Raw genomic sequence first — 56,798 nt, 5'->3', positions numbered from 1 at the left:
TCGACTTGCATGTATTAGGCACGCCGCCAGCGTTCGTCCTGAGCCAGGATCAAACTCTCCAAATAGGTTTTTTCGAGCGATCACTTCCTCGAATTACTCCGAGAAAATAACCATCCGAAAACTTATCGAAAAGAGCGATTGCTCATTTTGAAACATCTGACGAGAATTAATTCTCATAGGATGAAATTCTAAAGCGTAAGATACGCTGTGAAATTCATCATTTTTGAACTCACTTTCGCGAATTCCATACTCACTCGTTGTTCAGTTTTCAAAGATCAAGCTTTTCTCGTTGTCTGCTCAATGTCTCAGCAGCAACTCTTATACTATATCATGTCCGGCGTTTTAATGTCAAGCTCTTTTTTGAATTTCGTTATTCGAACTTCATTTTTGAGCTCGGCATCGTTATTTCTTGGCCGGAATTAGAATATACCATGTATAGAATTCCATTGCAAGTTTTTTTTTGAGAAAAACTATACAGCTGCTATATATCTTTAGTTCTCTCTCCATAAAGCCATTAAGAGCCTAGGATATATAGCAGCTATACTGATGCTATATACATTAAGCAATGATTTCATCAATATACAGCTCACGTTCAGTGGCCAGGTTAACAATAGTGCCCTCAACCTGAACCATTGGCCGGGTAGGATGTGTGCGGTCAGTAAAGATAATCTCTCCATGACGACCATCACTAAGACGGATGCGTGTTCCGTTATATAGCTCTGTCGATTTCTGAATAAAGGTTTGAACGATAACTGGGTCCAGCTTGCCGAAGCTCTCCGTTAAGATCTGCTCTAGCACAAGATAAGGCGACTGTGCCTTCTTGTAGGCTCTCTCCAGCGTCATAGCATGGAAGATATCCGCTACAGCTACAATCTTGGCATACACATGAATCTGGCTGCCTTCCATCCGAAGTGGGTAACCTGAACCATCCACCTTCTCATGGTGCTGCAGTGCGGCAAGCCTTACTCCTTCATTTATCGCCGTTACGTTACGCAGCAATTGATAACCATAGGTAGTATGTCTGCGTACCTCTTCCTTCTCTTCGTTCGTTAAGGATTCAGGCTTCAGCAACAGTGAAGGGTCTACCTTTACGTTCCCTATATCATGAAGCAATCCTGCGAAGGCAGCCTGCAGCCAGTCCTTTTGCGGATAACCGCACCATTGGGCGATCTTATATGAAGTCAACGCCGACAATACGGCATTATGATAATTGTAGTCCTGTTCGTTCAATGTCCGTGGCGCAAACTTCAGAACATGATATTCCTTCAAATGGCTAATCAGTATTTCGAGTTGGTTTCTCAATTCAAGAATCGGGAGGGGTGCTGCCGCAGCAGAACGATAGCAGTTCTTAATGAGGGCTATCATCTTCTCATATTCATCATGCAAAACCGAGTTTCGGTATAGTGTTGACTCATTGATGAGCGAACCTGTTTTCGCCGTAGCAGCTTTATTGCCGGACTTGGCCGGCTCACTTGCCTTGGCCTCACTCTCGCTGCCCTCTATCTCCACCTGTTGAATCAAAAATGCCTGCAGAATCTCCATATCGCGCGGCAGCAACACCTTGCCCTTGGGAAACAATGTTCCTCCTAATGGCGTAACAACATCTTGTATAATTTTCGAACCTGGTTTAACTTCTCCAACTGCTATGTATGGCATAAGCTCAGCCCCTTTATTCGCTAACCCATTAATAGTGACGCTCTTGTAGATTGAAACATATAACGTCCGGCTGATCGCAGTCCGAAGTTCCTTATTTCACCATGTCCCTAATTATAGTATGTCAGGGGGCAAGCGACCAGTGTGAGGCAGGAGAATCCTGAATTTTATTTAAAAAAAGAGTGAAAGTCTCTGTAAAAGAAACTTTCACTCTTCAAATATACTTTATTCCAGATGATCGTCTTCGCTCTGCGTCTCTACTACTGACTCATCGCTTACGCTTTCCTCTGTAACCTGTCCTTCTTCGCCTTCCTCTGATTCAGACAAATCGTCTTCCTCATTCTTGTCGGCCCGGCAAAGGGTAGCCACTGCATCATCTTCACGAATATTGATCAATTTAACACCTTGTGCGTAACGACCCATGGTAGAAATGCCATCCATGCTGGTACGGATCAAAGTACCGCTGGTCGTAATGATCATAAGGTCCTCATCCTTCTTGACGACCTTCAGACCGACCACCAGACCGTTCTTGTCTGTAAGGTTGATCGTCTTGATCCCCTTACCACCGCGCGTCTGGGAGCGATAATCGCCAGCTGGTGTACGTTTACCATATCCCTTAGCCGTTACGATCAGCACCTCAAGATCCAGATCTACACAGTCCATACCGATAACATGGTCGTTGCTGTCTAGGGTAATCCCTTTGACACCCGTTGCGCTCCGTCCCATCGACCGTACATCGTTCTCGGAGAACGTGATCGACATGCCGCGCGCCGTACCGATAATAAGATTCTGCTCCCCATCGGTCAGCTTCACTTCAATCAGGGAATCCTCTTCACGGAGATTGATAGCAATCAAACCGCCTTTGCGGATGTTGTTATAGTCTTCCAGAGGTGTCTTCTTAACGATACCTTCACGAGTGGCAAAGAAGAGGTATTTATCACTGTCTGCATCCTCTACCTGAATAACTGCGCTGATCTTCTCTCCCTGCTCGATCTGGATCAGGTTGATGATCGGCGTCCCCCGTGCAGTGCGGCCAAGCTCCGGAATCTCGTAAGCCTTGATCCGGTACACTTTACCCTTGTCGGTGAAGAACATCAGGTAGTTATGGGAGTTACTCACGAAGAGATGCTCCACAAAATCCTGATCCTTCGTATCCATACCGATTACGCCGCGGCCTCCGCGCTTTTGACTGCGGTAGGTCGTCACCGGCAGGCGTTTGATGTAGCCGGTATGCGTAATGGTAATAACAACCTCTTCACGCGGAATCAAATCCTCGTCCAGAATACTTTCTTCCCCGACGGTGATTTCTGTGCGACGGTTGTCGGCATATTTATCACGCAGCTCCTGCAGCTCGTTGCTGATAATCTCCAGCACAAGATGCTCGTTAGCCAGAATTTCACGGTATTCCGCAATTTTAGCCAGAAGCTCATTGTATTCGTTCTCGATCTTCTCACGTTCCAGACCGGTCAGACGCTGCATCCGCATATCGAGGATAGCTTGAGCCTGCTCAATACTGAGGCTGAAGGTATTCATCAGTCCTTCACGGGCAATGTCCGTGGTGCGGGAAGCTCTAATGAGAGCAATAACCTCATCAAGGTGGTCAAGCGCAATACGCAAGCCCTCCAAAATGTGGGCACGGGCTTCAGCTTTTTTCAAATCAAATTCTGTACGGCGGCGAATGACCTCAATCTGATGTTGCAGATAGTGGTACAACACATCGCGCAGATTCAGAATCTTCGGTTCGTTGTTTACAATCGCAAGCATGTTGATCCCAAATGTAGACTGCATCGAAGTATGCTTGTACAGATTATTCAGTACCACACTTGGATTAACGTCACGTCTCATCTCTACAACGACACGCATACCGTTTCTGTCCGACTCGTCACGAAGATCAGTAATACCGTCAATCCGCTTCTCACGTACCAGTTCGGCGATCTTCTCAACGAGCCGAGCCTTGTTCACCTGATACGGCAGCTCATGCACGATAATACGCGCCTTGCCGTTGTTCTCTTCGATCGTAGCCTTCGCACGCATCGTAACCGAGCCCCGGCCTGTACGGTAAGCTTGGCGGATCCCTTCACGGCCCAAAATATATCCCGATGTAGGGAAATCCGGTCCTTGAATATATTCCATCAATTCCATTGGCGTAATCTCGGGATTACGGATCAATGCCTGTACCCCATCAATAACCTCTCCCAGGTTATGCGGCGGAATATTGGTCGCCATACCTACGGCAATACCAGATACACCGTTGACAAGCAGGTTGGGGTAACGGGAAGGCAGCACCACTGGCTCGTGCTCTTCACCATCATAGTTTGGCGCGAAATCTACGGTCTCCTTATTCAGATCCCGGAGCATTTCCATTGCGATTTTGGACAGACGCGCTTCCGTATACCGCATGGCAGCAGCCATGTCACCATCGATCGAGCCGAAGTTACCGTGACCGTCAACCAACATATAACGCATCGAGAAATCCTGAGCCATACGTACCATTGTTTCATATACGGCAGAGTCTCCGTGAGGGTGGTACTTACCGATAACCTCACCGACGATTCTCGCTGATTTCTTATGGGGTTTATCCGGAGACATTCCGAGTTCCGACATCGCAAACAGAATGCGCCTGTGAACCGGCTTCAATCCGTCCCGCACATCGGGTAAAGCCCGACTAACAATGATGCTCATTGCGTAATCCATAAATGAATCGCGCATTTCCACGCCAATGTCCCGGTCTTTGATTTGCGGGTTATTTTGTTCAGCCATGAGTGCTGGACCTCCTTCAGTTAAAAAACCGCTACCCTTTATTATATTACTTTCACAAAAGTAGCACAATTAAACATAATAGCCTTTTATCTTTTAAACCTGATTTCTTTTGTTCCTGTAAGGGTATATGCCCTGTCCGCGAACGCCCTCCACACATAGACTGTATAGAGAGAAAGATAGCTTTAATCGTTCCATGTTCGTCCAATAAAGCATAATCCCATATCCTTGTATTATACCATTGTTTAAAGAGCTTGTCCTGAAATTTCAGGCCACAGGAGATTAAGCTCCCTAAGGAGTTCTGCAAGCAAGACTCTAAGGAGCAGTACCTGCATATAACCTTTAAGGAGGAGAAAGATGAAAATTCAACGAGTCTCCAGCAAATGGGCCAAAACAAATGCAATCCTTCTCAATCCCACATTATCGAATTACATTCCTGACACTCGCAAATACAATTTCTCAACACTTGTAGAAATGCTCGCCGTGCACGCAACAGTGTATGTTAAGCCTGACCGCGGAACATACGGCAGCGGCGTGATGAGAGCCGAACAGCGATTGGTCTCCCTGGCGCCCAGCATTCAGGCGGACGGCAGCGAAGATCGCAAGGCGGTTCGGAAGGAAGAGAAAACGATGTATATTCTGCGTTACAACAAAACAGCACAAATTTTCGCTTCCCCCCAGGAACTGCACGAAGCTATATTAGGGCGAACACAGGGGAAATTCTATCTGATTCAAAAAGGAATCGATCTGCTCCGTCATCATGACCGCCCATTCGACCTGCGGGTGCTGGCCCAGAAAACGCCGATCGGTACCTGGGAAACCACCGGAATGCTTGGCCGGGTCGCAGCGCCGCATAAAATTGTGACCAACTATCACAACGGAGGGCGCATTTTCCAGGTAAATACTTTATTTAAGGAGCATATGACCCCCTCTGAGTCCAGCACCGCCATCCAGCAATTGAAGCAGCTTGGTGTGCAGATTGCAGGCCAGCTTGAGTTATCCTATCCCGGTATTAAAGAAATCGGCCTGGATGTCGCTCTGGACCAGCACCATAACATGTGGCTCCTGGAGGTGAACACCCTCCCCTCCATCATCGTATTCAAGATGTTCCCCGACAAATCCATTTATCGCAGAATCCACCGTTATGCCGTCGCCTACGGAAGACTCAAGAAATCCGAGGGCACTGTTTCCTCCCGTCGCAAGGCACTCTGATATCTTTTATGATCATTGTCTAAAAAAGAAAACCTCCGGCCTGCTTATTCCGAGCGGAATAGCAACCGGAGGTTTCTGTATTACTAATACTTGTTATTCTTGTTCAGCCTATACGTCAAGGTTCTTGACGGACTTGGCATGTTCTTGAATAAAGTCACGCCGCGGCTCGACATTGTCGCCCATCAGCGTATCGAAAATGCTGTCAGCCAGTATCGCATCTTCAATCGTGACTTGCAGCATCGTCCGGCTCTCAGGATCCATAGTTGTATCCCAAAGCTGCTCTGCATTCATCTCGCCCAGACCTTTATAGCGCTGGACATTGACTTTCACGTTCTCTCCGAAAGCGGCAATGATCTCATCACGCTCTTTTTCGGTGCTGGCATAACGTACAACCTTGTTGCGCTCAATCTTAAAGAGCGGCGGCTGAGCGATATAGATATACCCCGCGTCTACCAATTTCCGCATGTACCGGTAGAAGAACGTCAGTAGCAAAGTTCTGATGTGAGCTCCGTCAACGTCCGCATCGGTCATAATAACGACTTTGTGGTAACGTGCTTTGGACAGATCGAAGTCGTCCCCGATGCCCGTACCCAAAGCGGTAATGATTGCCCGAATCTCAGCATTGGACAAAATACGATCCAGACGAGCTTTCTCTACGTTCAGGATTTTACCGCGCAGCGGCAGGATCGCCTGGAAATGACGGTCCCGGCCCTGTTTGGCCGATCCACCGGCAGAGTCACCTTCGACGATGTACAGCTCACTGATGGAAGCGTCCTTGGACGAACAGTCTGCCAGCTTACCAGGCAGGGCACTGACTTCAAGCGCACTCTTACGGCGAGTCAGCTCACGCGCTTTACGCGCAGCTTCACGGGCACGTGAAGCCTGCAGTGATTTCTCCAGTACACGGCGGGATACTGCCGGATTCTCCTCCAGGAATTCCTGAAGCTTTTCTCCGAACAGAGATTCCACAATACCGCGAACTTCACTGTTGCCGAGCTTGGTCTTGGTTTGACCCTCGAACTGAGGCTCAGGGATTTTAACGGAAATAATCGCCGTCAGGCCTTCACGCACATCGTCCCCGGTCAGATTGGAATTGCCATCCTTGATCACACCGGATTTACGGGCATAATCGTTGATAATACGCGTCAAGGCGCTCTTGAAGCCTGATTCGTGGGTTCCGCCCTCATGTGTATTAATATTATTAGCAAAAGAATAAATATTCTCGGTGTAGGAATCGTTATATTGCAGCGCGACTTCAACCTGGATCATATCGCGTGAGCCTTCTACGTAGATAGGATCCTCGTGCAACGCTTCTTTTTTCTCATTCAGGTATTTCACGTACTCCACAATACCGCCATCGTATCTGAAGGCATTGGACACGCCAGTGCGCTCATCTGTCAGCGAAAGCTCAATTCCCTTGTTCAGGAAAGCCAGCTCACGAATACGGGTAAGCAGCGTCGTATATTCAAAGATTGTAGTCTCCGTGAAAATCTCAGGATCCGGATGGAACGTAGTTGTCGTACCTGTCTCTTCCGTATCACCTGTAATCTTGATATCGTACTGCGGAACGCCGCGTCTGTATTCTTGCTGGTGAATATGACCTTCACGTTTAACAGACACCACAACTCTCTCGGACAAGGCGTTTACTACGGAGATACCCACGCCGTGCAGACCGCCGGATACCTTATATCCTCCGCCGCCGAATTTACCGCCAGCATGCAGTACAGTCATAACCACTTCAAGCGTCGACTTCTTGAGCTTTGTGTTCTCCCCTACAGGGATTCCCCGCCCGTTGTCGATAACGGTGATGCTGTTATCCTCGTGTATAATCACTTGAATCCGGTCGCAATAACCTGCCAGCGCCTCGTCGATACTGTTATCTACGACCTCCCACACCAAATGATGCAGACCTTTAGCGCTTGTAGAGCCGATGTACATGCCCGGGCGTTTCCGAACCGCTTCCAGCCCTTCTAGTACCTGAATCTGGCTCTCATCATATGTCGGTTGATTCATTGACATGCCTTCACCTACTTCTTTCAGATTATCTCTTTGTTACTGCGGTAGAGCTATATTTCCAACAGCATTTTGGCTCTTTTCTTGAGAGTGGAGGAGGAAATGGGGGAGTAGTACACGCTATTCTTGGTTACGACAATAGATTTCGCTTCCTCTTCACCAATCCGAACCAGCTTCTTATCCTGCTGGGACTGAATGACGAACTGTTTCGATACCTTGGAAGATTTCTCAATCGAAATATCAAATATAGCAATCAGCTCTGACGACCGGATGATCTTTTCCCCGCCCAAATGAATATACATCTTCTTCCTCCGCTCTTTATAGCTCCACTTGTCCGTCACGGACATGATATAGGCTTGCGCCTTTTAATTTATCGGCATGCAGACCTTCAATTCCCGTAGCGGTAATGAATGTCTGTACCTTGCTTTGAAAGGTTTCAATAAGCTGAGTCTGGCGATAAGGATCAAGCTCAGATAGCACATCATCAAGAAGCAGCACAGGATACTCCCCGATCTCCTCATGGATCAGCTCGATTTCCGCCAGCTTGAGCGACAGGGCTGTCGTGCGCTGCTGTCCCTGGGACCCGTAGACCTGGGCTTCACGTCCGTTGATAAAAAAGGACAGGTCATCCCGATGGGGACCCGTCAGCGTCATGCCGCGCCTGATTTCCTGCTCTCTCGTTTGTGATAACTTTAACATAAAATTGTCTAATAAGACAGCTTCATCTTCTTCCTCTCTCTCGCCAAAAGAGGGCACGTAGTGCAATTTTAGCTCTTCCCCGCCATTTGTAATTCCCTTGTGGATGCTTTCCGCCCAGATCTGCAGCTTCTTTATGAATTCTTTCCTTTTTTTGACGATTTTAACACCATGCTCTACAAGTTGGGCATCCCAGATCTCCAGCATCTCTGTTCCGCCGGCGGGCTTGCCCCATAATTGCTTCAGCAGATTACCTCTTTGCACCAGAATCTTCTGGTACTGCTGCAGGTGAAACAAATAGCCTGGCTGCACCTGTCCGATCTCCATATCGAGGAAACGGCGGCGAATACCCGGTGTACCTTTGACAATCTCCAGGTCCTCCGGAGCAAACATCACCACATTGAGCGATCCTACGAACTCACTCAGCCGGCGCTGCTCCAGACCGTTGACCTTCGCCTTCTTCCCTTGGGCAGAGAGACTGAGCTCAAGCTTCAGATCTCCGTATTTGCGCTGAATCTCGGCATAGATCTGCGCACTGCCGCTCGGGGCATCGAACGAGATTAGCTCACGATCCTTGGAGGTGCGGTGGCTTTTGGTCATCGCCAGGACGAACAAGGCCTCCATGAGGTTTGTTTTGCCTTGGGCGTTCTGACCGAGGATCAGATTGACATCCCCCAGGCTTTCCAGACGCAGCAGCCCGTAATTGCGATAATGCTGCAGGCCGATATTTTTAACAAACACGAAATGGTTCCTCCCAAGACCCCACAGGCGTGGAGTTTATGCTACAAAGCTTATTTCTTAAGCGAAAATCATGTGGTCCAAGATCGTATGAAGCTTCCACGAGCGTAAAATGCCCTAAAGCTTTATTTTATACCAAAAACACTGATTGTTGTAGTCTCGCAAATACTAGCCGTTCTTTGGACTCAAAAAAGCGACTCCGAAGAGCCGCTCTGATCACTAGGGGGTCCCCCCTCTTATTTCTGCACTTCGCCGCCAATGACCTCGAACGTGCCTTCATCCTGCACTTCGATACGATCACCCGGATAGAGCTTTCTGCCCCGGCGTTCTTCCTTCTCTCCATTGACCAAGACTAGTCCTTCCTGCAACAAGGCCTTGGCCATTCCCCCTGTGGATACACAATCCGACAGTTTCAGAAATTGATCCAGCTTAATATATCCACTGTGGATAAGTATTTTTCTCATGATTTTTATCCTTTCCACCACTTATCCACAGGCTCGTGAACAGTGAATTTAGTTAGTCGTACGATATGGCAAAATCACATACATGCTGCGGCTGTCATCCAGCGGACGCAAAATAATCGGACTCATCATTCCGGTGAAGGCAATGACAAGCTGCTCGCTTTCGATAACTTTGAGCACATCCAGCATATATTTGGAGTTGAACGAGATTTTGAGAGGTTCCCCTTTAAAATCAATAGTCTCCAGCTCTTCACGCACTTTACCCAGCTCTGAGGAACTGGAGGAAATTTCGATACCGCCCTGATCCAGGGTCTGCATGCGGACAATGTTCGTTTTTTCCTCACGGGACAGCAAATAAGCACGGTCAATGGACTCGCTTAATTTTTTTGTGTCCAAAGTTAGTTCTGTTTTGTATGCCGTTGGAATAATTCTAGAAGTATCCGGATAAATACCGTCCAAGATGCGGGAATAGAACAGCACTTTGTCGATTTTGAAGAGAACCTGGTTATCGGCTACGACAATATCCACCAGCATATTTTGGTCAGGGATGATTTTGCTCAGCTCGTTCAACGTTTTACCGGCTATAACAACATTGCCAAAATGAACATTCTCTGTTCCCTCCAAATGGGCTGCCCGGGTAGCGAGCCGGTGACGGTCTGTAGCGGTGAACTTGAACTCGTTATCGCTCAAATTCCAGAGAATTCCCGTAAGAATCGGTGTCGTTTCCTGAGTGGAAATGGAGAATGCCGTCTGCTTGATCATATTTTTGAGCAAATCGCCCGGGATAGAGATCATATCATTTTCTTCGATGTTCGGCAGCACCGGGAATTCTTCCGGGTCCAGTCCTACGATCTGAATCTCGGTAGAACCAGAGGAAATATAGGTTTGGAAGCCTTCTTTGACCTCCATGTGGATTTCTTTGGACGGCAATTTCTTGATGATTTCGACGAAAAATTTAGCTGGAAGCACAACGCTACCTGGCTGCTCAACTTTTACGATGGTATGGCTATCATTCTCGGCAGGAATAAACGACTGGATGGAAATATCGGTGTCGCTTGCTGTCAAAGTTACGCCTTGATGGGTAACTTCCAGCTTAATCCCGGTCAGAATGGGAATAGTCGTTCTGCTGGAGATCGCTTTGGATACATGTCCAATGGATTCGTTGAGTTCGTTTTTGAGAATGCTTATTTTCATGATTTCACTCCTAGCTGAAAATTGGGAAGTTGCGTTATGCAGTGAGTTGTTCACACCGTTTATAGATGATGAATTATTATAGTTATTTAATAGTATTAGTAGTAGGGGCGTCTAATATGTGGATAACCTTCGAAAGCCGCATAAAATTAAGCCTACCCACATGTGTATAGATTGTGTATAGGCTCTGTATTCCTCTTATGAAGGATTTTTAATTTTCTCCGCAAGATTATTTACCACTTTGTACAGCTCCTGATCGACCTTTAGTGATTGCGTTATTTTCTCGTGTGCATGAATAACTGTCGTATGGTCACGTCCCCCGAATGCTTCACCGATCTTGGGCAAGGAATAGTCTGTTAATTCACGAGAGAGATACATGGCGATCTGGCGCGGGAAAGCTACGGCTTTCGTGCGTTTGCGTGCCTTGAAGTCCTCCAGGCGCAAATTGTAGTATTCACCGACTTTTTGCTGAATATCACCGATGGTAATCATCTTCGGACGGCTGGACGGAATGATATCCTTCAGCGCTTCCGCTGCCAGATGGGTGGTGACATCCTGATTGGTCAAGGAAGAATAGGCCACGACCCGAATCAGCGCGCCTTCCAGTTCGCGAATGTTCGTATCAATCTGGTTAGCAATGTACATCATCGCTTCATTAGGGATGTCGAGGTTCTCCGCTTTCGCCTTTTTACGCAAAATCGCGATCCGTGTCTCCAGATCCGGCGGCTGAATATCCGTAATAAGACCCCATTCGAACCTGGAACGCAGCCGTTCCTCGAGAGTCGGGATTTCTTTTGGCGGTCGGTCACTGGAAATAATGATTTGTTTGCGCTCTTCATGCAGGGCGTTGAATGTATGGAAGAATTCCTCCTGCGTCGATTCTTTGCCGGCCAGGAATTGAATGTCGTCAATAAGCAGGATGTCTACGTTGCGGTATTTGTTGCGGAAGCTTTCCCCACGGTTGTCACGGATGGAGTTAATGAACTCATTCGTGAATTTCTCGGAGGAAATATAAATAACCTTGTTATTGGGGTTATGCTCCAGCACGTAATGGCCGATCGCATGCATCAGGTGGGTTTTTCCGAGACCCACTCCGCCGTACAGGAACAAGGGGTTGTAGGCTTTGGCCGGCGCCTCGGCGACGGCCAGCGAAGCTGCGTGGGCAAAACGGTTGCCCGAACCGATGACGAATGTGTCAAAGGTATATTTGGGGTTGAGCAGATGGGTCTGCGCTTCTTCGCGCGATACGGCAGGGGATGGGGCAGACTGCTGAATAATCAGCTCAGCCGGCTTATTCTCCTCAATGACGAATTTGACATCCACTTGTTGCCCGGTAACTTCCATAACTGTAGCTCCCACCAGCTTGGTGTAGCGACTTTCCAGCCATTCTACTGCGAATGTTGTCGGAGCCGAGATAATGAGTGACTGTTGGTTGAAGGTTAACGCTTTGGTTGCCTTAAACCAGGTATCGAAACTCGGCTTGCTCAGTTTGGATTGGATGATTGATAATATTTGCTGCCATAATTCGGAAGTATGGCTGTCCACAGACTGTCACTCCTTTAAATCTTCCAAATGTGGCATCAGCCATGAAGTGGAAATGTCGAAGAAAATATATAGATGCTGATATTTATCCCCAATACAAAGGACGAGGGGACAAAAAAATATGGATAAATTTGAATTGTTCACAACTTTATCCACAGCTTGTTGATAATATAGAGAGCAAACAAATCTATTCACATTCAAAAGTAATACCATCATAGCAAAAGCACCCCTGTTTTTCAATGATTCGGGCTATTTTATCCACAAATTCAATCACTTGTGTACAAAATTTAAGAACAACACTACATATTGTTGATAAATTGTTCACCGTTCGACATGAAGCGTCAGACCTCCGATATTTTTATACACAGGTTGTCCTAGTCTGCGAACAATCGACTTCTTTTTTTAATCACAGGTGGATAAGTGTAGAATGCTGTGGATTATTTTTTGACGAATGGGGGTTGTGGATAATAGCCTTCTATAAGAGGGGAAGGAAGTCTGCAAAGACTGGTTGACTTTTGACCAATTATTGTGTTTAAATATATAAAGGTGTTTTCTGTGAGGATATGTCTTCAAACATTTAAATGATGATACTGTAGATACTGTCCCTACTTTAAGGACGGCCAAGCCGTTTCTGCTTAGATATGACAGTAATTAAGATCCTGTAAGGGAGGTGCAATACATGAGACCGACGTTCAAACCGAATGTGAGCAAACGCAAGAAGGTACATGGTTTCCGCAAAAGAATGAGCACGAAAAACGGCCGTAAAGTGCTGGCAGCTCGCCGCCTGAAAGGCAGAAAAGTTCTGAGTGCGTAAGTTAGGCCATTAAGGACCACTGCGGTGGTCTTTTTTTCAACATATAAGACTGTATTTGATCTCTATTCGTACTCCGCTTTCTTATAGTTCACATGTGAAACGGGTATCGTCTTTCGGAAAGGGCGGTACCCGTTTTTCGCTTGTTGCATTCATACTTTTCCGGTGAAACCCTGCGAAGGTCTAGATTACGCTAGTATGCGTCGGCTACACTTTGTGGGGCTATTCGTATACACCTATATAGGAAGTAATTCGAATTGTCGCACCGTTAAGCGTTGCTCAATCAGTGTACAAGCTGCCGTTTACGGCTATCGCCGGGTGAGTATACTACTAAATAGAAGGAAAAATTCCGGACAACCTAAAACAGACCGGTCTTTTCAAGTAAGGAGATTCTCGTGCACAAAAGTTTGCGATTACGAAACCGCGCCGACTTCAGCCGCGTATACCGCCATGGAAAGTCATTTGCCAACCACCAATTTGTGGTGTATTGGTTCAATAGAAAAGAGGTGGAGCGTTTCCGGCTCGGAGTGTCGGTTAGCAAAAAAGTGGGGAACGCTGTTGTCCGCAACCGGATGCGAAGACTCGTGAAGGAAATCGTCAGGCATCATGAGCCAGAGATCGCCAGCGGGTTGGATCTGGTGTTTATTGTGCGAAAAGGGGCTCTGTCCATGGAATACACAGAGCTTGAGAAAAGTGTGCTTCATGTGCTTCGCAAAGCCAAGCTACTAAAGGCTTCCCGCAAATAAGAAGGGCCGAAGAGGCTTGTTTATTTGTATTCATAATTATGGTATGATTTACGGTGCAATGGAATGTTCAAGAGAGGGGTTTTGAAGTGTCTCTAATGAAGACTAGACGAGGAAAATGGTTCTTCCTCATCGCTGTAATGGTGTTGATGATCGCTGTTTTGTCAGGTTGTTCTCCGTCAGCCACTGTTACACACACTACGGAGGATTTGAAGAATGGCGGTTTCTGGCAAAGTAACGTAGTTTATTATTTTGCTATCGCGCTGGAAACGTTCGCAAAGTGGTTTAACGGACAATATGGACTAGCCGTACTTGTTATGGTTCTTATTGTGCGCACGCTGATTTTGCCGCTTACCATGAAACAGGTGAAGAGTTCGCGTGCGATGCAGGCCATTCAACCGGAGCTCCAGAAAATCCAGAAAAAATATAAAGACACGCCTGAAAAAGTGCAGCAGGAAACAATGCGCCTCTTCCAGGAAAACAAGGTTAACCCGATGGCAGGATGTCTGCCGCTGATCGTGCAAATGCCGATTTTTATCGCGCTGTACAACTCGATTTATTACAACCCGCATCTGCGTGAGCATTCCTTCTTGTGGCTGGAGCTTGGTAAGCCGGACCACCTGTTCATTCTACCGGCACTGGCTGCAATCACGACGTTCCTGCAGACTCGCATGATGACGAAGATGAATCCGATGCAGCAGCAGGGGCCAATGCAGTTCATGATGATGGTATATCCTGTCCTGATTTTCATCATGTCCTATAATTTCCCGTCTGCACTTCCGCTGTACTGGTTCTACAGTAACATCTACACCATTGTTCAGAACTACTTCTTATACCGCAACAACGATACATCTAAATTCGCTGTCGTAAACTCTGCGAACGACAAGGAAGTAAGTCCTGCGAAGAGCAAGAATACATCTTCCGCGAAGAGCAATGGCAGCAAGGCATCGAAGGGGGCCAAAAAGTCGAAATGAGCAAAGTCGTCGCGACAGGAAAAACCATTGAAGAAGCTGTAGAACGGGGAATAGCCCAGCTTGGCGTTAACAGGGACCGCGTTACAATCAATGTACTTGAACAGCCCTCAAGAGGATTCCTGGGATTGATCGGTGCTAAGGAGGCCAAGGTTGAAGTGACCTTGATCCCTGCACCGGCGCCCGCGGCGAGTGCTCCGTCAGTGCCTCAGCAGTCAGCCAGAGAAAGTACACAGGAGGCTATCGGCGGTGTACCACGCCAAGATTCCGGACAACCGGGGGGAGAAGCTTACCAGCAAGCTGTACGTTTCATTGTGGATGTCGCCAAGAGCATGGGGCTCACGGTGGAAGTAGAAATCGTCCATGCCAAGGAATCGACTACTCTGCAAATATCCGGTCCCGATCTTGGACTGGTTATTGGCAGAAGAGGACAAACGCTTGATGCCTTGCAGTATCTGGCGAATATCGTAGCTAATCGCTACTCCGATAGCTTCATTCGTCTCGTCCTGGATGCAGAGAATTTCCGGGAACGACGCAAGAAGACACTGGAGGAGCTGGCTGATCGGCTTGCAGGCCGCGTCATCCGCACACGTAAAGAGGTTGTGCTGGAGCCGATGTCGCCTCAAGAACGGAAGATTATTCATTCCAGGCTGCAGGATCACAAGCAGGTGAACACACTCAGCAAGGGCGATGAACCCAATCGCCGCGTCGTAATTACTTTGAAGTAGAGACTATATGCCGCAATGACTCCTAGTCTAATCTAAGGGGTCATTGCTTTTTTACAAATAAAACAGATTATATTAGATGAATAAAAGAGCGAAACAAAAAGCGAGAAGGAACGAAGGGGAAGTTTGGAACTGTAGGAGCGATAGCGATCGCCTGAAAGCCTTTCGTAGAAAAGCTGGCATCGAAAGCACAAGCTGTCCCCGGATTTCAACCGCTAGAAGCGGTTTATATAGAAGAAATCTGGGGACAACAGCGACCGGAAGTCCAAACATTCTCCGTAGTGACGACTGAGCCTTATATTCGTATCTTAAGTTCATCTTATATAGTTTGTCATATAACGAGGTGAAAGACAGCATGTTCAGCGATACTATAGCCGCCGTCTCGACAGCGCTCGGAGAGGGCGGTATTGCCATTATTCGGGTAAGTGGCCCGGAGGCTATCCCTCAAGTAGCCCCTCTGTTCCGCAGTAGAGTTCCATTGACAGAAGCGGAATCCCATACGGTTCATTATGGGCATATCATCAGCCCTGGGAACGGAGAAACCATGGAAGAAGTGCTGGTGACTGTGATGAAGGGTCCGCGTTCCTTTACAACAGAGGATGTTGTGGAGATCAGTGCCCATGGCGGCATTATTTCTGTGCGCCGCGTAATGGACCTGCTATTGCAGCAGGATATCAGGCTGGCCGATCCAGGGGAATTCACCAAACGGGCTTTCCTGGGAGGAAGAATTGACCTGACACAGGCTGAGGCGGTTATTGATCTCATCCGTTCCAAATCAGACCGTGCCTTCTCAGTAGCCCTGAAGCAAGTTAGCGGCTCTCTGTCGGAGCGAATTCACGCCCTTCGTCATACTTTGATTGAGACGTTAGCTCATATCGAGGTCAATATTGATTATCCTGAACACGATGTGGAGTCATTGACCGCTGAGTTTATTAAAGATAAGAGTAGTGAAGTGATGGAAGGCATCACCAAACTGCTGAAGACTGCAAGTGAAGGCAAGATTCTTCGTGAGGGCATTACGACAGCGATTGTCGGACGTCCTAACGTTGGGAAATCCTCACTCCTTAACGCGCTGGCCCGTGATAATAAAGCGATTGTTACCGATATTCCTGGAACTACGCGTGATGTGATTGAGGAGTATGTAACCATCAATAACATTCCCCTGAAGCTGCTCGATACCGCAGGTATCCGTGAGACAATGGATATTGTGGAACAAATCGGGGTAGAGCGTTCCAAGGCTGCGGTCACTGGAGCTGACCTGATTTTGCTTGTGCTGAACTCCAATGAGGAACTGCATGAGGATGAATTGGCACTCATGGAACAAATCCACGGTAGACAATGCCTGGTGATCATGAATAAAATGGACTTACCGTCCAAATTGGATAAGGCCAAGCTGCTTGCTCATTTTGAAGAAAGCAGTATTGTCCCGATGTCCGTTCTGGAAGAGGAAGGTCTGGATAAACTGGAAGATGCTATTTCAACACTGTTCTTCGGCGGCAAGCTGGAGTCCGGTGACTTGACATATGTGAGCAACGTAAGACATATCGCCCTGCTGAAAAAAGCGTACAAATCGCTGCAGGACGCTTATGACGCTGCGGAGCAGTTCATTCCGATCGACATGATTCAAATTGATGTGCGGCTGGCTTGGGAACAGCTTGGCGAGATTGTCGGCGATACTGCTGCTGATTCGCTGCTCGACCAGATCTTCTCGCAATTCTGTTTGGGTAAATAACATTTATATAGGAGGAAACAGGACATGAGTTATGATGGAGGCAGCTATGACGTAATCGTCATCGGCGCCGGTCATGCCGGATGCGAAGCAGCTCTGGCTGCCGCCCGAATGGGCTGCAGTACATTAATGATCACGATCAACCTGGATATGGTGGCATTCATGCCCTGCAATCCGTCTATTGGCGGACCAGCTAAAGGACATGTGGTGCGTGAGATCGACGCTCTTGGCGGCGAGATGGGCCGTAATATAGATAAGACATATATACAACTGCGGATGTTGAATACAGGGAAGGGGCCTGCTGTACACGCTCTGCGTGCACAGGCAGACAAGTACCTCTATCAACATGCGATGAAAGAAACGATGGAGAAGACACCTAACCTGACGCTGCGTCAGGGGATGGTAGAGCGCCTGATTATTGAAGATGGACGCTGTGCGGGTGTTATTACGAAGACTGGAACAGAATATCACAGCAAGACTGTTATTCTGACTACCGGTACTTATCTGCGTGGTAAGGTGATTATGGGGGAACTCGCTTATGAGAGCGGACCTAACAATCAACAACCCTCCATTAAGCTGTCCGAGCATTTGCGGGAGCTGGGCTTTGAACTGGCTCGTTTCAAGACGGGTACACCGCCGCGTGTACACAAGGATAGTATTGATTTCTCCAAGACTGAGATTCAACCGGGAGACAACAAGCCTAAATTTTTCTCCTTTGAAACAAAATCTTCGGACAACGAACAGCTGCCTTGCTGGCTGACGTACACTTCGGAAGAGACGCATCAGATCATCAATGACAACCTGCACCGGGCACCTATGTTCACAGGGGTTATTGAAGGTACTGGTCCGCGTTACTGCCCATCCATTGAGGATAAGGTAGTCCGGTTCAGCGATAAGTCCAAACATCAGATTTTCCTGGAGCCGGAAGGCAAAAACACATCGGAATACTATGTACAGGGTCTGTCCACGAGTCTTCCCGAAGATGTGCAGCTGGCCGTACTTCGCTCTATTCCTGGTATGGAAAAAGTAGAGATGATGCGTAATGGCTACGCCATCGAATATGATGCTATGGTGCCTACCCAGCTCTGGCCATCCCTTGAAACGAAACGGCTGCCTGGCTTGTTCACTGCTGGACAAATCAACGGAACTTCCGGTTATGAAGAAGCGGCAGGACAAGGGGTTATGGCTGGTATTAACGCTGCCCGCAAAGTTCAGGACAAAGAACCTGTTATTCTGGACCGTTCGCAAGGCTATATCGGCGTGCTGATTGATGATCTTGTAACCAAGGGAACCAACGAACCATACCGTCTGCTCACATCACGGGCTGAATACCGTCTGCTGCTTCGCCATGACAATGCGGATCTGCGCCTGACGCCGATCGGTTATGACATTGGATTGATCAAGCAGGAACGTTACGATGCTTTTGTGGATAAGAAGGAGCGGGTAGAGCGTGAAATCGTCCGCCTGCAAGAAACCAAGGTGAAGCCAACCGAAATTAATCCCATCCTGGCACAGTTTGAATCTGCGGATATTGTGGATGGTAGCAACCTGCTTGTCCTTATGCGTCGTCCGGAAGTGGATTACAGTTTGGTCGATCAATTCTCCCCATCTCCTGTCGAACTGGATGAGGACATGAAGGAGCAAGTGGGAATCCAAATCAAATACTCGGGCTATATCGAGAAACAGTTGCAGCATGTGGAGCGTCTGCAAAAGATGGAGAAGAAGAAGCTTCCAGAGGATATTAACTACAATGAGATTCACGGTATTGCCATGGAAGCGCGCCAGAAGCTGTCTAACATCCGTCCAATCTCTATTGGTCAGGCTTCCCGGATCTCCGGAGTAACTCCAGCCGATATTTCCATCCTTCTTGTGTATTTGGAGCATTATAACCGGGTGACGGCGGCGAAAGGATAAGTTATGGATCAGACTGTAGCACAATTTACAGAGCTTCTGGAGCAGCATGGAATAAAGCTGAATTCCACCCAACTACATCAATTTGAGCTTTATTATCAGGAATTGGTGTCCTGGAATGAGAAGATGAATCTTACGGGGATTACCGAACGTGATCAAGTCTATACCAAGCACTTTTACGATTCGATATCGCTGGCCTTTTATCTGAATCTGGAGGAAAGAGGAAGCTTGGCGGATATTGGTTCGGGTGCGGGCTTTCCAGGTATTCCTCTGAAAATATGCTTCCCGCATCTAAAGCTGACGATTGTGGATTCGCTCAGTAAACGGATCAAATTCCTCCAGCATATCTGTGATACGTTGCAGCTGGAGGGTGTGCAATTGATTCATGGGCGCGCTGAAGATATTGCCAGACAGGGCGCTCACCGCGATGCTTATGATGTAGTAACAGCCCGTGCAGTGGCACGGATGGCACTGCTGAACGAGTTCTGTCTTCCCTTTGTGAAGAAGGGTGGCGTTTTCGCAGCTATGAAGGGTAGCGATCCTGCCGAGGAATTAAGGGAAGCTAAGTACAGTTTGAAGGAACTGCGGGGTCAACTCATAAAGGTAGAGCCTTTCAAGCTTCCTGTAGAGGAATCGGCACGGCATATTATTCTGGTTAGTAAGACAGCCAATACACCAGCGAAATATCCACGTAAGGCAGGAATTCCTGCTAAGACACCTTTGGTATAAAATGTTTCACGTGAAACATCAGCAACCATAGATGTTATCATGGTTTTCCAAGAGCGGGTCTCATCGTCGACGATGAGACCCGCTCTTTTTCGTATCCAACAAATGTGTCACAGATCTAAGCCTTCGCCTTAGAATAGTTTAAAAGTGGGGTTCATAGTTGTGACTTCGTGTGTACGTGTTTAGTGCTGGCGATTTTATTCGAAATCAGCAAGCTCTTGTTCTGTCGACTTGGGAGAGGTAATTGTACATAGAAGGTAGCAGGGATCATTTATTATTAATATAGACGGGCCGTCTATATAAGATGAACAAAAGAAAGTAACAGTAGGCTAGAAGGGACGAAGGTGGGAGCTGGAGCTGTAGGAGAGAAGAGCTCGTCTGAAAGCCCTCTTCAGGAGCGTTCTCGTCGAAAACTCACGCCCAGAGTAAAAACAATCGCATGATTTCAAATGATAGAAGTGGCTATTAGAGAAGAAGTTTAGTGACAACAGCGACAGGAAATCTAAACATTCCACCGTAGTGTCGACCTAGTATTATGTTCCGATCTTAAGCTCGTCTTACATAGATATGCTGTTCTTTTAAAATTATAGCAGGTCTCGATATAAGGTGAATAAAAGAAATCAACAAGAAGCGAGAAGGAACGAAGGGGAAGGTTTGGAACTGTAGGAGCGATGGCGCCTGCCTGGAAGCTTTCCATAGAAAAGCTCGCATCGAAAGCGCTACAAGTGACGACACCCACTTGTGAAATGTAAAGAGACGCATATTTGATAAATGCAGGAAAAATAGGTCTATACGGAGAATAGGATTATAGAAGAAAAAGTGATAGAATAATATAGTAAGAATTTTATGGGGAATAAGGCTCTCTTCAGCATTTATAGCGGGGGAGAGGGAAGAACTTGCTGGCCTAGGCGAGCAGTTTCCATTGCTGTACGATATGCTTTTACCGGGAATAAGGTCAAGAAGATCGTACTATAACGAAATTAGGTGGTTATGAACGGAATGAAAGAACAATTCACCAAGCTTTTTGGATTTTCCGAGCGGAGCAGCGGAGATGAGATCAAACAAATCCCGGTTCATGAGGTCATCAGCAGTCCTTATCAGCCACGGACAATATTTGATGATGAGAAGATAGACGAGCTGTGCCAGACGATAAAGACACATGGTGTGATTCAGCCTATAGTTGTTCGCATGCGCGAGTCACAGTATGAGATCATTGCCGGTGAACGTCGCTGGCGGGCTGTGAAGAAGCTAGGAATGGAGACCATTCCAGCTATTGTTCGCGAGTTCAATAATTCCCAGGCAGCCTCTATTGCATTGATCGAGAATCTGCAGCGAGAGGATCTAACCTCTATCGAGGAAGCCTACGCGTATCAGAAATTGATTGATCTTCATCAATTAACTCAGGAAAGCCTGGCTCAACGGATCGGTAAGAGCCAATCAACCATCGCCAATAAAATAAGGCTGCTTCAGCTTCCTGAAGAAGTGAAGACAGCGCTTATGGAACGCCAGGTAACAGAAAGGCATGCACGTTCATTGTTGTCTCTGGATAGTGTGGAAATGCAGCTGAAAGTTCTAGAAGAGATAATCTCTAAGGGCTTGAATGTTAAACAAACAGAAGCACGCATCGCATTTTATAAAGAAGTAACACAAATTAAAAAATCAAAACGGGTTTCCTATACAAAGGATGTTCGTCTAGCTCTTAATACAATTCGTCAATCTATTGATATGGTGACAGGCTCGGGGATGGAAATCAAAACGTCGGAGAACGACCGTGGTGACCATTACGAGATTGTAATCCAAATTCCTAAAAGATAAATTGTTTCAGTAGCTGAAGGCGACCCTGGGGTGTTTGGTCGCCTTTTCTGTGGCCTAGCCAAGGATATACAGCGAATATTCATAATGTTATATCATCTGCTTCTTCGGAAAGGCATCCATAGATGCTTTGCTTATAATTCTCGCAGAAAGTGATGCTGTCCATCAGGTCAGCAACGCCGTTTCTACTTGCGACCTACAAGAAGACTCTTCCTAACTATTCGAGGTGAAATAAGTGTCCAAGATTATTGCCATAGCAAATCAAAAGGGTGGTGTCGGTAAAACAACGACCTCTGTGAATCTGGGTGCCGGCATGGCTACTCTGGGAAAGAGAGTGCTTCTTGTCGATATCGACCCTCAAGGCAACACTACCAGCGGCGTTGGCATCAACAAAGCAGATGTAGCAAATTGCATTTATGATATTCTAATCAATGAAGCCGAACCGGGGGAAACGATACTGGAGACCAAGATTGAAGGTCTGCATATTATTCCTGCCACCATCCAGCTCGCGGGTGCGGAGATTGAATTGGTGTCCACCATCTCACGGGAGCTAAGGCTCAAGAAAGCCTTAAATACAGTGAAGGCTAATTATGATTACATCATTATTGACTGTCCACCTTCTTTAGGGATACTAACTATCAACTCTTTGACCGCTGCAGACTCTGTGATTATACCGATCCAGTGTGAGTATTATGCGCTTGAGGGATTGAGTCAACTATTGAACACGGTACGACTTGTTCAGAAGAACTTAAATCCTCAACTGAAGATCGAAGGTGTACTGCTGACGATGCTGGATGCCCGGACCAATCTGGGGATTCAGGTCATCGAAGAAGTTAAGAAGTATTTCCAAGAAAAGGTATATAGAACGATTATTCCACGGAATGTGCGGCTTAGTGAGGCTCCGTCTCATGGACAGTCTATTATTACGTATGATTCCCGTTCCAAGGGAGCGGAAGTGTACTTAGAGTTGGCAAAGGAAGTGATTTCTTATGAGTAAGCGTTTGGGTAAAGGACTGGATGCGTTGATCCCGTCCCTGTCTATTAATGAAGATGATAAGGTGGTAGAAATCTCTTTAGGACAGCTTCGCGCTAACCCTTATCAGCCTCGTAAAGATTTCAACGAAGAGGCCATTCAGGAATTGGCAGAATCCATTCGGCAACATGGTGTTATCCAACCGATCATTGTTCGCAGTGTGTTAAAGGGATATGAGATTATCGCGGGTGAACGCAGATTCCGTGCTTCTCAATATTGTGGAAAAGCAACCATCCCTGCCGTTGTTCGCAACTTGAGCGATCAACAGGTTATGGAGATTGCATTGATCGAGAACCTGCAGCGTGAGAACCTGAATGCAATGGAAATCGCCGTTGCCTACCAAGGTCTGATGGATCAGTTCTCGTTGACCCAAGAGGAACTTTCTCTCAAAGTTGGAAAATCCAGATCACATATTGCCAATTTCCTGAGGCTACTATCCTTGCCTGAGGAAGTCAAGGAATATGTTTCACGTGGAACAATTTCTATGGGGCATGCCCGTGCCATTGTCGCATTGAAGGATGCTGACTTAGTCAAAGAGTTGGCGAAGCAGTGTGTGGAGCAAGAGTGGAGCGTACGGGAGCTTGAGGAGACAGTGAAAAATCTTGATCGCAAACCAGCAGGCGCAGCTAAAGCTAAGAGTGTGAAGCGCGATCCTTACATTGATAATGTTGAGGAGTTACTGCGGGAGCGGTTCAAGACTACAGTCAAGATCAAGCAAGGAAAAGAAAGAGGGAAGATTGAACTAAATTACTACAGTGCCCAGGACTTGGAGAGGCTCCTGGAATTGTTAGGTAACTTGTAAGTGAAAGTCACTGAAAAACATATCCTGAGATATCCTGGAATGGATAAGGAGGGGTATGTTTTTTAAAGTCAAAATAGAATAGAAGGTGGGCGAAGCGTGGAAGAGTTGGTGTACCTGGATCATGCAGCTACATCTTGGCCTAAACCACCAGAGGTAGCTTCGGCTATGATGGATGCCCTGCAGCATTCGGGGGCGAATGCAGGAAGAGGTAATCATTCCCTGGCCATGGGTGCTGGGCGTGTGTTGATGCGTACTCGCAGTTTGTTGGCTGATTTGTTCGCAGTATCTAATGCGCAGGATATCGCTTTTACTCACAACACGACCATGGGTCTTAATATGGCAATCAGAGGCGCACTGCATGCTGGTGATCATGTCATAGCGACGATGACTGAACATAACTCTGTTCGTCGCCCGTTGGAATATTTGCGGAGGACTCAGGGTCTCGAAGTGGATTACATTCGGGTGAATGAGGAAGGGCAGCTTAATCTACAGGAATTACAGACGGCGTTTAAGCATAATACTAAGATGGTTATCTGTAATCACAGCTCCAACCTGTTGGGCAGTATTCTTCCGATAGGTGACATTGGCGATCTGGCAAAATCTCATGGCGCAATATTTCTGGTGGATGGTGCGCAAAGTGCAGGGGCGCTGGATATTGATGTGACTTCGATGAATATTGATCTGTTGGCGTTTCCTGGACATAAGGGACTACTAGGTCCGCAAGGGACAGGTGGGTTGTATATCGCACCACATCTGGATCTTGAGCCGCTAATGCTTGGAGGAACAGGGAGTCAGTCTGAGAATATCGAACAGCCTTTGGTTCGTCCGGATAGGTATGAAGCAGGGACACAGAATGCAGTCGGGATAGCCGGTCTGATGGCGGGTGTGAAGAAGGTGAGGTCTATTGGTGTAGACGTCATTGGCGAAAGGGAATGGAGCCTGGCTCAAACGATGATGGAGGGTTTAACCGTTATTCCGGGCATCCGATTGTTAGGCCCTGCGCTTGGGGCACCGCGAACTGGTATCGTCTCCTTCGTGATTGAAGGGCATGATTCTGCTGGAATTGCCCATCGGCTGGATCGTGAATACAATATAGCTGTACGTGCAGGGATGCATTGTACGCCCTTGGCCCACACGGCAGTAAATACGCTGGCCAGTGGGGCTGTCAGGGCAAGTGTAGGTGTTGATTCAACCGAACAAGATATTAGTAGAATGCTGGCAGCTATGAAAGAACTCTACGGTAGTGCCCGCAGCACCAAATAAAAAGGATGGTCCATTCATGTCAGAAATGAATCAATTGATTAATGAACAATTGCAGTGGTTTGTATTGGGGTTCACAGTGTTAATTCTGGTGCTGTTGATTGTGGCCATGGTGCAGGGCAGCAGGCTGCGCAAAATGAAACGCAGATACGAGGCGATGATGACCGGCACAGGGGTAGAAGATTTGGAAAGCCTGCTGATTGATTTGAAAAATCAGAGTGATATGCTGGAAGATGGAATGCGTGATCAAGCTGCCCAATTGGAGGCTGCCCAGGTGAAGATCCGCAGTATGAAATCTAATGTAGCACTAAAGCGTTATAATGCTTTTGGTGAGCGGGGCAGTGACCTAAGCTTCTCCCTGGCTGTTCTGGATGAAGACCGCAGTGGGGTGGTGCTGACCAGCCTTCACAACCGTGAGAACTCCTATATCTATTCCAAGCCACTACAGAATGGTGAATCGTCATATCCGCTGTCCCCGGAAGAAAAAGAGGTTATAGCTCTCGCGCTGCAGCGGTCTTAGAATGAAGATTCCATTGTTTCAGAGCTGAATAGAGGCTAGAAGCGATAATGTCCGACAATCGCATCACCAGACTTAACCTGGTATTCTGAAGTACAAAGTATTCCATAAAGCCGCCGACGTTAACGATTCCTGTCAAATGGATATCGCCTACCGGCGGCAATTGTTTATTTACGCCGGCCCCAGGCTTGAGTGGACCGTCCACGACTTGTATGCATCCAACACTGGTAGAATGGCCCAGGCAGGCATCGATTCCAATAATGAACGGATTACTGTATCTATCATTTATTAGTGCCAGGGTTTCTTCGAGATTCACGGCATGGACAGGTTCCTCCAGGGTTCCGTATAGCTCGAATAACGGGCTGTGAAAGCGGGTGAGTGCCGTGCCGACAAGCGGGCCGAGAGAATCGCCTGTGCTGCGGTCTGTGCCGATGCAGACGACCACAATCTGAGTATCAGGAGTGGTGCGCGCAAAATGGAAGAGCAGTCTGTGCGTGATGGCGGAATAGATATCAGGATCAGTATGTGATATTTTTAAACAGGACAATTCTTGCATGGATGATGCTTTAGGCGAGTTCATCTCATCTTCCTTTCTGTTGCTGATTCTATTTGATGATATCTAGTATATGGATGGAAGAACGATTTTATACTATGGCAACAAGAGATAGGACGAGATACCCAGAAGGAGGCGTGAGAGCGATGGAGGATGAGATGTTGATTGCTTTTGACTCTACTCAGCAGGCGCTGCGCGCCGAAATGCTGCTTGAGTACGCAGAGCTTGAGATTGATATCTTCCCAACCCCGAAGGAGATTACAGCGGGCTGCGCGATTTCCATTCAGTTCGAAGGGGAAAGGCTGGCAGAGGTTAGACATATTATCGCGGACCAGAAGATTGAGATTCGCGGGATATTTGGTAAGAATAATGAAGGGTATGTTCTGATTGAAAGTGGGGGAGAACACCATGAATAAGTGGGTGCTTGAAGCTACGACTGAGGGTCAGGTAGAGGCTGCACTTCGTTTCAAGGACAAGATCTGGAACCTGATTACGGATGTAGATATGTGGACCAATATATTATTCTCTGGCCTGAGACTTCTTCTTATTTTTATCCTGACAAGGATTATTATTCGGGTGGTCTATAAGGTGATAGACCGTTCTCTGGATCGGAAAACAGGGGGAAGACTTCTGGCGAACACCCGAAGGTTCACAACCGTAGGTGAACTGCTCAAGAATGTAGTAACAGTAATCTGCAATTTTGTAATGATTCTGCTGCTTCTTTCAGAGTTCAACTTTAATCTGGCACCGCTATTGGCCAGCGCAGGGGTTCTTGGGCTTGCGATCGGTTTCGGGGCGCAGAGTCTGGTGAAGGATGTTATTACAGGCTTCTTTATCATTCTGGAAGACCAGTTTGCAGTCGGCGATGTTATTCAAACGGGCACATATAAAGGGACTGTGGAGCTGATTGGACTCAGGACCACCAAGCTGCTCAGTTCGACCGGGGAGATGCATATTATCCCGAATGGCTCTATTACGAATGTTACCAACTACTCGTTGGCCAATGCGCTGGCGGTAGTGGATGTACCGGTTAAAATGGAACGTAGTCTGGAATCCACACTAGGCCTGATTGCTGAAGCGCTCAAGGGGATTGAAGAGCGTAACGCTAATGTATTGGCTTATCCGAATGTACTGGGCATCCAATCGATGAGCACCTCTGAGTACGTGATTCGTGTGGCAGCGAATTGTCTGCCTAATGCCCGGGATGAAGCGCAGCGGCAAATTCAAAGCGATATCAAGCACGCACTGGAGAAGCAATACGCGCTGGAAGCCGCTGAGGCCGAAGCTGAGGAGCGCGCGAAGGCTGAGGCTGAGGAATGTGTAGAAGCGAATTGGGCGGCCACAGAAGCGGCTGGAGAAGCTCAGAAGCCGGGGGGCGTTCAAGGACGTCAACAGGCGGCTGCAACACTGGAAAAAGGGGAGGAAGGGAAGTAATGGAACGTAAGGTATTTCAGCTTGGTGATGTAGTACAGATGAAGAAGTCCCATCCCTGCGGTACCAATGAAATGGAGATTATCCGTATGGGGATGGACATTCGCGTGAAGTGCACAGGCTGTCAGCACAGCGTGCTAATTCCCCGCGCCAAATTCGAGAAGAACATGAAGAAGGTACTGCGGTCAGCTGATGGCGGAATTAACAATAATTAGACTTGCAAAAAGACAAGCCGCATGATAAAATAAATCTTGCTGCGGAGAGGTACCCAAGAGGCCCAAGGGGGCTGACTCGAAATCAGTTAGGCGTGTCACAGCGTGCGTGGGTTCGAATCCCACCCTCTCCGCCATTTAGACCTTAATATCAACTATCGAAACCTTCGTTCCTCGAACGAAGGTTTTTTTGTATTTTATAAAGGATCGTTGTTACGTTAAGTTACCCCGGACATACAAAAAGAAGGACCCAAGGGTCCTTCTTTAGGAGGCAGCACATTTTTGATGTTCGGAATTTCTCTGTCTAAGCCCTAGAGTGACGATAGGCTTCGTGCAGGCTGCCGCTTTTTTAAGGCGGCAGCTGTTACTGTTCCCAACTTACAATAGATGCTGATTCAGAATTCCAGTGATTTGGTTCGACTACGAAGTCCAACGGAACCACACCTCTCTTTTGTACTGCCTGAGAATAGTATGTGTCAGGCGAGTTTTTTTATACATCCTATTTTAAAATTAATGAACGCGGGCTTTCTCAACCTTTTTCCACTTGCGGTTCTTATTGCTGGTTTCGGGAAAAGTATCACCCTTCTCCATGTGAATACGCTTGGGGTTCTGGATTTCAGTGTGGAAGCTGCGCGCTTCTCCGACCTCTGTATACATGCCGGGGTTAGGGGCTTTATCGCCCTTTTCGTATTCTGTCTTCTCACCCATGGTAATCGTCCTCCTTTTGAGTATTTAAGTCCGTCTTTATTGTGTGCGGAGAGGGAGGGGTTCATGTACAGTAGTAAAGGATTCGTGTCATCCAGAATATAGCTTGCACTTGACTGGCCATTTTGGTATATTAATATGGTTCGAGTTTATGTTTGTGCTCGATCCTTGCTCCTGACGTGATCAGGGGCCTCAGACCATAAGGAGGTGAAATTTATGCGCAAATACGAAGTGATGTATATTATTCGTCCTGACATTGAACAAGAAGCCGTTCAAGCAGCAGTCGAAAAATTCCAAGGCATCATCTCCAACGGCGGGGAAATTACAAAGCACGACGTGCAAGGTAAACGCCGTCTTGCGTATGAGATCAAGAAATTCCGTGATGGCGTTTATGTTTTGGTTAACTTCACTGCAGAACCTGCAGTTGTTACCGAATTGGAACGTATCATGAAGATTTCCGACGAAGTTATTCGTTATCTCATCACGAACGACGTTGCCTAAGATTTTGACAAGCTTTGTAATCAATCGCTCTAAAGGAGGGGAACAGAATTGTTGAACCGTATCATTCTGATCGGACGGTTGACCCGTGACCCAGAACTTCGTTATACTCCCGCTGGTGTTGCCGTAACACAGTTTACGCTTGCCGTAGACCGTAACTTTACGGGCCAGAACGGCGAACGTGAGGCGGACTTCATTCCAGTTGTAACCTGGAGACAGCTTGCAGAGACCTGTGCCAATTATTTGCGCAAAGGACGTCTGGCAGCCGTAGAAGGACGTATCCAAGTACGGAATTACGAGAATAACGAAGGCAAACGTGTATACGTTACTGAAGTTATTGCCGATAATGTCCGTTTCCTGGAATCATCGCAGAACCGTGAAGGTGGAAATACCTCTAGTGGTGCAGGTATGCCTGAAGAACCATCCTATGGTGGTGGATCTGGTAATGGCGGTAACAGTGGACGCGGAAATAACAACAATTTCTCGCGTAACAACAATACTCAAGATCCTTTTTCGGGCGATGGTAAACCGATTGATATATCGGATGATGATTTGCCATTTTAATAAGGAAGGACTGAACTGACATGGCTTTCAAACAAAGAGAAGGCGGAGACAACGACAAGAGACCAGCTCGTCGTGGTGGACGCAACAAGCGTAAAAAAGTATGTTACTTCACTGTGAACAAGATTACTCACATTGATTATAAAGATACTGAGCTTCTCAAGAAATTCATCAGCGAACGCGGAAAGATTTTGCCGCGTCGTGTAACAGGCACAAGTGCAAAATACCAACGTGCTCTTACCATTGCTGTAAAACGCTCGCGTCAAATCGCGTTGCTGCCTTACACAACGGAATAGTACGCTTTACAGAGGCAGCCGGGCAACCGGCTGTCTTTTTTGTTGTGTTCCGACTATTTGTCCAGGAAGGGCGTGGACGGGAGAAGGGTTCGTTATATAAGAGCGGAGAAGTTTGACGTTAGCTGGTTTATGTAGTAAATTACAATTATCCTATAACTAAAGGGGAAATTTTGATGTTGGTGAGCGTTCTTAACTAGTAATTTCATATCACCTGGAGAAAAGACAGCAAGGCCCGTCTTAACAATAAGGCGTGCTCTGTTTGAGTCCGCGTTACGGCGGTTTCTGAAGTCCGAAGGGTGAATGAGTTAGTTAAGAACACACGAAGCGTCGAATAGCCTGTTTACGGCTGTTATTCTCTTTGTATTTAACCGTGCTCTTGCAGCACGGTTTTTTTGGTTTCATGGGTTCTGCAGTGGATCTGTAGTGTCATAGGAGCTGAACAAAGGACAATAGCCGGAAATGAGGGCAAAGACTGCCGTAGTGGCATTCTTTGCCCTTTTTTGCGTTGAAGGATAGTTAGATGGAAGCGAAAAGCAAGCCAAAGGAGGAAGAAAGCTTGGACAGACAAAGTATGATCACGCTGGAATATGAAACCATTAAAGAGGAGCTTGAACATTTTGCGGTTTCTTATGTGGGTAAGAATTTAATTCAGCAATTGGAGCCGATGAAGACTCTTACCGTGATAAGGAGAGCATTGGAGGAGGCAGAGGAGGCCAGGGACCTTCAGGACAGAGGGGCGAGTGTACCCATTCCTTCACTGGAAGGGATGGAATGGCTCATGTCACTGATAGGAACGGGGTATCTTTACAGTGAGAAGGATTTTACAGCGGTGGCCACCTTTCTGAACAGCTGCAGCCAGTTACGTAAATATATGGCCTCGAAGGAGCAGATTGCCCCCCGGATTGGCGCTTATGCGTCCTCAGTAATGGAGCTAAGGCATGTACAGGATGAGATTAACCGGTGCATACGTTTTGGTGTCATTGATGATGGGGCCAGTAAGGGGCTGGAGCGGGCACGAAAGCGGCTTAAAGCGGCCCGGCTTCGTCTGCAAAGAAAAATCGAGGGGATCATGTCCCGTCACCAGTCAATTTTACAAGAACAGCTCTTCAGTATGCGTAACGGCCGGTATGTCATCCCCGTGAAACGGGAGTACCACAAGCAGGTCAAAGGGAGTGTGCTGGATCAATCCACAAGTGGGCAGACAGTCTATGTGGAGCCTGATGAGATAGCTGCGCTCCAGAACGAACTGGATCTGCTGTCAGCTGAAGAAGCACGGGAGGAGGCAATAATTCTGAGTATGCTAACCGGGCTTGTAGAGCGGGAGCAGGAAGCGCTGCGACTGAATATTGAGGTCACCGGGACGTATGATTTCATCTTTGCCAAAGCCAAATATGCCCGAAGTATCGGCGGAATTGCCGTCAGGCTCAATGAGCAAGGGATTCTGGTAATGAACGGCGGACGGCATCCGATGCTCAAAGAGATGATTCCCATCAACCTGAGCATTGGCAAAGGCTATCAGTCCCTGATTGTGACCGGACCTAATACGGGTGGCAAGACGGTGGTGCTTAAAACACTAGGCTTGCTAGCGCTTATGGTTCAATCCGGTCTGCTGATTCCGGTGGCGGACGGCAGCGAATTTCCTATTTTCACCGAGATCATGAGCGTAATTGGAGATGGACAAAGTCTGGCGCAATCGCTCAGCACATTCTCGGCACAGATGAAGAGTATCGAGGGCATGCTGCGCAATGCCAGTAAAGGTGTACTGTTGTTGATTGATGAGCTGGCGGCAGGTACTGACCCAGGGGAGGGGATTGCGCTTTCCATAGCGATTCTGGAAGAGCTGAGCCGCCAAGGGGCCAATATCATCGTCACCACCCATTTTAATGAGCTGAAAAGCTTCGCCGCCGCTACTCCCGGATTTCAGAATGCACGAATGGAGTTTGATAAAGATACATTGCAGCCGTTATACCGGCTGACCATCGGCGAAGCGGGCGAAAGCTATGCCCTGCAAATTGCGGAGAAGCTTGGCATTCCGGTCGAGGTCATCCGTCGTTCCCGGCAAATTGTAGAAGCACAGCAAGGGCAAGAACCGCAGGCTATCAATCTATGGAATACCAGGTGTGAAGCCCAGGTCAACAATATGGAACAGATGACGGGGAATGAGAGTAAGAAAGAGCGGAACCCATATAACAGCGGAAAGGGACAGCAAAGCACTCCTGAGGGAGCTCAAAGCCACGGTGAGGAGGGTCAGCAGATTCCAGTTCCGCGGCGGGATTTTGAAATAGGCGATGCTGTATTTGTCAGTTCACTGGGAAGGACAGGTATTGTCTACGAGCAGCGGAATTCGCTGGGAATGGTCGGCGTGATGATTCAGAAGCAGCGGCTAAGCATCAATCACAAACGTCTTAAGCCGTACATTTCGAAGGAGGAGCTGTATCCTGAGGATTATGATATGGATATTATTTTTGAGAGTAAGGAAAACCGCAAGAAACGCAAGCTAATGAACCGCAAGCATGTGGAAGGATTGACGGTTGAACTGGAAGAAGAACGGTAATAAACATACAAAGATACAAGGGTCTGCCCGCAGGGGCAGGCTCTTTTGCGCGCTATTTTGCCGGGACTGGAGGTGTATTGGTTAAATTATTGACTTCACTTTGCCCGAATTATTGTATATATTCTTCTATAGTATAAGTATAGTGGTGACTATTAGGCATTTTTAACAGATATATATTGAATTGACCAATGGTTTATTCTTCTCTAGAGGAGTACCCCGTTACAATCCAAAGGGATCTACATCCCTTTGCCTTTCATCCATCCTGTCACAGACACCCATGGCATCACAGAATAAGAGAAGGGAAGGAACATATGATTAACAAGAGAAGGAGCGGGATCGCACTGTGGCTGCTTATGATAGCAGTCCTGGTGTCCGCGTGCAACGGAAGGGACTCCAATAGTGCTCTGTCTGTTGCAAGCCACTCAGAAGCGGCAGAACAGCCACAGGCGGGCGGTATTGTTACGTATGGCTATGCTTCGCCATTTCAGGGGTTATTTGAACCTGCATTCTATGAAGGTGAAGATGATTATAATGTACTGCAATTCAGCACAGAAGCGATGTTCACTATAGAGGATGATTTATCGACGAAACCGAATATTGCCACTTGGATGGAAGCGGAGGATCACAGAGTATTCACTTTCAAAATCAAGCCGGGTATCCGTTGGCACAACGGGGACGAGTTGACGGTAGAGGATTGGAAGTTTGCGCTGGAAACCATTGCGAGTCCCGACTACACGGGTTCGCGTTACTATAGTGTGGAAATGATCCAGGGAGCTGACGCTTATCACACCGGCAAGGCTAAGGAAATATCCGGCATCAAGGTGGTTGATCCCTACACCATCCGAATTACGATGGCGACTGCAAGAGTGAACTCGATCGACAATCTGTGGCCGTATCCGATGAATAAGAAATACTTCACAGACGTTGCGGTCAAGGATATGCCAACCAGTGACCAGGTGCGGAAGCACCCCATCGGCATCGGTCCGTTTGAGATCACCCGAATTCAGCCGGGCCAGTCGGTGGAGCTGAAGCGTTTTGACAATTACTATCAGGGAAAAGCGCATTTGGATGGTGTACTGTACAAAGTATCTGATGAGAAGCGGATCACCAGTTTGTTCGAACAAGGTGAGGTTGATATCGAAACGGTACCCCGCGATGCGTATGAGAGCTTAAACAAGCTGGATACTGTGGACTTGCTGCAGACACCGGAGCTGTCGTATGAATATATCGGCTTCAAATTTGGACACTGGGATAATGATGCGCAGAAGGTTGTCATGGACAACCCGAAATTCAAGGATAAAAGGCTGCGCCAGGCCATGTACTACGCACTGGACCGCCAAGGTATTATCAATACCTTTTCCTATGGGCTAGGCCGGCTTATAGAAACACCGATTCCGAGCAGTAGCTGGGCCAAAATCCCCGATTCCGAGATCAATACGTATCCTTACTCACCGGACAAGGCCAAGGAGCTGCTTGATCAAGCGGGCTATATTGACAGGGACGGAGACGGATTGCGCGAAGATCCGCAAGGCAAGAAGTTCACTATCCATTATGATGCAATGATCGGTAGTGCGATGGCTGAACCACGCACAGCGGCTATTATCCAGGACTGGCGGGATGTTGGACTGGATGTTCGTCTGAGTGACGGAGGTCTGAAGGAGCTGAATACCTTCTACGATGCGGTAGAAAATGATGATCCCTCTATCGAGCTGTTCAACGGAGTCTGGGGTCTGGCCAGCGACCCTGATCCATCAGGCTTATGGCGGGAGAATGATCTGTGGAACTACCCAAGGTGGTCATCACAGCAGAATGAAGAGCTGATTCGTGACGGAGTTAGCATGAAATCTTATGATAAGGAATACCGCAAACAGGTGTACTATAAATGGCAGAAGCTGATTAATGAAGAGGTGCCTATGATCTTCTTCGCCGAACGGGAGACCATAACCGCAGTTAACAAGCGTCTGCAAGGTGTACGGGTCAACTCCATGGGCAATATTATTGAACCGCAGAAATGGTGGATCAAGGAAGAATAGAGGACGTTGTCCTTTGCTGCTTAACCGCAAGCCGGGTTTGTTATGTCAACCTGCTTGCGGTTTTTGTATTTTCATGGCGGTTATACGTTTCTTAACCTTGTGATTTTGGTGAAAAGTAGGTATCCGAGGGGTATTTTCCAAAAAAATATTTATTTTTTTCAAAAAATATGAAATCAAAATGGGGTTTCATTCGTCATATATATTATGGAGGATGACGACGATGATGAGACGGAGCATAATATGGGTCGCAGTAGCCCTAATAATCGTTGCCATACTTGTAGTGAGCCGGCCGGAAGGCCTGGGGTTCAAGCCGCGCATTGACGCTAGCGCGTCTGTACTGCTGGATATGGATAGCGATAGCATATGGATGGAATCGAACGGTGATAAGGCGATGCCGACAGCGAGCGTGACGAAGCTGATGACAGAGATGATTGTGCTGGACCGCATTTCCACGGGAGCCATCCACTGGGCTGACAGAATAACGGTTAGTCCCTATGCAGGCTCTCTGGGAGGCGCAACTTTATCCCTGAAACGAGGGGAAACCTACACTGTTAGAGAGCTGTTCGAAGGGATCACCGTGTATTCTGCGAATGATGCAGCCGTGGCCTTGGCTGAATATACGGCTGGTTCTGAGAATGCATTTGTGGTCCTGATGAATGAGAAAGCCCGCAGTCTGGGACTGTCGTCAGGCACAGTCTTCACCAATGCCTCCGGGCTGGCATCCAGTGAGCTGGGACCGAGCCGTCCGCCGGGATATATTAGCGGTGAGACCCTCATGACAGCCAAGGACACGGCAAGGCTGGCAGCAGCCCTGATCCGCAGCCATCCCGAGGTGCTGAACGCCAGCAGCCGGACACAGATGCAGCTAAAAGCTAAGGGAATGTATGCCAGTAATACGAACCTGATGCTGCCTGCCATGGGCGGAGCTTTTGCCTATGCTGGAACAGATGGCTTGAAGACCGGGTATGATATCCGATCGGGCTATTGCATCGCAGGAACGGCTCAGCGGGACGGACACCGGCTGATTGCCGTTGTGCTGGGGGCGGAGACCAGCCAGAGCCGTTTTGAAGCCGCTACGAAGCTATTTAACCATGGATTTTACAGAAGTTTGCCGACCGGGGAGAGAGTGAAGCATATCCTGAATGCGACCTTTTCCTTACTGAGCTGGAGATAAAGCATCATGCCGATTTACATCATCGGTATGGTGCTTTACCATTAATACTGTCGTTTTTTGTTGTTTCTTTTTGAGCTCATAGTGATTACAATAGAAATATTGTTCTACAGGCAGATTCAAAGGAGTGCAGTTTTACATTTCCGGCCAAGCCTGAAGTCAAACGAAATTTCCAAATGTTTATTTAATAATTGGTATGACCCTATTTCCGGAAAGGGGGAACAATAAGGCAACAGAATAGGGACAACTATCATTACAGCCGGAGAAGTCCTATCATGGGTGCCTGCGTTAAGAACGAAGGTGACCATTGCCAATATATTGTTATCTGTTATTCTTTCATTCCACAATAAAGAAGGTCAAATGATGAAAAAATTGAAAAAGCGATATATCGCGTTAATTGTGCTTCTGATTCTCGTGACGGGAGGATTCCTGTTCCGTAAACCTTTGATGGTGCTTGCGTTCGATCTGTTCCTCTCCGACCAAGTGGAGAGCAAGCTGGTGGAGAAGTCGTATCAGCCTTTGGTGAATGACGACAAGCCCAAGCCGGAACCCATCGTGTATAAAAATGATCCGTTTTCCCTCATGCTGCTGGGAACAGACCAGCGCGGTAATGAGACCGCACGGTCGGACACGATGATCTACGCGGTGGTGCGCCCGGAGGATTACAAGATCCTGCTGGTGTCGATTCCACGTGACACCTATACGGAAATCATCGGACATAACGGCAACAAGAAAGACAAGATCAACCATGCCTTTGCTTTCGGTGGCCAACAAATGGCCAAGGACACGCTAGAGGCCCTGCTCGGACACGATATTCAATATTATGCCACTATTAATTTCCAGGGACTGAAGGATGCTGTTGATGCTATCGGCGGGGTACCGCTGCCGATCAAGAAAGATATCGTCAACAAGGGCAAGGATCATGAGAAATTCACGATCAAGGGCGGCAAATCCAATTACAACGGTGAAGAAGCATTGAACTATACACGCTATCGTGAAGATAGCGATTTTAACCGGACCAAACGTCAGCAAGTGTTCATTGATGTGGTTGCGAACAAGATGCTGTCGATCAGCCAGATCGGCAACATTCCGGAGCTGCTCGATATTATGGGTGACAACTTCAAGACGGACATCCAGCCTTCCTTGATTCTTGATTTGGCTAAGAAGTTCATGAGCGGCAAGGAGATGGATATCTCCAGCTTCACCGTCATGGGTGAAAGCAAGCGAATAGACGGTATTTCCTATGACATTGTAGACCAAAAGGATTTGAGTGAAGCTAAGCTGATGATCGATAACTGGATCAATGCGGGAACGCCAGCAGATCAACTGATTCAGCCGGGCAAGGCACTAAACGCGCTGGAGCCGAAGTCTACGCCGGCGGCAGAATAAACCCTATAAATTCATACCATATGTTGAAAAAAGCAGCAGCCATTCATAATGTTAGTGGCTGCTGTTTGCTGTCTTCATGGTATAATAAGCTGGAACTATTCATGTGTTTCCGCGTATAATTACGGTGGCCCTATGACAAGGGGAAGGTTATGCACGTTATTCCTTCGGAAATCTTTGAGGAGGATCAAGACATGAACATTGCATTTTTTCTGCTCCCGAAGCAGGAGGTGGCTTGCGTTACGCTGGACTCTACACTACGGCAGACGCTGGAGAGAATGGAGCATCACCGTTACACAGCCATCCCGATACTGAACAGGAACGGAGAATACGCTGGAACGGTCACAGAAGGTGATCTGCTCTGGTATCTAAAGGATTCGGACGGCAAGGTTACTTTCGAGAACGCCTCCAAATATCAGCTTAAAGATGTACCGCTCAGAATGAACAACAAGCCTGTATCCATTGAAGCGGATATGGAGGATCTGATCAACTTGGCCAAGATCCAGAATTTTGTGCCAGTGGTCGATGATATGAACCGGTTCATTGGCATTGTCCGTCGCAGTCAGATCATAGAATACTGTGAGAAGTTCGTCTCGCGGCAGTCACAGGAATCGTTATAACTAGCTTATCTTAGTCATCCGAGAGAGCGAAACCAAGGCCTGTATTTCCGGCACCAGCGGAATGCGGGCCTTTTTTGAAAGCGCCACTGCCGCCGGTGGGGTTTGTGTGACCACAATTTTTTTATGCTATAATGGAGAATAAAGCTTTTAGCCGGAGGTAGAGAGACGTGCCCAATGTGCCGAAGGATCTGGATGTAGCCAAACGCGCCAAGGTGATTGAATGGCTGAAAACCGAAGTAATTGATCAAGTCTCGCGGTTATTTAAAGCCTTATGGGAGGGCAGTACGACCCGTGTAGGTGACAGTCTGGCAAGCTTGCTTATGAGTTCTTATATTCTGGGGCGCAGACTCGGCATTTCTTATCGTGAAATGGATGATCTGCTGCTGGAGAAGCTGAGAAAACACCGCCAGGAAGGCCATCAGCTAGAAGAATGGTACCAGGATATATCCGCATTAGAAGACCATATGCGTAAGAGGTGAATACTTTTGAAATTTCGTTGGACATCGGTAGCTTGGAGTATCGCTTATTTGCTCTTGCTGCTATCTCTATCGACCCCGCTGCTAATTATCACCACATTATTTATGATTGTTCCGGCTGTTGTGTTGTTCACGAGCCTTAGTACCAAGCAGTTTATTCTGCATGTAGTGCCGGTGCTGCTGATTATTGCTTTAATCACCCCGGTATACTTATTGATTGCGCTTTATTTCTTAATTCCGGCCCTGGTGATGGGCAGATGGTACAGAAAGCGTGCTTCAGCAATGTCCACCTTGCTCGCAGGGACGATTACCATTCTTGGTGAGTTCATGCTTATGCTGCTGCTGGGAACAGCACTGTTCCATTTTGACCTGACTGGCTACGTGAACGATGTACTGGAAATGGTGACTTCACCGATGTCGCAGTTAGGTACGACCAATCCGCTATTGAACGATCTGAGCTTTACGTCTGAGGATGTACGAATGATCAGCCACATGACGATCCAGATGATCCCGATGACGCTGATTGTGAGTTCCTTTATGATTGCTGTTATTACACACTCCATCGTCCGTCCTATCCTGAACAGCATGGATCTTGCGGTTCCGAAGCTCAAGCCTGCACGGGAATGGAGACTGCCGAGATCTTTTATCTGGTACTATTTGATTGGAATTGTGATTCAACTGATTTTCTCGGGTTCAAAAAGCAACTATATGCTCATGATCGCCGCCAATCTGCTGCCACTCTTGCGAATTGGCTTTATGATTCAGGCCATCGGATTCTTCTTCTTTTTGGCGCATGAACGGAAATGGAATAAAGTGATGCCGATTTTGCTGGCGGTTCCTGTTATCCTGCTTCCGCCGCTGCGGATCATCGGGATCATTGATCTGGTGTTCCCGCTGCGCGAGCTTGTGACGAAATCGAAACGATAGGGTGAGAGGTCATGCCTAAATTTCTGCAACGACGCTGGCACGGCTATCATACCGTCTGGGCGTTCATGCTGCTGCTGGTACTTATTATAGTCGTGAGCATCTATAATTGGGCCCTGGGAATCGTCAGTCTGTTTCTGGCGGGCACCTTATGCTTCACGATGCTGAAGGCGGAGATTTCGTTCCGCCGGAATCTGGTGGAGTATATTAACGGGCTGTCGTTTCGCATTAAGCGGATTGAAGGGGAAGCGGTCAGTATGCTGCCGCTCGGGATTATCCTCTACAGCGAGGACCGTACCGTAGAATGGCATAACCGGAATGCGGGAGATATTTTTGCCCGCAAGTCGCTGGTCGGGGAGGCGATTCAGGAACTCCTCCCTGATCTGATGCCTTCCCTTGCCGGAAGCGCACAGGGGAAGCGTGAAGCCGCCAAAGACGGGGCGGTAAAGGACCACCGTGTGGAAATTACCGTGGATGAACGGTATTACCAGGTGGTGATTATCCCTAGTGAACGTCTGCTCTACCTGTATGAGATTACAGATCTTGTTGTTCTGCGTGAACGTTACGAGGGGGAGAAACTTGCCCTTGGCATAGTCATGATGGACAATTTGGACGAGTCGGCGCAGGGGATGGATGACCAGCAGCGGACCTCGCTGATTGCCAAGGTGACGAGCGAGATTACCGAGTGGAGCAAGGAGTATGAGGTATATCTGCGGAGACTTTCGTCAGAGCGGTACCTTATGCTGCTCAACCACCGCAGCTTGCAGGCACTGGAGGAGAGCAGGTTCGTCATTCTCGACGAAGTGCGGGAGATGACCGCTGATCTGAAGGTGCCGATGACACTGAGCATCGGGCTGGCCTTCGGGGCCGACTCCGCCAGCGAGCTTGGGGCGCTGGCCCAGTCCAGTTTGGACATGGCGCTGGGGCGGGGCGGCGATCAGGCGGCCGTCAAGTCCGGCCAGCGGCTGTCCTTCTACGGCGGCAAGAGCAACGCCGCTGAGAAGCGGACGCGGGTGCGTGCGCGGGTCATCGCCCACGCACTGCGCGATCTGATGCAGGAGAGCGACCGGGTGCTGATTATGGGGCACCGGACGCCAGACATCGATGCCGTCGGGGCATCGATTGGACTGCTCAAGGCAGCACAGATGTACAACGTGGAGGCTAACATTGTGCTGGAAGGGCCCAACCCGTCCATCACGCGTATGTTGGAACAGATCCGTAAGGATGAGGAGCTGCACAAGTCTTTCATCTCCACTGAGCAGGCTATGCAGATCATGACCGAGCATACGCTGCTGATTGTGGTGGATACCCACAAGGCATCGATGACGATGGAACCGCGGCTTGTGCAGCACGCCAGCCGGATTGTGGTTGTCGATCATCATAGGCGGGGCGAGGAATTCATCAACGAGGCTGTGCTCGTGTACCTGGAGCCGTATGCCTCGTCCACCTGCGAACTTGTCACGGAGCTGTTGCAATATATCCATGACAAGGTTCAGCTAAGTCCGCTGGAAGCGACAATGCTGCTGGCGGGAATCACGGTGGATACGAAGCATTTCGCGCTCCACACAGGCTCGCGCACCTTCGAAGCCGCAGGGTTCCTGCGCCGGATCGGCGCGGATACGATTCTCATACAGCGGATGCTGAAAGAGGATCTCGAAGAATACATCTCCAAGGCGGAGATTATCAAGCACGCACGTATGGTCTATGACCATATCGCCCTGGTAGTGACTCAGCCGGGGATGAAGATTCCCCAGCTTCTGATTGCACAGACGGCAGATACGCTGCTGGGCATGACGAATGTGGTGGCATCCTTTGTCATCAGTGAGCGGCCTGACGGCCTGATCGGCATCAGCGCCCGTTCACTTGGGCGCATGAATGTGCAGGTCGTAATGGAGAAGCTGGGCGGTGGCGGACATTTATCCAATGCTGCAGTTCAGCTTGAGGCAACTTGCAAGGAAGCAGAGGCCAGACTGCTTAAGGTGCTGGCAGAAATTGAAGCGAAAGAGGGTCTGTTCGAATGAAGGTCATTTTCTTAAAAGATGTTAAGGGACAAGGTAAAAAAGGTCAGGTCAAAGAGGTATCCGAAGGCTACGCTACTAACTTCCTGCTGCCACGTGGTCTGGTTCGCCCAGCTACAGAGGGCAATGTGAAGGTGCTGGAGAATCAGGCTGCTGCTGAACAGCGCCGCAAGGATAATGAGAAGGAAGAAGCACAGAACCTTGGCAAGAAGCTGGACGAGTTGACGCTGACAATGAAGGCCAAAGCCGGCGAAGGCGGCCGTTTGTTCGGTGCTATCACCAGTAAGCAAATTGCTGAAGCCCTGGCTTCCGCAAACGGCATTACTATTGATAAACGCAAAATTGAGCTAGGCGAACCGATTCGTCACCTGGGTGTAACTCAGGTAAGTGTGAAGCTGCATACGGAAGTAAAAGCTACGCTTAAGGTTCAGGTAACGGAGGAATAAGATGGGCGGAGATCTCTTTTTCGATCGGATTCCCCCGCAGAATCTGGAAGCGGAGCAGGCTGTCATCGGCGCTGTTCTACTCCAGGATGAGGCGTTAATTACCGCAATGGAGCGGGTGAACACCGAAGACTTCTACGATAAACCGCATCAGATGATCTTTGAAGCGATGGTGCAGCTCGGAGAAGAGAGCCAGCCGATTGACCTTGTTACGCTGACCGCCAAGCTGCAGGATAAGGGCGAGCTTGAGGATATCGGAGGTGTCAGCTACTTGGCCAAGCTGGCACATGCGGTGCCGACTGCGGCCAACGTAGATTATTACGCGCAGATTATCGAGGAGAAGGCGATGCTGCGGCGGTTGATTCGTACAGCGACGCAAATTGTGAGCGAAGGATATACCGGCGGCGAAAATGTCGGTGATATGCTGAGCGATGCCGAGCGGCGGATTCTGGAAATCTCCAACCGCCGCAGTGGCAGCGGGTTCGTCGCCATCCGTGATGTCCTGATGGAAGTCTTCGAGCGGGTCGAAGTGCTCCATCAGAACAAGGGCAACACCTCCGGAATCCCTTCCGGATTCGCCGATCTCGACAAGATGACGAACGGCTTCCAGCGGAATGACCTTATCATTGTGGCCGCACGGCCTTCCGTAGGGAAGACAGCCTTTGCGCTCAACATCGCTCAGAATGTCGCGGTTCGTGCCAAAGAGACCGTCGCTATCTTCAGTCTGGAGATGGGGGCAGCCCAGCTTGTGCAGCGGATGATTTGTGCCGAGGCCAATCTGGATGCCAACCTTATGCGTACCGGTGACTTCAAGAGTGATGATGATTGGTCCAAGCTGACGATGGGGATTCAATCCTTATCAGAGGCTGAGATTTATATTGATGATACGGCGGGGATTACCGTCACTGATATTCGTTCCAAATGCCGCCGGTTGAAAAAGGAAAAGGGCCTCGGCATGATCCTGATCGACTATCTACAGCTGATTCAAGGTCGCGGCAAGGCCGGTGAGAATCGTCAGCAGGAAGTCTCGGAAATTTCCCGGACCCTTAAGATGATCGCCCGTGAGCTGGATGTGCCGGTTATCGCACTGTCACAGCTCAGTCGTGGTGTGGAACAGCGCCAGGATAAACGGCCGATGATGAGTGACTTGCGGGAATCCGGTTCTATCGAGCAGGATGCCGATATCGTTGCCTTCCTGTATCGCGACGATTATTACAACCAGGAGACCGAGAAGAAGAACATCATCGAGATTATCATCGCCAAGCAACGTAACGGACCGGTGGGTACGGTGGAGCTGGTGTTCCTTAAGAATTTCAACAAGTTCGTCAACTACGAGAGGGCCCATGCAGAACCTTTTGCAGGCTAAACCTAATTCTGACAATATCCGAACGATTGTACATTTCTATGTATAATCGTTCGTTTTTATTTGACTTTGAAAATGACGGCTGGTACACTGGTTATTGTGCTTTAACGGGAAAAACCGCTGAAGCGCCCGCAAGGGCTGCGTACATAAGATCAGTGTACAGGGCCCATATTATGAAAAATAATGGTGCTGTGCGAGCACCTACGGAGGAATGAACATGTCAACGGTAGTCGTCGTGGGAACACAATGGGGAGACGAAGGCAAAGGGAAAATCACTGACTTTCTAGCAGAGAGCGCAGATGTAGTTGCCCGGTATCAGGGGGGCAACAATGCCGGTCACACGATTCTGATTGACGGTAAGAAATTCAAGCTGAGCTTGATTCCATCAGGCGTATTCTATAAAGAGAAATCTTGTGTCATCGGCAACGGAATGGTTATCAATCCGGTTGCGTTGATCGAGGAAATTAATTATATTCACGAGAACGGTTTTGACACAGAAAATCTGGTCATCAGCGACCGTGCTCACGTTATCATGCCATATCATATTCTGCTTGACGCACTAGAAGAAGACCGCAAAGGTCCGAACAAGATCGGAACGACCCGTAAAGGGATTGGCCCATGCTACATGGACAAGGCTGCCCGTAACGGAATCCGGATTGCTGACCTGATGGATGCAGAAGAGTTCGAATTGCGTCTGCGTCATCTGATGGGAGAGAAGAATCAGGTTATCACTCAAGTGTACGGTGCAGAGCCGCTGGACGTTGAGGAGATTCTGACTCAGTATCTCGAGTATGCTGAAGTGCTGCGCAAGTATGTGGCTGATACATCGGTTGTCCTGAATGATGCAATTGATGCTGAATCCAAGGTATTGTTCGAAGGCGCACAAGGGGTAATGCTTGATATCGATCAAGGCACATACCCGTTCGTGACCTCTTCCAATCCTTCAGCTGGCGGTGTCTGCATTGGTTCCGGTGTGGGTCCATCTAAAATCAAACAGGTTATCGGGGTTGCCAAATCCTACACTACCCGTGTGGGTGACGGTCCATTCCCTACTGAGCTGAGTGATGAGATTGGCGATTATATCCGTGAGACCGGACATGAGTACGGTACCGTTACTGGACGCGCCCGTCGTGTGGGCTGGTTCGATAGCGTTGTGGTTCGCCATGCTCGTCGTGTGAGCGGGATTACAGGCTTGTCGCTGAATTCGCTTGACGTTCTGAGCGGACTGAAGACAGTAAAAATCTGCACCGGCTATAAATACCGCGGCGAGGTTATTACACATTACCCGGCTAGCCTCAAAATGCTGGCTGAATGTGAAGCTGTCTATGAAGAGCTGCCAGGCTGGAGTGAGGATATCACGTCTGCTAAGACCCTGGAAGATCTTCCAGCCAACACGCGGAAATATGTAGAGCGTGTAGCGGAACTTACAGGCATTCCAATTGCGATCTTCTCCGTAGGACGCAACCGTGAGCAGACAAATCAAGTATTGCCAATCTATATCTAATTTTGAAGGGGCCTCGTCAGAGGCCTCTTTTTTGTTGCCTTTTTTCCGATTTCATGGATACTTCAAGGTTTCCCGAGGTCTGTTCCCGTCAATACTGGAAGGATGGATGTAGAAGCGGCATGATCCTTAAGGGTCAGCGTTGAACAGATACTAAGGGAGTGGTAAACATGAAACTGGTAAAGCGTGCGCTTGCCGTATGCATGATTGTAGTGCTGGCGAGCACCCTTTCGATTCTGACGACGGGAGTTGTGGTGAATGCCTATATTCAATCGGTGCTGGCGAGCTTTGATATCAAGCTGGAGAAACCTGCACCGGGGATAGTCGGGATGATGCGGAGCCTGATGGGTACGAAGGAGAAGCCTGCTGTTGCAGAGGTTGTGAATGGGGACAAGGGGAAGACGGTACAGGATAAGGGCAAGAGCAGCAGCAACACGGATACGCCAAAAGCGTCAAGTTCCCCTTCCCCGTCCGGTGGCGATAAGCCAGCTGAGGAGAAGGTGCCGGAGGATGCGCTCCCGGTCATGGGACAGGCTGCTGGCGAGTCCACAGATTCTCATAACCAAGGGGGAAGCGCCCTGGACCAGCAATTGGTGATGACCCCGGAGGCTATGCGTGACCTGAAGGACAACCTGCCGTCTGCAGAGAAGGTTAACATTTTCAATATCCTGATGAACAAGCTGCCTCAGGAGGAAATGCAGAAGATTTCGGCTGCGATGGAGGACGGGCTGACGGAGGCGGAGGTTAAGGAACTCCAGGCGGTTATCGCGAAATATGTGGACCCCAAGGAATATGACGAGTTGATGAAAATGCTTACGCCTACAGTGCCGGAGACTTCGCTGCATTGAAATCTGTCATTATTTGGACACGGAATCACCCTTTAATATCCATATAACTGGAAAAAACCCGCTGAAAACGCGGGTTTTTCCATACCGGTAAAGTTGAAAATCCTCGGCTGGCTATGTTAAAGTAGACAAGGACTAAATAAGGTTAATATTTTGTAACCTTTTTCGAGGCCATATCACCAGAGATAATCATACGAATCTAAGCAGCAATAGAAGCAGAAATATATACAGCAGAGGATACATGTGGGGTCGTAATTCTAAGCTTGGCCGCTGACCTGCGGCATGGAGATGCAAGCTGAAAGGGAGAGTTTCATGAAAGGATTCAATTTTATACGCCGGATGGGGAAGCTGCAGAACAACGCGGAGACGCCTGCGGAATCCGGAGTGAAGGATGTTCATGAAGAAGGGAAGCCTCGAAGACGTTGGCGCTACTGGATAATGGCTTCAGCCGGTCTGGCGCTTCTCACCGTAATTGGCATCAATGCAGAGAAGAAGTATGTGACTGCCAACACGGAGAGCTTTTACCGGGTAATGCTGCATGACAAGGAAATTGGCACAATCCGCGATGCGGAGGAGCTGTCCGTCCTCTTCGAGAAGAAGAGACAGGAATATCAGACTAAGTACCCGGGAGCGCTGATGGTTGTACAGACGGAAGGGATTACGACGAAGCCTGACCGGGCATACAAGCCAACGGTTGAAAGCGAAGCCACTCTGAAGAAGCTGGATGGCATGCTCAAGGCGTATGCGGTAGGTGTGCAGCTGATGGTGAACGGCAAGGCTGTCGGCATCGTCAAGGATCAGGAAACTGCTAATGCTGTGCTGCAGGGAGTGAAGCAGCATTATGTGCCAGAAACAGAAGGATCACAAGGCGCCCAGCTGAAGCGGACAGCAGCGAGCGGGGCAGCAGCATCCACTGCTTCCAAATCCTCGCCGGAGCTGGTAGAATCGGCCAAGATACGTGAGCAGGTGACGATTGAACCGACTAAGGCGGACCCCAACAAGGTGCTGAACATAGAAGAAGCGGTCAAGGTGCTGACGGAAGGCAAAGATGCCCCGCTGCTCTATGAGGTTCAGGAAGGCGACACCATCTCGGCTATCGCCAAGCGGTTTGGGATCACGCAGGCTGATATTTTCCGCAACAATCCGGAGGTCAAGGAATTGACACTACAGATTGGGGATGAGCTACAGCTGACGGTGCCTCAGCCCGAACTTACCGTTGTGACGGTAGAGAAGGTATCCGAGCAGATTGTAACGGAACCAGAAGTGGTCGTGCGTACAAGTGATCTTTTGGAAGCGGGCAAGAGTAAGGTGGTTCGTCCCGGACAAACCGGACTTAAAGAAATGCAGTACCGGTTGACCAAGGAGAATGGAACTGTGGTGCGAGAGGAATGGCTAGGCCAGACGGTGCTGAAGGCCTCACTCCCGGAAGTTGTATACCGGGGGACCAAGGTGGCCATGCAAGCATCCGGCACTAAAGCGGCCTCGCAAGCATCCGGCACCAAAGTAATCGGGCAAGCATCCGGCATGTTTGCATGGCCGGTCAGCGGTGCTACGATCTCCAGCAGCTTTGGGGAACGCTGGGGCCGTGCCCATAAGGGCGTAGACCTGGTGTCAGGCAACAGGAGCATCAAGGCCTCAGATGCGGGTACAGTCTCCTTTGCGGGCGTGCAGAGCGGCTATGGCAATGTAGTGATTATTAATCACAACAACGGCTATGAGACCTACTATGGTCATCTGAGCAGTATTTCAGTATCCCAAGGACAGCGCCTGGAGCAGGGTGCGAAGATCGGCGTCATGGGCAGTACAGGACGTTCCACCGGCACGCATCTGCATTTTGAGATCCGCAAGAACGGATCGGCATTGAATCCTATGAAGTATTTGAAATAATTCATATCTTCTAACAGGCCGTCCGAAACTTCCTTCGGGCGGCTTCGTTTTTCCCTGTGCAGACTGCTTAATTGGTAGGATGTGAGGCCACGGCAGGTATGTTAGAATAAAGGAATGTAAGCAAGTACAGATAGAAAGGTGAAGCCGCATATGCAGATGGGAACGATTCTGGTGGTGGACGACGAGCAGCCTATTGCTGATATTTTGAAATTTAATCTTGAAAAAGAAGGCTATGAGGTCATTTGCGCCTTTGATGGAAATAGCGCAGTAGAGTTGGCTTTGTCCAAACGGCCTGATCTCATGCTGCTGGATCTCATGCTTCCCGGCAAGGACGGGATGGATGTATGCCGGGAGGTACGTTCGGCCCATCTGGACATTCCGATCATTATGCTCACAGCCAAGGACGGGGAGATTGACAAGGTGCTTGGGCTGGAGCTGGGAGCTGACGATTACGTAACGAAGCCGTTCAGCACGCGTGAGCTGCTGGCCCGGGTCAAGGCACAGATGCGCCGGCAGCACAAGCCCAGTACGGCGGAGACGCTCAGTAATGAGTCTCCCGTTGCCAAGCAGGGCATTCACCATTTCGATTTGTTTATAGATACGGATATGTACATGGTTTATAAAGATGGAGAAGCGCTCGATCTAACGCATCGGGAGTATGAACTACTCTATTACATGATCCGCCATGCCGGCAAGGTCATGACCAGGGAGCATTTGCTGCAGGCCGTTTGGGGTTTTGAATACTTCGGCGATGTGCGGACCGTGGATGTTACGATCCGGCGTCTGCGGGAGAAGATTGAGGAGAATCCCAGCAAACCGGAATATATCTTTACCCGGCGCGGTCTTGGCTATTTGATGCATAGCCCCAAAAACGGAGGGTTAGGATGAAAGGACTGTCCTTTTTCCGGACGATTCAGGCCAAGTTCATTATCATTTATGTCCTGCTGATCCTGATTGCGATGCAACTGATTGGCGTCTATTTTGTCAGCTCGATGAAAAATTCACTGACCGATAACTTTACGAAGGACCTCAAGGCGAGAGCGGAGATGCTATCCATTCTGACTGCCGACAAGTTCGGTAGTGAGGCCGGTACCATCGACGAGGAGACAGCGGTAGAGAGCCTGCGCGGCATGGTGAACAATCTCTATATTAATGGTGCCGAAATACAGGTGCTGGATGCCAGCGGCAAGATTATCACGACGTCTGTCCCTTCACAGAATGACTATGTAGGTCAGCGGAATACGCAGACCGTGGTCAGCCGTGCCCTTCAAGGTATCAGCGACAATGAGGAATATATTATTGGCGATGACAATGTGCGGAAAAAGGTCGTAGCGAAGCCGGTACTTTCCGGTGGCAAGGTCGTTGGCGCTATCTACATCGCCGCCGATATGAAGGATCTCTATGCCACGATGAGCCGGATTAACAGCGTATTCATCTCCGGGCTGCTACTGGCACTGACCCTTACGGCGGTACTGGGTGTTATCATCGCCCATACGTTCACACAGCCGATCAAGGAGATGACTCGTCATGCTACGGCAGTGGCTGAGGGACGCTTCAATCGGAAAATGCCTGTGTTTGGCAATGACGAGATCGGCCAGCTGAGCCAGGCCTTCAACTATATGACAGGCCGATTGCATGAGGCGCTGTCACAGAATGAGGAAGAGAAGGAGAAGCTGGCCTCTATTCTGACGAACATGAGCGATGGCGTGGTAGCAACCGACGAGACCGGCGTGGTCATCCTGATGAACCGCCGTGCTGCGCTGATGCTGGGCGCCGAAGGGCCGCTCCCGGAGGGCGCGCCCTTGAATGAATTACTCGGCCTCGACTCTGAGCAGGCCGGTGCCTTGCCGCGCGACAATGCACACTCGGCCATGCTGCATTTGTCGCCAATCGGCGGTGGTGACCCCAATATTGTGCGGGTCACCTTCACGCCGATCCACCGCCGGGAAGGTGGGATCGCGGGAACGATCGCCGTGCTCCAGGATGTCACGGAGCAGGAGAACCTGGAGGAATCCCGCCGCGAGTTCGTGGCGAATGTATCGCATGAGCTGCGTACGCCGCTCACGACGATCAAAAGCTATGCCGAGGCGCTGGATGATGGCGCGCTGGATGATCCGCAACTGGCCGCCCGCTTTGTCGGAGTCATCCGCAACGAGACCGAGCGGATGATCCGGCTGGTAACGGACCTGCTGCATCTGTCGCGGCTCGATTCCAAGGAGGCCCGTCTGCGTATACAGCAGACGGATGTGGCCGAGATGCTAGAGGATGTGGCGGACCGCTTCTCCTTCCAGATCCGGCAGAAGCGGATCCATATCAGTACGAGAGTGCGCAGGGAGGCTGCTTCCGCCTGGCTGGACCGTGATCAGATTGATCAGGTGCTAGGCAATCTGGTGTCCAATGCACTCAAGTACACGCCTGAGGGCGGCAGTATTGAGCTGGAAGCCCTGCAGAATGAGGAAGGTATGCTATCGATCTCTGTGCGAGATTCCGGAATAGGAATTCCAAAGAAGGATATTGAGCGCATTTTTGAACGCTTTTACCGGGTAGACAAGGCCCGCTCACGCAACATGGGAGGAACCGGACTTGGACTCTCCATTGCCCGGGAAATTGTGAAGGCGCATGGAGGCTCTATTTCCTTGCAATCTGAAGTTAACCAAGGCTCGAAGGTTACCTTCACGCTGCCTCCGGACGAGCAAAGGGGGAGTGAAGCGTGAAGGAAAGAGTAAAGACATGGATTCTTGCGCTGCTCGTCCTCAGCAGTCTTGTGGAGAGTTATTATCTGATCTATCGCCTGCCGGGCAGCGACTCAGCGGTGATGTCAGAGAATTTGTATGTAAAGACAGACAATATGGGGCCAGAAGAAAAGGTCGAGAACCTGCTCTACCCGGACAAGATGATTATTCATATGGGCGAGGACAAGCACACGTTGTTCTATCCCAGTTCAACGTTCTATAACCTGATTATCAACCGGATAAAGGGACGCACCTTCGAGAGCTTCCAGCGGCGGTCGGTGGATGACTTTGACTGGAATAAGATTCGCAAAGAGAACCCGGGCATCGAGCTTTCCTTCGGTGCGGGGATTCCCGTAACGTTACTGCAACGGGTGATGCAGCTTTCGCCCGACTCCCTGTTCGCCGGGGAGAGTATCAACCGAATCTGGATCTACAATGTTAAGAACGATTCCAAGGCGCATGCTATCTTCTTCAGCACGAGAGGCGATATCGTCTATGAGGCGGCCAAAGCCGACCTGACGGTGCAGGACGTCCAGCAGCATGTGGACTTCGGCAAGAACTGGACGCCGTATACAACGGCGAACGGGGATTATTATGTGCCGTCAGACAAGCTGTCACTGGTGCAGGTCGAGATTCCTTCCGGCCTGTATACGATTGAGCAAATGCAGAGTAATCTATTCTTCGATACTAGCAGCACGCGATATATTCGCGAGAAGGACGGATCGGAGATCTATACGGACAGCAAGCGCAGTCTCCAGGTGGATCAGGAGCAGAACTGGATGAGCTATAGTGATCCGGCGGCTCTGCCGGCCGGAGAGAGCACGCCTGCGAAGGATGCGCTGGAAGCCGTAGACTTCGTGAACCAGCATGGTGGCTGGAATGGAACCTACCGGCTGGCTGCAGCGGAAGACGAATCGCAGGATCAACTGCCTATCGGGGATGGCGGCAAGGAGCGGCGAGTATCTTTTCAACAATATTATGGTTCTTACCCGTACGGATCGTACCCGATCCTGAACCGTCCGCAGCTGAAATTCGGCGTGATTCATCTGGAGCTGCAGAAGGGCACCGTCTCTTCTTATGAGCGTTCGCTATTGTATCTGAACGAGAGTCAGGCGGTGAAAAAGGTGGCCGAGTTATCGGGTGGTGAGACGCTGCTTAGTCAATTGGCCCAAATCAGCAAGACCTCGCCGGTTCAGGATTTAACGCCGGCCTACATCCCTTCTCTGAAGGGAGAGAAGCTGCAGCTCGTGCCGGTATGGAAGGTTACGCTGCGTGACGGCAGTGTGCTTACCCTGAATTAAGCTATTCACATGAAGGAGGAACGGTATGGATTGGGGAAGAGCCAAGAATGTGCTGATCTACGCTTTTTTACTGTTGAACCTACTGCTGTGTTATCAGTTGTGGATTGACCTGCGCGATCAGGTCAGCGCCAATCTGGATTTTACTTCCCTCTCCGAAACCACACAGCAGGTGATGGAGCAGAAGGGAATCCGTATTCTGTGCCCCATCCCGGCGGCAACGCCGCAGCTCCCTGGGATTACATACCGTTACTCCGGGGATGAACAGAGCGAGCAGCCAGTGCCACTGAAGCGGCCCATAGACAGTAAGCTGATCTTTACGTTCTCCGAGCTTAGTCGTGAGCTGCAAAGTGAAATTCCGGATATCTCTGATTATCAGTTCGATCCCTTGGAGAGCGAAGCAGGCAAATTCGTGCTGCATCCACTGGTGAAAAAGGAGTGGCCGCTGTTCAGAGTCAGGCTGGAGCTGATCTATAATAATCAGAAGATTGTAGCGTACCGCCGCCCCAATATCGAGATAGGGCCCGGTAACAATGAGGATGTGCAGAAGGTGCTTCCAGCATCCAATGCCCTAAGCAGCCTGATTGAAAAATATTTTCCGCCGGACACGGCAGTCAAGGAAATTGTACTTGGTTACTACGGGGAGTTATTCAATTCCGAAAGTCAGGTGGCTGCCCCGATGTGGCGGTTCATGCTGGAGAATGGCAAGTCCTATTATGTGGACGCCATCAGTGCGGACATCATTAGTCCCAAGACAACAACAGATTAGAATATCGTGATTTCAGGATAGAAGGAGTAGTAAACATGGGGATATCTTTTTCAGTATTGTCCAGCGGTTCTACAGGTAACGTGACTGTGGTGCGTAATGGGGAGACGACGCTGATGATTGATGCGGGTCTTAGCGCGAAGCGGATTGACGAACTGTTGGGCATGCGTGAGCTGACCGGGCAGGATATAGACGGAATTCTGGTGACCCACGAGCATTCTGATCATATCAAGGGGCTCGGGGCTATGGCCCGCAAATATGAGCTCCCCATCTACGCCAACACCAATACCTGGAGGGCAATCGAGAAGGGCATCGGGAAAATACCGGACCATCATCGCATTATTATGGAGACCGGACAACAGAGGGATTTTGGCAGCCTGCGCGTAGAGTCGTTCGCAATCTCTCATGATGCAGCAGAGCCGGTGGGCTACAACTTTTATGATGGCAAAGAGAAGTTATGCGTGGCTACAGACCTGGGGTATGTCAGCGATAAGGTAAGGATGGCGATTGCCGATTCTGATGTGCTGGTGCTAGAGGCTAACCATGATATCGAGATGCTGAGGATGGGACGCTATCCGTGGAACACCAAACGCCGTATTCTCGGCGACATGGGCCACCTCTCTAACGAAGCTGCGGGCGCAGCCCTGAGTGAGATCCTGACGGGGCGGACGAAACGCACCTATCTGGCGCACTTGAGCCTGGATCATAACATGATGGATCTAGCGAAGATGTCTGTACGCGGCGCCATGGAGGACCGGGGCTGCTTCTACAAGGATAGTGAGTTCAAGCTGTGCGAGACATATTATGACCGTCCTACGCCATGGGATATGGTGAGCCAGCCATAAGCTGGTCCAGTTCGGCCGTCTTGTGCTCCAGTTCCTGACGGGTGATCAGGCCCTTGTCGATCAACAGCTCGATGATGGCGCTGAGGGCAAGTGTCATATGGTAATGCTCATCTTTTAAATCACCGAGCTTACCCATAAATTGCACCAAATCCATGCTTATCGAAGAGGATTCCATTTCTTTGCACCTCCTTTGGGGATGAGATAGGGGTTTGGGAAAAATGTGCAGAATAATTACGGCGGAAAATCCGCGAAAGCGTGCCCGCCTGTGATACAATCAATACAGAGCGTTTAGGCGTAAGTGGCAATTGGAGCTTTCTACTATTGTAGTCTTTTAAGTCGTAAAATATTCCCTGATTGAAAGAATATGAGACCCCTACGCTTGGAACCCGCCTATTTGGGTGAATGGATAAAGTGAAACCTTTTGGCACTCTTTGGAGTCTTAGAAGAGTACGAAGCCGTTCGGGTGTTGCTTGGCGTTCAGGTATGAATGCAGTAGCAATAGAGGGGAGAGGATTACCGTTGGGATTGTTTGATGATGATTTTTATTCAACGAAGGTACCACGGCGGAGCAGAGAACAGGATAAATCCAAAGGCTTGTCACGGGGTTGGCGAACTAGCAGATCGCGCCGGAGTCTCTCAACATGGCAAATCTCTGCACTTAGCTCTGTAATCAGTGCGGTGGTAGCAGTATTGCTGTTCAGCCTGGTGACCGGGCATTGGGCGCCGGAGAGAGCAGCAGGGTCTACCGTCATTGAGAACGTGACGCCGAGCAGTGGCGATCCTTATGATCGTATTATTCAGGCTGCGGCGATGGTTCGTCCTGCCGTAGTGAGCATTGTTAACCATAAGGAAGACAACAAGGAAGAGAATATTCTGGATCAGTCATCACTGGGCTCCGGAGTTATTTATAAAAAAGATGCCAATAAGGCCTACATCATTACTAATAACCATGTCGTTCAGGGTGCAGGCAAGCTGGAGATTGTTACGGTGTCTGGGGAGACCCGCAGAGCGGAGCTGGTCGGCGCAGATAAAGTAACCGATATTGCTGTGCTGTCGATTGATGCTAAGGGCATCAACACCATCGCTCAGATTGGTGACTCTTCTAAGCTGCGTCTTGGGGAGACCGTCATAGCTATCGGCAATCCACTTGGTCTTGGTGATACGCTAACTTCCGGTATTATAAGCTATACGGAGCGGAAGATTCCCGTGTCGCTCAACCAGGATGGTGTGTACGACTGGGAGCAGGAGGTCATTCAGACCGATGCGGCGATCAATGAAGGTAACAGTGGTGGCGCGCTAGTTGATCTCAACGGCAAGGTGATCGGGATCAATACGATGAAAATTTCGGATACCGGCGTAGAAGGGCTTGGCTTTGCCATACCGACCAATCATGTTATGGAGACGGCAGATGAGCTAACCAGCAAGGGTAAGATCTCACGATCCTATCTGGGCGTCTACACGGTGGATCTGAACAATCCTTATGTCCCGTTGGCCGAAGACCAGCGCAAGGAGCTGAATCTGCCTGTGGCTGTTAAGGACGGTGTAGTCGTACTTGATGCTGTTGGACCGGCAAAGGTTGCGGGACTCCAGTTCAACGACGTTATCACAAAATTTGACGGAGAGCCCATTACGTCTACCCTTTCACTGCGGAAGTATTTGTATAATCACACTAAGATCGGTGATGAATTACAGATTACTTTTTACAGAAACGGGGTTCTAAAGCAGGTATCGGTAAAACTTTTGGAGAAGCCTGAGGAATAAAACCTTCAGAAATGGTATATAATGATATAGCAGTCATGACCAGCCAGGCTGACAGCCCTTACATTGGGAAGTCAGCCTTTTGTGGGAAAAAACGGTGATATTCGGATGGGTCAGCTTGCCTTTACTTCGAAGGTGTGGTACTATGAGAACAATCATACATTTGATACCTAATTCTCGTGTTGAAAAGGGCTGTCAAGTTAAGTAATATACAACCTTTTTCAATGTGTGAATTTTTTCTTTGTTTGAAGATAAAAAGAACATATTAATTTAAATTTGTGGAGGTTACACACATGCAAACAGGTACAGTTAAATGGTTCAACGCTGAAAAAGGATTCGGATTTATCGAAGTTGAAGGCGGTAGCGACGTATTCGTACACTTCAGTGCGATCACTGGCGAAGGCTTCAAAACTTTGGACGAAGGCCAACGCGTTGAATTCAACGTTGTTCAAGGCAACCGTGGTCCACAAGCCGAAAACGTTGTAAAACTGTAATAATAGAAGGTACCGTCCCCGCTTGTTGAAAGTTGGGACGGTCTTTTTTTAACAGAACTCAACAACCTTTGTAAGGGCTCCGTACTGGGGCTTTTCTTATTATTATAGAGGTGTAAGCATAAATCTTAACATTTTGGGGTATCATGTATCGTTAATCCACTTGTGACATAAAGGAAGGAGGAACGGCAATGAACTACCGGAAGAAACCCGTGGAGGAAATCCCGGAAGAGAATACCGCGATTTGGGCCTGTACTAACGAGGGGTGCAATGGATGGATGAGGGACAATTTTGCTTTTGACACTGTGCCTTCTTGTCGTCTCTGCAACGCTCCAATGGTCCGCAGTATGAAGATGCTGCCGCTGCTGCTCAATTCCAACGGTGATCTGAAGTCGCTGAAGAAGGGTATTTCCATTACGTGACCGGCGCCTTTATGAGCCAAGCTTAGTATAGAATAACGCACAAACTCCGAGACGGTTAAACCGTCTTATTTTTTTTGTTTTTTTGTCACTACTTTGTGATATTTGTCACAAAATTATTATTTTTATAGCAAAAATAGAGCGTATAATGTGATTTACATCACACAGTTCCCTTAAAATTTTTGACAAAATAGACGTATTGATAAGGGAGAGGGAAGGGGAGAAATATGGATACAATCATGCTGTCACGTATTCAATTTGCGTCGACGACAATTTTTCACTATTTCTTTGTGCCGGTGTCTATTGGGCTAGCGCTTTTGATTGCCATCATGGAGACTATGTATGTAAGAAAAGGCGATGAAGAGTACAAGAGAATGGCGCAATTCTGGGGAAAGCTATTCCTCATAAATTTTGCAGTCGGGGTAGTTACAGGTATTCTGCAGGAATTCCAGTTCGGGATGAACTGGTCCGATTATTCACGATTCGTTGGTGACGTGTTCGGTGCACCGCTGGCCGTGGAAGCTCTACTGGCCTTTTTCCTGGAGTCTACATTCATCGGGCTATGGATCTTCGGCTGGGACAAAGTCTCTAAGAAGGTGCATTTGCTCTCCATCTGGATGGTTGCTTTTGGTACGATGATGTCGGCGTTCTGGATTCTGACCGCTAACTCATTCATGCAGCATCCGGTGGGCTTCACGATCAATAATGGACGTGCTGAAATGAATGATATCTTCGCTCTCATTACGAACGGACAATTACTTGTGGAATTCCCACATACGGTGCTGGCGGCGTACGCTACAGGCGCGTTCCTTGTAACGGGTATCAGTGCCTACAAGCTGCTGAAGAAGCAGGAAGTATCTTTCTTTAAGAAATCTTTTCAAATTGCAGCGATTGTCGGCATTATCTCTTCGGTGGGTGTAGCGGTGGCAGGACATGCTCAGGCGCAATACCTGGTAGAGACTCAGCCGATGAAAATGGCGGCATCCGAAGGACTATGGGGCGAGAGCGGCGATCCTGCACCTTGGACGGTGTGGGCGAATATTGACCCTACGAACAAGACTAACAGCGGTGAATTCAAAATCCCGTATTTGCTTAGCTTCCTGTCTTACAGTAAGTTCTCCGGTGAAGTTAAAGGGATGAACCAATTGCAAGCAGAGTATGAGCAGCAGTACGGACCTGGGGATTATATTCCTCCGGTACGGACCACCTTCTGGAGCTTCCGGATCATGGTCGCTGCGGGTACGGCAATGATCGTGCTTGGTCTGTATGCGATTTACTTGATCTGGCGTAAAAAGATGGACCGTCCGAACACCTGGTTCATGCGGTTCATGTTCTGGGGACTGCTGCTTCCGCCAATCGCCAATACAGCGGGCTGGGTGATGACTGAATTTGGCCGCCAGCCGTGGACGGTATTCGGCTTGATGCAGACCAAAGACAGTGTGTCGCCTAATATCACGAGCGGACAGGTATTATTCTCGGTGATTTCTTTTACAACGATCTATTTAATTCTGGGTCTGGTACTCGTCGGCTTGTTCATCAAAGTTATCAAAAAAGGGCCTTATGCCATGGATAACGATCACAGCGATTCCCATGATCCATATAACAAGGAGGGGTCCCATGCTTTCTCTTAATGAATTGTGGTTTGTATTGATTGCGGTTCTGTTCATCGGGTTCTTCTTCCTGGAGGGTTTTGACTTTGGTGTAGGAAT

Annotated in this window: 53 protein-coding genes, 1 tRNA gene and 1 rRNA gene (1 of these 55 running past the window's edge); 43 read left to right on the top strand and 12 right to left on the bottom strand. The window is 48.8% G+C overall.

All coding sequences use genetic code 11. The features are described from left to right. The 3 genes from HPT30_RS22470 to gyrA form a co-directional block, all read right to left on the bottom strand. Positions 1-65 (bottom strand): 16S ribosomal RNA (locus tag HPT30_RS22470); the annotation flags it as partial. A 493-nt stretch (positions 66-558) separates the two neighbouring features. Next, the gene (locus HPT30_RS22465) at positions 559-1,656 is read right to left on the bottom strand and encodes an HD-GYP domain-containing protein (protein ID WP_175373540.1); all 1,098 of its coding nucleotides are present in this window, start codon (positions 1,654-1,656) and stop codon (positions 559-561) included. 222 nt (positions 1,657-1,878) lie between these two features. After that, a complete protein-coding gene (gene gyrA / locus HPT30_RS22460) occupies positions 1,879-4,413 on the bottom strand; it encodes a DNA gyrase subunit A (RefSeq protein WP_175373539.1) in 2,535 nt (844 codons plus the stop codon). Positions 4,414-4,767: 354 nt separating this feature from the next. On the opposite strand from gyrA, the gene HPT30_RS22455 reads away from it, so the two are divergent. Further along, positions 4,768-5,622, top strand: coding sequence for a YheC/YheD family protein (locus tag HPT30_RS22455; RefSeq protein ID WP_175373538.1), 855 nt, complete (start codon positions 4,768-4,770; stop codon positions 5,620-5,622). A 108-nt stretch (positions 5,623-5,730) separates the two neighbouring features. Here the strand turns inward: HPT30_RS22455 and gyrB are convergent, their stop codons facing one another. The 6 genes from gyrB to dnaA all read right to left on the bottom strand — a co-directional run bounded on the left by gyrB (position 5,731) and on the right by dnaA (position 12,266). Continuing rightward, positions 5,731-7,641, bottom strand: coding sequence for a DNA topoisomerase (ATP-hydrolyzing) subunit B (gene gyrB, locus HPT30_RS22450; protein WP_175373537.1), 1,911 nt, complete (start codon positions 7,639-7,641; stop codon positions 5,731-5,733). Between the two features lie 47 nt (positions 7,642-7,688). Beyond that, positions 7,689-7,937, bottom strand: coding sequence for an extracellular matrix regulator RemB (gene remB, locus HPT30_RS22445; RefSeq protein ID WP_066377786.1), 249 nt, complete (start codon positions 7,935-7,937; stop codon positions 7,689-7,691). A 16-nt stretch (positions 7,938-7,953) separates the two neighbouring features. Further along, the gene (gene recF / locus HPT30_RS22440) at positions 7,954-9,072 is read right to left on the bottom strand and encodes a DNA replication/repair protein RecF (protein ID WP_175373536.1); all 1,119 of its coding nucleotides are present in this window, start codon (positions 9,070-9,072) and stop codon (positions 7,954-7,956) included. Positions 9,073-9,305: 233 nt separating this feature from the next. Further along, positions 9,306-9,533 (bottom strand): S4 domain-containing protein YaaA, encoded by a 228-nt coding sequence (gene yaaA / locus HPT30_RS22435; RefSeq protein ID WP_175373535.1) that lies wholly within the window; start codon positions 9,531-9,533, stop codon positions 9,306-9,308. A 48-nt stretch (positions 9,534-9,581) separates the two neighbouring features. After that, positions 9,582-10,724, bottom strand: coding sequence for a DNA polymerase III subunit beta (gene dnaN / locus HPT30_RS22430; RefSeq protein WP_175373534.1), 1,143 nt, complete (start codon positions 10,722-10,724; stop codon positions 9,582-9,584). 195 nt (positions 10,725-10,919) lie between these two features. Next, positions 10,920-12,266, bottom strand: a complete 1,347-nt coding sequence (gene dnaA / locus HPT30_RS22425) for a chromosomal replication initiator protein DnaA (protein WP_175373533.1) — start codon at positions 12,264-12,266, stop codon at positions 10,920-10,922. Positions 12,267-12,942: 676 nt separating this feature from the next. On the opposite strand from dnaA, the gene rpmH reads away from it, so the two are divergent. The 12 genes from rpmH to HPT30_RS22365 all read left to right on the top strand — a co-directional run bounded on the left by rpmH (position 12,943) and on the right by HPT30_RS22365 (position 25,306). After that, positions 12,943-13,077 (top strand): 50S ribosomal protein L34, encoded by a 135-nt coding sequence (gene rpmH / locus HPT30_RS22420; RefSeq protein ID WP_019914530.1) that lies wholly within the window; start codon positions 12,943-12,945, stop codon positions 13,075-13,077. 392 nt (positions 13,078-13,469) lie between these two features. Continuing rightward, the gene (rnpA, locus tag HPT30_RS22415; protein ID WP_175373532.1) at positions 13,470-13,820 is read left to right on the top strand and encodes a ribonuclease P protein component; all 351 of its coding nucleotides are present in this window, start codon (positions 13,470-13,472) and stop codon (positions 13,818-13,820) included. Between the two features lie 86 nt (positions 13,821-13,906). After that, positions 13,907-14,791 carry a YidC/Oxa1 family membrane protein insertase gene (locus tag HPT30_RS22410; RefSeq protein WP_175373531.1) on the top strand — a complete coding sequence of 295 codons (885 nt, stop codon included), beginning with the start codon at positions 13,907-13,909 and terminating at the stop codon, positions 14,789-14,791. Beyond that, positions 14,788-15,516, top strand: a complete 729-nt coding sequence (gene jag, locus HPT30_RS22405; RefSeq protein ID WP_175373530.1) for an RNA-binding cell elongation regulator Jag/EloR — start codon at positions 14,788-14,790, stop codon at positions 15,514-15,516. Before HPT30_RS22410 ends, jag begins: the two co-directional genes overlap by 4 nt. Before the next feature lie 352 nt (positions 15,517-15,868). Beyond that, a complete protein-coding gene (mnmE, locus tag HPT30_RS22400) occupies positions 15,869-17,245 on the top strand; it encodes a tRNA uridine-5-carboxymethylaminomethyl(34) synthesis GTPase MnmE (RefSeq protein WP_175373529.1) in 1,377 nt (458 codons plus the stop codon). 24 nt (positions 17,246-17,269) lie between these two features. Beyond that, the gene (gene mnmG / locus HPT30_RS22395; protein WP_175373528.1) at positions 17,270-19,156 is read left to right on the top strand and encodes a tRNA uridine-5-carboxymethylaminomethyl(34) synthesis enzyme MnmG; all 1,887 of its coding nucleotides are present in this window, start codon (positions 17,270-17,272) and stop codon (positions 19,154-19,156) included. A 3-nt stretch (positions 19,157-19,159) separates the two neighbouring features. Further along, the gene (rsmG, locus tag HPT30_RS22390) at positions 19,160-19,882 is read left to right on the top strand and encodes a 16S rRNA (guanine(527)-N(7))-methyltransferase RsmG (protein ID WP_175373527.1); all 723 of its coding nucleotides are present in this window, start codon (positions 19,160-19,162) and stop codon (positions 19,880-19,882) included. Between the two features lie 996 nt (positions 19,883-20,878). Next, positions 20,879-21,694 carry a nucleoid occlusion protein gene (gene noc, locus HPT30_RS22385; protein WP_175373526.1) on the top strand — a complete coding sequence of 272 codons (816 nt, stop codon included), beginning with the start codon at positions 20,879-20,881 and terminating at the stop codon, positions 21,692-21,694. Positions 21,695-21,926: 232 nt separating this feature from the next. Continuing rightward, positions 21,927-22,688 (top strand): ParA family protein, encoded by a 762-nt coding sequence (locus HPT30_RS22380; protein ID WP_066377813.1) that lies wholly within the window; start codon positions 21,927-21,929, stop codon positions 22,686-22,688. Further along, positions 22,681-23,526 (top strand): ParB/RepB/Spo0J family partition protein, encoded by an 846-nt coding sequence (locus HPT30_RS22375; protein ID WP_175373525.1) that lies wholly within the window; start codon positions 22,681-22,683, stop codon positions 23,524-23,526. The genes HPT30_RS22380 and HPT30_RS22375 overlap by 8 nt, the downstream gene beginning before the upstream one ends. Positions 23,527-23,622: 96 nt before the next feature. After that, positions 23,623-24,789 carry an aminotransferase class V-fold PLP-dependent enzyme gene (locus HPT30_RS22370; protein WP_175373524.1) on the top strand — a complete coding sequence of 389 codons (1,167 nt, stop codon included), beginning with the start codon at positions 23,623-23,625 and terminating at the stop codon, positions 24,787-24,789. Between the two features lie 16 nt (positions 24,790-24,805). Beyond that, entirely contained in the window at positions 24,806-25,306 is a 501-nt protein-coding gene (locus tag HPT30_RS22365) for a DUF4446 family protein (protein ID WP_175373523.1), read from the top strand. Here the strand turns inward: HPT30_RS22365 and yyaC are convergent. Beyond that, on the bottom strand, positions 25,278-25,883 hold the full coding sequence (yyaC, locus tag HPT30_RS22360; protein ID WP_175373522.1) for a spore protease YyaC: 606 nt from the start codon (positions 25,881-25,883) through the stop codon (positions 25,278-25,280). The two genes, HPT30_RS22365 and yyaC, sit on opposite strands and share 29 nt — an antisense overlap. Positions 25,884-26,002: 119 nt before the next feature. Between yyaC and HPT30_RS22355 the strand changes: the two genes are divergently transcribed. From HPT30_RS22355 to HPT30_RS22340, 4 genes are all read left to right on the top strand, one after another. Further along, positions 26,003-26,272 (top strand): putative Se/S carrier protein, encoded by a 270-nt coding sequence (locus tag HPT30_RS22355; RefSeq protein ID WP_175373521.1) that lies wholly within the window; start codon positions 26,003-26,005, stop codon positions 26,270-26,272. Next, a complete protein-coding gene (locus tag HPT30_RS22350) occupies positions 26,265-27,290 on the top strand; it encodes a mechanosensitive ion channel family protein (RefSeq protein ID WP_175373520.1) in 1,026 nt (341 codons plus the stop codon). The genes HPT30_RS22355 and HPT30_RS22350 overlap by 8 nt, the downstream gene beginning before the upstream one ends. After that, the gene (locus tag HPT30_RS22345) at positions 27,290-27,502 is read left to right on the top strand and encodes a DUF951 domain-containing protein (protein WP_175373519.1); all 213 of its coding nucleotides are present in this window, start codon (positions 27,290-27,292) and stop codon (positions 27,500-27,502) included. Before HPT30_RS22350 ends, HPT30_RS22345 begins: the two co-directional genes overlap by 1 nt. Before the next feature lie 43 nt (positions 27,503-27,545). Further along, positions 27,546-27,636: transfer RNA gene (locus tag HPT30_RS22340), tRNA-Ser, on the top strand. Positions 27,637-28,009: 373 nt separating this feature from the next. On the opposite strand, the gene HPT30_RS22335 is transcribed toward HPT30_RS22340, so the two are convergent. Then, complete coding sequence (locus tag HPT30_RS22335; RefSeq protein WP_066377836.1) at positions 28,010-28,207, bottom strand: YjzC family protein; 198 nt, start codon at positions 28,205-28,207, stop codon at positions 28,010-28,012. Positions 28,208-28,420: 213 nt separating this feature from the next. On the opposite strand from HPT30_RS22335, the gene rpsF reads away from it, so the two are divergent. The 21 genes from rpsF (at position 28,421) to HPT30_RS22230 (ending at position 52,421) form a co-directional block, all read left to right on the top strand. After that, positions 28,421-28,705 carry a 30S ribosomal protein S6 gene (gene rpsF, locus HPT30_RS22330; RefSeq protein WP_025706808.1) on the top strand — a complete coding sequence of 95 codons (285 nt, stop codon included), beginning with the start codon at positions 28,421-28,423 and terminating at the stop codon, positions 28,703-28,705. Between the two features lie 48 nt (positions 28,706-28,753). Next, entirely contained in the window at positions 28,754-29,266 is a 513-nt protein-coding gene (gene ssb, locus HPT30_RS22325) for a single-stranded DNA-binding protein (RefSeq protein ID WP_175373518.1), read from the top strand. Positions 29,267-29,286: 20 nt separating this feature from the next. Continuing rightward, complete coding sequence (gene rpsR / locus HPT30_RS22320) at positions 29,287-29,559, top strand: 30S ribosomal protein S18 (protein WP_019914552.1); 273 nt, start codon at positions 29,287-29,289, stop codon at positions 29,557-29,559. 556 nt (positions 29,560-30,115) lie between these two features. Further along, positions 30,116-32,113: an endonuclease MutS2 gene (locus tag HPT30_RS22315; protein ID WP_175373517.1), complete on the top strand. Its 1,998-nt coding sequence runs from the start codon at positions 30,116-30,118 to the stop codon at positions 32,111-32,113. A gap of 311 nt (positions 32,114-32,424) precedes the next feature. Next, positions 32,425-34,146 carry an oligopeptide ABC transporter substrate-binding protein gene (opp4A, locus tag HPT30_RS22310; protein ID WP_175373516.1) on the top strand — a complete coding sequence of 574 codons (1,722 nt, stop codon included), beginning with the start codon at positions 32,425-32,427 and terminating at the stop codon, positions 34,144-34,146. A gap of 220 nt (positions 34,147-34,366) precedes the next feature. Further along, the gene (locus HPT30_RS22305; protein WP_175373515.1) at positions 34,367-35,320 is read left to right on the top strand and encodes a D-alanyl-D-alanine carboxypeptidase family protein; all 954 of its coding nucleotides are present in this window, start codon (positions 34,367-34,369) and stop codon (positions 35,318-35,320) included. 360 nt (positions 35,321-35,680) lie between these two features. Next, positions 35,681-36,706, top strand: coding sequence for an LCP family protein (locus HPT30_RS22300; protein WP_175373557.1), 1,026 nt, complete (start codon positions 35,681-35,683; stop codon positions 36,704-36,706). Between the two features lie 191 nt (positions 36,707-36,897). Beyond that, on the top strand, positions 36,898-37,323 hold the full coding sequence (locus tag HPT30_RS22295; RefSeq protein ID WP_175373514.1) for a CBS domain-containing protein: 426 nt from the start codon (positions 36,898-36,900) through the stop codon (positions 37,321-37,323). 176 nt (positions 37,324-37,499) lie between these two features. Then, complete coding sequence (locus HPT30_RS22290; protein WP_175373556.1) at positions 37,500-37,802, top strand: MazG-like family protein; 303 nt, start codon at positions 37,500-37,502, stop codon at positions 37,800-37,802. Positions 37,803-37,808: 6 nt separating this feature from the next. Next, positions 37,809-38,726, top strand: a complete 918-nt coding sequence (locus tag HPT30_RS22285; RefSeq protein ID WP_175373513.1) for a DUF2232 domain-containing protein — start codon at positions 37,809-37,811, stop codon at positions 38,724-38,726. Positions 38,727-38,737: 11 nt separating this feature from the next. Further along, entirely contained in the window at positions 38,738-40,744 is a 2,007-nt protein-coding gene (locus HPT30_RS22280) for a DHH family phosphoesterase (RefSeq protein ID WP_175373512.1), read from the top strand. Beyond that, positions 40,741-41,187: a 50S ribosomal protein L9 gene (rplI, locus tag HPT30_RS22275; protein WP_175373511.1), complete on the top strand. Its 447-nt coding sequence runs from the start codon at positions 40,741-40,743 to the stop codon at positions 41,185-41,187. The genes HPT30_RS22280 and rplI overlap by 4 nt, the downstream gene beginning before the upstream one ends. A gap of 1 nt (position 41,188) precedes the next feature. Beyond that, positions 41,189-42,550 carry a replicative DNA helicase gene (gene dnaB, locus HPT30_RS22270; RefSeq protein WP_175373510.1) on the top strand — a complete coding sequence of 454 codons (1,362 nt, stop codon included), beginning with the start codon at positions 41,189-41,191 and terminating at the stop codon, positions 42,548-42,550. 214 nt (positions 42,551-42,764) lie between these two features. Next, positions 42,765-44,051, top strand: coding sequence for an adenylosuccinate synthase (locus HPT30_RS22265; RefSeq protein ID WP_175373509.1), 1,287 nt, complete (start codon positions 42,765-42,767; stop codon positions 44,049-44,051). Between the two features lie 167 nt (positions 44,052-44,218). Next, positions 44,219-44,896 (top strand): hypothetical protein, encoded by a 678-nt coding sequence (locus HPT30_RS22260; protein WP_175373508.1) that lies wholly within the window; start codon positions 44,219-44,221, stop codon positions 44,894-44,896. Between the two features lie 309 nt (positions 44,897-45,205). Further along, positions 45,206-46,780, top strand: a complete 1,575-nt coding sequence (locus tag HPT30_RS22255) for a M23 family metallopeptidase (protein ID WP_175373507.1) — start codon at positions 45,206-45,208, stop codon at positions 46,778-46,780. Between the two features lie 150 nt (positions 46,781-46,930). Beyond that, positions 46,931-47,668, top strand: coding sequence for a response regulator YycF (gene yycF, locus HPT30_RS22250; protein ID WP_175373506.1), 738 nt, complete (start codon positions 46,931-46,933; stop codon positions 47,666-47,668). Continuing rightward, positions 47,665-49,494, top strand: coding sequence for a cell wall metabolism sensor histidine kinase WalK (gene walK, locus HPT30_RS22245; protein WP_175373505.1), 1,830 nt, complete (start codon positions 47,665-47,667; stop codon positions 49,492-49,494). Before yycF ends, walK begins: the two co-directional genes overlap by 4 nt. After that, positions 49,491-50,813, top strand: coding sequence for a YycH family regulatory protein (locus HPT30_RS22240; RefSeq protein WP_175373504.1), 1,323 nt, complete (start codon positions 49,491-49,493; stop codon positions 50,811-50,813). Before walK ends, HPT30_RS22240 begins: the two co-directional genes overlap by 4 nt. A gap of 25 nt (positions 50,814-50,838) precedes the next feature. Then, positions 50,839-51,579: a two-component system regulatory protein YycI gene (gene yycI / locus HPT30_RS22235; protein ID WP_175373503.1), complete on the top strand. Its 741-nt coding sequence runs from the start codon at positions 50,839-50,841 to the stop codon at positions 51,577-51,579. A 35-nt stretch (positions 51,580-51,614) separates the two neighbouring features. Beyond that, positions 51,615-52,421, top strand: coding sequence for an MBL fold metallo-hydrolase (locus tag HPT30_RS22230; RefSeq protein WP_175373502.1), 807 nt, complete (start codon positions 51,615-51,617; stop codon positions 52,419-52,421). On the opposite strand, the gene HPT30_RS22225 is transcribed toward HPT30_RS22230, so the two are convergent. After that, positions 52,390-52,596: a hypothetical protein gene (locus HPT30_RS22225; RefSeq protein ID WP_175373501.1), complete on the bottom strand. Its 207-nt coding sequence runs from the start codon at positions 52,594-52,596 to the stop codon at positions 52,390-52,392. The two genes, HPT30_RS22230 and HPT30_RS22225, sit on opposite strands and share 32 nt — an antisense overlap. A gap of 344 nt (positions 52,597-52,940) precedes the next feature. Here HPT30_RS22225 and HPT30_RS22220 point away from each other — a divergent pair, with 344 nt between their 5' ends. The 5 genes from HPT30_RS22220 to cydB form a co-directional block, all read left to right on the top strand. Continuing rightward, positions 52,941-54,182 (top strand): S1C family serine protease, encoded by a 1,242-nt coding sequence (locus tag HPT30_RS22220; protein ID WP_175373500.1) that lies wholly within the window; start codon positions 52,941-52,943, stop codon positions 54,180-54,182. Positions 54,183-54,472: 290 nt separating this feature from the next. Continuing rightward, positions 54,473-54,673, top strand: coding sequence for a cold-shock protein (locus tag HPT30_RS22215; protein ID WP_039878010.1), 201 nt, complete (start codon positions 54,473-54,475; stop codon positions 54,671-54,673). A 188-nt stretch (positions 54,674-54,861) separates the two neighbouring features. Next, positions 54,862-55,092 (top strand): cold-shock protein, encoded by a 231-nt coding sequence (locus tag HPT30_RS22210; RefSeq protein ID WP_066377880.1) that lies wholly within the window; start codon positions 54,862-54,864, stop codon positions 55,090-55,092. A 224-nt stretch (positions 55,093-55,316) separates the two neighbouring features. Continuing rightward, positions 55,317-56,720 carry a cytochrome ubiquinol oxidase subunit I gene (locus HPT30_RS22205; protein WP_175373499.1) on the top strand — a complete coding sequence of 468 codons (1,404 nt, stop codon included), beginning with the start codon at positions 55,317-55,319 and terminating at the stop codon, positions 56,718-56,720. Then, positions 56,707-56,798, top strand: the beginning of a protein-coding gene (gene cydB, locus HPT30_RS22200; protein WP_066377886.1) for a cytochrome d ubiquinol oxidase subunit II. The gene runs 925 nt beyond the window's last position; the window shows 92 of its 1,017 coding nt (coding positions 1-92); it begins with the start codon at positions 56,707-56,709; the stop codon falls past the right edge of the window. The genes HPT30_RS22205 and cydB overlap by 14 nt, the downstream gene beginning before the upstream one ends.

The organism is Paenibacillus agri, assembly GCF_013359945.1.
Classification (GTDB): domain Bacteria; phylum Bacillota; class Bacilli; order Paenibacillales; family Paenibacillaceae; genus Paenibacillus_AQ; species Paenibacillus_AQ agri.
This window is presented reverse-complemented; position numbering and strand designations above follow the sequence as displayed.

Excerpts from the sequence above, each read along its gene's own strand:
- gyrA (WP_175373539.1), bottom strand. The coding sequence starts at position 4,413 with ATGGCTGAACAAAATAACCCGCAAATCAAAGACCGGGACATTGGCGTG.
- HPT30_RS22365 (WP_175373523.1), top strand. The coding sequence starts at position 24,806 with ATGTCAGAAATGAATCAATTGATTAATGAACAATTGCAGTGGTTTGTA.
- HPT30_RS22225 (WP_175373501.1), bottom strand. The coding sequence starts at position 52,596 with ATGGAATCCTCTTCGATAAGCATGGATTTGGTGCAATTTATGGGTAAG.
- HPT30_RS22305 (WP_175373515.1), top strand. The coding sequence starts at position 34,367 with ATGATGAGACGGAGCATAATATGGGTCGCAGTAGCCCTAATAATCGTT.
- dnaB (WP_175373510.1), top strand. The coding sequence starts at position 41,189 with ATGGGCGGAGATCTCTTTTTCGATCGGATTCCCCCGCAGAATCTGGAA.
- remB (WP_066377786.1), bottom strand. The coding sequence starts at position 7,937 with ATGTATATTCATTTGGGCGGGGAAAAGATCATCCGGTCGTCAGAGCTG.
- yaaA (WP_175373535.1), bottom strand. The coding sequence starts at position 9,533 with ATGAGAAAAATACTTATCCACAGTGGATATATTAAGCTGGATCAATTT.
- HPT30_RS22345 (WP_175373519.1), top strand. The coding sequence starts at position 27,290 with ATGGAACGTAAGGTATTTCAGCTTGGTGATGTAGTACAGATGAAGAAG.
- mnmE (WP_175373529.1), top strand. The coding sequence starts at position 15,869 with ATGTTCAGCGATACTATAGCCGCCGTCTCGACAGCGCTCGGAGAGGGC.
- yycF (WP_175373506.1), top strand. The coding sequence starts at position 46,931 with ATGCAGATGGGAACGATTCTGGTGGTGGACGACGAGCAGCCTATTGCT.
- rsmG (WP_175373527.1), top strand. The coding sequence starts at position 19,160 with ATGGATCAGACTGTAGCACAATTTACAGAGCTTCTGGAGCAGCATGGA.
- HPT30_RS22455 (WP_175373538.1), top strand. The coding sequence starts at position 4,768 with ATGAAAATTCAACGAGTCTCCAGCAAATGGGCCAAAACAAATGCAATC.
- walK (WP_175373505.1), top strand. The coding sequence starts at position 47,665 with ATGAAAGGACTGTCCTTTTTCCGGACGATTCAGGCCAAGTTCATTATC.
- yycI (WP_175373503.1), top strand. The coding sequence starts at position 50,839 with ATGGATTGGGGAAGAGCCAAGAATGTGCTGATCTACGCTTTTTTACTG.
- HPT30_RS22355 (WP_175373521.1), top strand. The coding sequence starts at position 26,003 with ATGGAGGATGAGATGTTGATTGCTTTTGACTCTACTCAGCAGGCGCTG.
- noc (WP_175373526.1), top strand. The coding sequence starts at position 20,879 with ATGAAAGAACAATTCACCAAGCTTTTTGGATTTTCCGAGCGGAGCAGC.
- HPT30_RS22260 (WP_175373508.1), top strand. The coding sequence starts at position 44,219 with ATGAAACTGGTAAAGCGTGCGCTTGCCGTATGCATGATTGTAGTGCTG.
- opp4A (WP_175373516.1), top strand. The coding sequence starts at position 32,425 with ATGATTAACAAGAGAAGGAGCGGGATCGCACTGTGGCTGCTTATGATA.
- HPT30_RS22265 (WP_175373509.1), top strand. The coding sequence starts at position 42,765 with ATGTCAACGGTAGTCGTCGTGGGAACACAATGGGGAGACGAAGGCAAA.
- rpmH (WP_019914530.1), top strand. The coding sequence starts at position 12,943 with ATGAGACCGACGTTCAAACCGAATGTGAGCAAACGCAAGAAGGTACAT.
- gyrB (WP_175373537.1), bottom strand. The coding sequence starts at position 7,641 with ATGTCAATGAATCAACCGACATATGATGAGAGCCAGATTCAGGTACTA.
- rplI (WP_175373511.1), top strand. The coding sequence starts at position 40,741 with ATGAAGGTCATTTTCTTAAAAGATGTTAAGGGACAAGGTAAAAAAGGT.
- HPT30_RS22335 (WP_066377836.1), bottom strand. The coding sequence starts at position 28,207 with ATGGGTGAGAAGACAGAATACGAAAAGGGCGATAAAGCCCCTAACCCC.
- mnmG (WP_175373528.1), top strand. The coding sequence starts at position 17,270 with ATGAGTTATGATGGAGGCAGCTATGACGTAATCGTCATCGGCGCCGGT.
- jag (WP_175373530.1), top strand. The coding sequence starts at position 14,788 with ATGAGCAAAGTCGTCGCGACAGGAAAAACCATTGAAGAAGCTGTAGAA.
- yyaC (WP_175373522.1), bottom strand. The coding sequence starts at position 25,883 with ATGAACTCGCCTAAAGCATCATCCATGCAAGAATTGTCCTGTTTAAAA.
- HPT30_RS22255 (WP_175373507.1), top strand. The coding sequence starts at position 45,206 with ATGAAAGGATTCAATTTTATACGCCGGATGGGGAAGCTGCAGAACAAC.
- HPT30_RS22375 (WP_175373525.1), top strand. The coding sequence starts at position 22,681 with ATGAGTAAGCGTTTGGGTAAAGGACTGGATGCGTTGATCCCGTCCCTG.
- HPT30_RS22280 (WP_175373512.1), top strand. The coding sequence starts at position 38,738 with ATGCCTAAATTTCTGCAACGACGCTGGCACGGCTATCATACCGTCTGG.
- HPT30_RS22350 (WP_175373520.1), top strand. The coding sequence starts at position 26,265 with ATGAATAAGTGGGTGCTTGAAGCTACGACTGAGGGTCAGGTAGAGGCT.
- HPT30_RS22215 (WP_039878010.1), top strand. The coding sequence starts at position 54,473 with ATGCAAACAGGTACAGTTAAATGGTTCAACGCTGAAAAAGGATTCGGA.
- HPT30_RS22205 (WP_175373499.1), top strand. The coding sequence starts at position 55,317 with ATGGATACAATCATGCTGTCACGTATTCAATTTGCGTCGACGACAATT.
- rpsR (WP_019914552.1), top strand. The coding sequence starts at position 29,287 with ATGGCTTTCAAACAAAGAGAAGGCGGAGACAACGACAAGAGACCAGCT.
- HPT30_RS22230 (WP_175373502.1), top strand. The coding sequence starts at position 51,615 with ATGGGGATATCTTTTTCAGTATTGTCCAGCGGTTCTACAGGTAACGTG.
- dnaN (WP_175373534.1), bottom strand. The coding sequence starts at position 10,724 with ATGAAAATAAGCATTCTCAAAAACGAACTCAACGAATCCATTGGACAT.
- rpsF (WP_025706808.1), top strand. The coding sequence starts at position 28,421 with ATGCGCAAATACGAAGTGATGTATATTATTCGTCCTGACATTGAACAA.
- HPT30_RS22465 (WP_175373540.1), bottom strand. The coding sequence starts at position 1,656 with ATGCCATACATAGCAGTTGGAGAAGTTAAACCAGGTTCGAAAATTATA.
- HPT30_RS22295 (WP_175373514.1), top strand. The coding sequence starts at position 36,898 with ATGAACATTGCATTTTTTCTGCTCCCGAAGCAGGAGGTGGCTTGCGTT.
- HPT30_RS22210 (WP_066377880.1), top strand. The coding sequence starts at position 54,862 with ATGAACTACCGGAAGAAACCCGTGGAGGAAATCCCGGAAGAGAATACC.
- HPT30_RS22300 (WP_175373557.1), top strand. The coding sequence starts at position 35,681 with ATGAAAAAATTGAAAAAGCGATATATCGCGTTAATTGTGCTTCTGATT.